Below are 57,671 nucleotides of genomic sequence, written 5' to 3' on the forward strand. Positions count from 1 at the left end.
AAGCCAATACGGGTAAAGCCCGTATTGGCTACTTCAAACTATTCTTTTATTTCGTATAATCAAGAAGCTCGATAATCAGCGTCACGGCTTCTGCCCGAGTCGCGACTTGCTGTGGAGCGAAACGGTTATTGCCCACACCGCCCACAAGTCCTGCATCGACTGCCGCCGCTATATATGGGAGTGCCCAAGCCGGGATATCCTTCGTATCCGTAAAGTTCAGCTTCGCTGCAGAATCGGTGCTGATTCCGCTGGCGCGAACAATCATAGCAACGAGCTCTGCCCGGGATAACGGTTTATGCGGACCGAAGGATCCATCCTTGTAGCCGCTAATAATGCCGGTCAGGGCCGCCTGTGCTGCAGCATCCTTAGCCCAGGAAGGGATCTTCATCGCATCTGTGAATGTAAGCTCAGCACCGCTCGCGTTCAGTCCTAATGCACGGCCCAACATGGTGATGAATTCTGCACGCGTCACATGTTGATTCGGCCGGAAGGTTCCATCGCCATAGCCGTTCACGAAGCCCGCTGCAACAGCTTTGTCGATCGCTGATTTGGCCCAGTGCCCTGCAATATCTTTCAACGCTGGCGGATTCCCGTTACCTGAACCGTTACCTGAACCGTTGCCTGGGTTGCCGCCAGGCTGTGAGCCTGTGCCCGATCCGCTTCCCGGATCGGTTTCATTCTCGGAACCGGATCCGCTTCCCGTCCCTGAACCGGAACCTGGATTGATGCCTGAACCGGGGCTGCTCCCCGATCCCGGGTTGGATGTCCCAGGACCCGGATCCGGCGCCCCTGTACCCGGTCCTGGAGTTCCCGGATCAGGATTCGGCGTTTGCGCATCCTTCTTCACGATCCCGAATTGATCAATAATAAATGGCCGCGCTCCATTCAGGTTTTGATCGATTTCATACGTAACAGCTGTCAGCTTGCCGCCATCTATCGTAATGCCGACGAAATTTTGCACCTGGCTGCGTTTCGGACGCCGGCTATCGCTCGGATCCGGGCCGTATTTGGCCGCATGATTTTCTTCTGCAAGTTCGAACAGATTGTAGTAAGCTTCTCCGAGACTTGGGCTAGGGTTCTTATAATAAACCTTCGGACCTGCGGTTGCCGGAATCAAATAGATCGTACCGTCCGGATTTACGGAGTATTCCAGCTTCTGGCCGTTTAACATCTCCGTAATTTTCGCGGGCTCCGACGCGCTGCCATCCGACTTGATCGGTTTGGTACGGGCATAGATGTGATCATGACCCTGCAATACAAAATCAATGCCGAGCTCCGCCATTAACGGAGCAATTTTGGTACGGACGCCGTTAGCTCCCATAATATCGAAGTCCGTTGCATGGTTCGAAGTGGTGTAAGGACCTTTATGAATGTTGACGATCACCCACTCCGCCCCGGCTTTTTTCGCCTTCTGAACGTCCTTTTTAAGCCACTCTACTTGCTCGGGCGAGAAATTATCAAACTCAGCCGAATCCTCATTGGAATTCAGGACAACAAAATGCGCGTTGCTGTAATCGTAAGAATAATAAGCTCCGGTCTCGGTTGCTGAATGCTCCGGCTGCTGTACGTTGAAATGCTCTATGAAAGCATAGTTCTCGTCCTCATGATTTCCCGCGGAAGGCGCCAGCGTCGTATGGAGCAAGCTTTCCTGCGAGTGTCCTAACAGCCAATCCCATTGCTCTTCCTTGACGCCCTTGTCCACGAGATCTCCATTGTGGACGACAAATTGCGCTTCCGGAACGGTAGCGAGCGCCTTGGCAAGCGTTTCGGAGGAAAGCACGGCCTCATCCTCTTCCTTCGCCTGCGTATCGGCTAGATCAATAAACGTGAACGCTCCGCTCTCAGGCGCCGTCTGGAACGATCCGATGTCGCTCCATACGTTAAGAGACGCATCCCCTACCCGGAAATAGTAGGACGTATTGGACTTCAGCTTTGTCGCTTCTGCTTTATGCACAAGCTCCGCCGCCGAATTGGTAGAAGGAGCCGAACGCCCTTGGAACGATAACCCATTCGTAAAGTCAGGCGCGTCCGCAGACTTCTCCACCACCTGTAGGTCGCTGCCTGTCACCTGCTGGGACGTATACCAGGTAAAACCCTTGGAAGATGTAGCATCGCCGTGGAACGTAACCGTCACTTTGCTCACTTTTTCCTGAACTGGATCCGGTTTCGTCTCCTTCATAATTCCGAATTGATCCACAATGAACGGCTGCGCGTTGTATTGATTTTGGTCGATCTCGTACGTGACAGCCGTCAGCTTGCCGCCGTCGATTGTAATGCCCACAAAATTTTGTACATGTCCTCTGGCTAAACTGGTTGTGTCCCCATACTTACGGGCGTGGTTCTCTTCCGCAAGCTCGAACAAATTGAAATACGCGTCACCCAGCTCCGGCTTCTGGTTCTTGAAATAAACCTTGGCGCCTGCGGTGGCAGGAATCATGTAGATCGTTCCATCCGGCTTGACCGCATATTCGATGCTCTGACCATTCAGCGTCTCGGTGATTTTGGCGACATCTTCCGCGGTTCCGTCACGCTTGATCGGCTTTGTGCGCGCATAGATGTGGTCATGTCCCTGAAGCACCATATCGATTCCAAGCTCATTCATCAGGGGCGCGATTTGTTTACGCACGCCATTGGCGCCAATGATATCGCTGTCGGTAGCATGATTCGAAGTGGTGTAAGGGCCTTTGTGGATATTAACGATAATCCATTCTGCCCCTGCAGCTTTCGCTTGCTCCACATCCTGCTTCATCCAAGCTACCTGCTCCGTGGAGAAGTTCGCATATTCGGTCGAATTCTCGTTGGAGTTGAGCACGATGAAGTGAGCATTGCTATAGTCGTAAGAGTAATATGCGCCTGTCACCGTTGCAGCGTTATCCGGCTGCTTCACATTAAAGTGCTCATAAAAAGCATTATTCTTATTCTCGTGATTGCCCGCGGAAGGAGCGATCGTGGTATGTAAAAGACTGGACTGTGAATGGCCCAGCAGCCAGTTCCATTCCTGCTCCGATGTACCGTTCTCCACGACATCTCCGTTATGGACAACGAATTTGGCATCGGGGATGGTGGCCAGCGCCTTCGACAAGGTGGCCGCGGACAGTATCGCCTCGTCTTCTTCCTTTGCTTGCGTATCCGTCAGGTCGATGAATGAGAAGGCGCCACTGACAGGTGCCGTTTCGAAGGTGCCTATCTCGCTCCACAGATTCAGACTCTCGTCCCCAACTCTGAAATAGTAGGAGGTATCTGCTGCCAAGCCTGTCGCTTCCGCTTTATGAACATGTTCACCTGGAGAGTTCGAAGAGACGGAAGTCCGTCCGCTATACACCTGCGCTTGACTGAAATCAGGCGCACTGCCGCGATTCTCTACTACTTGTACATCGCTGCGGGAGGAACCCAGCGGCGTATACCATGTAAAGCCCTTCGCGCTTGTTGCATCTCCATGGAAGGTTACCGTAATTTTAGAGATGTCCAGCACCGGAGCCTGTGCTAACGCGGTAAGCTCCATATCAAAGTACAGATCCGAACTGCTGTCGCTCTGCTGGTGAACCTCGACCGCAATTTCGTTGTTGCCGTCCTGCAAGTACGTTTTGAGCGGCGCCGTCAGATCCATATCCCCATACACAACCGGAAGGTCCTTGCTGGAAGTGGCTTTCGCGGGGTACGTGATCTCCCCCTCAGGCATGCCCATACGTCTGATTTCATGACCATTGACGTAGAGCACGGCACCGTCATCAATGCCAAACGTTCCGAGAATCTGTCCATAAGCGTCGATTTGATCCTTGTTGACCTGAAGATTCGTGCGGAAGTAAGTCGTGCGGTGTTTGAGCTTTTTATCCGCACCGTAATCGACTACTGTGTTGAGCGGACCAAACTCCGCGGTTGCAATGCCGCTTCCGTTATCTTTATATCCGAATGGAGCTAATCCCGAAGCCCATGATGAATCATCGTAGGTGGCACGCCAAACGGTTGTTAAATCTTGTCCCTGATCAAAATACTTCCACTCGGCGTTACGCTGCAGAAGGATATCGGGTTGATCCTGCGCTGCGGCATCCGCCGTCGTCTGGAAACCGGTGCCTGCAAAGAATCCAAACACCAGTGCCGTCGATAACAGAATGGATAATAGCTTTTTGTACATGTGATTAATCATTTACTCTCTCCTTTTGTTATGTAAAAATGGGTCTGTGTCACCGCTACAAACAGCTCCAGCATAACAAAGGGGGATTAATGGCTTGTCATCTCTGCGTAAAACTTATGTAAATATTGACACTTACTCTTATTGCGCTGCCTGAATAACAAAAAAAAGCAGCGCGAGAAGTTCCTCTCACACTGCTTCATTGAACACGAAATCACTTAACCTTCCGATGGATACCTCAATCCCCACTGTGCCCGGATCTGATCCAGCAGCCTCATAATCGCAAGCGACTCGTCCAGCGGCATCACATCGCTCTCCAGCCGCCCTTCCAGCAGGCATCGTCCCACTTCGTAAGCCTCAAAGCTATAGCCCTTCTCTTGACGCTCATCCGTCACAACCACCGGCTCCTCGCCGTCAACATGCAGCGAAGCGGTTGTTGCATTTAAAAAGGATGGAATGTGAATATGCCCGTCGGTGCCATAAATATAAGCTTCATTCGTCAATCCCAGCCGGATCGCCCCGTTTAACGATGCCGTCTTGCCTGATTCATAGGATAGAATAACGGAGAACTGCTCATCTACGCCCGTCTCGCCGATATGCGCCGTACTCCAAATCTTCTCGGGCTCGGCTCCAAAGATCATGGCCGCAAACGACACCGGATAAATGCCCGCATCCAGCAGCGCGCCCCCGCCGAGCTCCAAATTCAGCAAACGGCCCTGCGGATTCCAGCCGCTCCGGAAACCGAAATCGGCCTTCACCAGCCGGACGTCGCCGATAAGACCGTCCTTCAGCCATTCGCGCACCTGCCGGATCGGCGGAAGGAAACGCGTCCACATGGCCTCCATCAGGAACAGCTTATGCTCGCGTGCTGCTGCGACTAACTCCTCCAGCTCATCCCCGTTGATCGTAAAGGGCTTTTCGCACAGAACGGATTTGCCTGCTTGGAGACACATCAGCGCATGGTCCCTGTGCATCGGATGCGGAGTCGCTATGTACACAACGTCGACATCAGGATCCGATACGAGCTCCTCGTAACTGCCATACGCCCGCGGTATATCGTATTTCGACGCAAACTCGCCTGCACTGCTGGCCGTACGGGAACCGACCGCCAGAAACTGAGCGTTGTCCACATATGCCAAATCGGCTGCAAACTGCTCCGCAATCCATCCCGTCCCCATAATTCCCCATTTGACCTTGCCCGGATTCTGCACCATAAAACTCCTCCTCTTCCTCTCCATGATCTGGCCTTGCCTAAAGCTTATAGAAGCTGTCCCGCTCCACCTTGCAAATTCGCAAGCCAAAGCTTTCATACCACTCGTTCTTGCCCCGTTCCTGGGCTACCTGATGAGCCGCGTTCTCCTTCCATAAACGTATGGACTCCAGGGAGTCCCAATACGAAACCGTGATCCCGAGACCCTCGTCCCGAGCGGATTCCACCCCCAGATAGCCGGGCTGCTGCGCAGCGAGCTCCGCCATTTTAGCGGACATCGCTCCGTAACCCCGGTCGCCCTCCGTTCGTTTGGACACAAAAATGCAGGCATAATAAGGCGGCTTCGGCGTATTCGCGTATTCCGTCATCCCCTTCCCCCTTTCCGGTTACTCAATAGGTGTAACTTCGGCTTACGTTCGTTCATTGATCCTGTATATCATTATATCGGAACTTCCGCCATACTTTAAACCTAAAAAAAAAGCCTCTCTCCTCTGCGAAGTTCTACAGTGGAGAGAGGCGGTATTCGCCTAAGCTTTACTTCAGCTTATTCAACAGATTATGGATGACCTGCGCGCTTTCCGCACGCGTGGTCAAACCTTCCGGTGCAAAACGGCTAGGCGTATGGCCCTGAACAAATCCGAGGGCATGCGCGGTTTCTACCGCTTCCCGAACCCAGTCCGGGGACTCGGCGAGATCGGCAAAACCGCTTCCCGCGCTGATGTTCTCCTGCTGCTGTTTCATCGCGTGGGCATAAGCGCGCACCAGCATCGCCGCCATTTCCTGGCGTTTGATCGGGGCGTCCGGTGCAAAACGGTCTTTGGCAGTTCCGTTCACGATGCCGAACTGGGCGGCTGCCGACACGGAATCGGCGTACCATTTGCCTGAAGCTACATCGGCGAACGGCGCAGGTTCTTCTGCCTTAAGATCCAGCAGACGAACCAGCATCGCGGCAAACTCTGCCCGGGTCACTTGCTGCGCCGGTGCGAAGCGGTCCGCGCTGACGCCTTCGATGAGCTGCTTCGCGGCCAAATCGCCGATGACCTCCGCAGCCCAGAACGAGGATTGAACATCTGCAAAGGTTTTCTCGTAATCCAGCAAACCGTAAGCACTGAAATGGCGGATTCCTGCGGCCATGCGGCCGTCTTTGTTTACACCGCCGATATACTCCAGCTCTCCGCTGTCGGATACATAGTACATGGAAATTCTTTTGCCATTAGCATCTGAAGATAACGGCAGTTCTAGCATGATCGGATGATCGAATTCGGTTAAGCGGTGGACTTTGCCATCCGCAGTCGTCAGTTTAAGCTCGAACTCCAGCATGGCTCCGGCTGCTGTCAGCTTAGCGCCGGAGACGCGGGAAGCTTGCGCGATCCGCTGCGTCATCTCGGCCTCCGTTAATGTGGCGGCACTCAGTTTTATCGTGCCCTTCTCAAGCTGGCCGGCATCTGCAAGGCCGCCCAGCTGGCGAAGCACTTCGGCCGGGATCGTTAGGGACAAATTCTTCGCTTCAAGATGGATTGAACCATCCATGAGTATGTCTGCTGCATTCCCTGGCAGCGTGATATCCGTAAAGTTTCCGTCCACCGACAAGCTCACTTGCCCGTTCGACAGTTTAGCTGCAAGCTCGTTGGCGGATAAGGTGATGCTGCCTGATGACGGCGGTGTCACGGGCGGCGTTACCGGAGGCGTTACCGGTGGTGTTACCGGCGACTCCGGTCCCGGATCGGGATTACCCCCACCCCGGGTAATTACCTTCAAATCATATTCCGACTTGAACCCTTCGTAGGTTGCCGAAATGACGGTCGCCCCTTCTACCAAAGCCCGTACCGAGCCCCGTTCATCAATGGAAGCTACGTCCGGCTTACTGCTCGCATAGGTGATGCCTTCGATTATACGCATACGGCTGCCGTCGGTATATACCGCCTCCGTTACCGTCTGGTCGGCGTCCCCGACCTTCAGCTCGGATTTGCCGCTTAGGCGTATCGATTCGATGCTGCCGTTTGGAATTCGGTCTACCGTAATACTCACATCTGTATAGACATCCGGTGCCGCCGTGCTGGTCGCTCTTACCACCGCGCTCCCCAGACCTTGAGCCGTCACGATGCCGTCTGCGGATACGCTGACGACGTCATTCGACGGTTCGGAATGGTAGACGGACCACACAACGGTTCGTTCCGCACCGCTCGGCTTCACATCAGCCAGTAACTTTTGGCTCTCGCCTACAGCTAGCGTCAGCTGGTTTGGAGTTACTTCAATCCGCTGCGGCTCCGGCTTCGTATCCGATTTCGTCAGTGTAAACTCGTCCACGACGCGTCCGCCAACCGTTTGGGTTACAAAATGAAGCTCGTCTCCCTTCACTTCCACGGAGGCATACATTTGAGTCTTCTCTTCGTCGACCACCTCATGCCAGCCCCGCTCCGTGTGGGAGTAGAATTTAGGACCTGACGATCCCGCCACGACGTAGGTCGTGCCCTTCCCGTCCGCGGCAATCTGGTTGTTCATCATCGGGTAGGAACGAATATAAATATGATCATGTCCGTTTAACACGAGATCAACGCCGGATTCCTCCAGCACCGGCGCCCATAGGCTCCGTACCTCGGCGGAATCGTAGATGCTGCCGTATGGACCGCGATGGAACATCGCGACGGTCCATTTCTTATCATTATTAGCCAGATCCTGCTGAAGCCACTTCTTCTGATCCTCCAGCTGATACTCGCTGTTCAGCATAATGAAATGAACGTCCTTGTAATCAAAAGAGAAGTTGGTTCCTTTCAGGCTGTCCAAGCCATTGCCCGGCTGGTTAAAGTGAGCCAGGAAGTCTCCGTTTTCCTTGGTCCCCATCACTTCATGGTTGCCGATGGCCGACACTAACGTCGTATTCAGGAAATGCTTCTGGGCTTCATCGAACCAATAGTTCCACTGCTCCTCCAGGAAGCCCTTGTCCACCATATCCCCGGCATGGACCATGAATTCGGCGTCCGGATGCTCGGCTGCCGCCTTGTCGATCGTATTCCCCCACAGCTCGAACTCCTTCGCAGTGGAGGCCTGGGAATCCGCAAAGTACAAGAATTTCGTTGTATCTCCCGCGAGCTCCGTAGTTTTAAACGAGCCCTCGGCACTATACTGGCCTTGTCCGTCACCCACACGGTACACATATTCTGTACCCGGCTCAAGTCCGGACGCCGTCGCTTTATGGACGCGGACCGTGCCGAGGTCCAAGGTATGGTACAGCTCGCTGTCACCATTGAACTTCTGGACGTTCGGCGCATCGAAATCCGTAAATTCGGACCGCTTGGCCAATTCCACGACAGTCCCTTCCGTCGCCGGGTCCGTGTGCCAGTTCAGCATCCGCGACGTGGTTGGATCTTCGCCCATGCCCACGCTGATGTTGAACGGAGTAGGACTTCCAGCCAGCGGCGATACCTTAAACTCCAAGGCCGGACTGTATTGATTTCCTTTCACTGCCTGCACGGTATACGTCTTGACCTGGGACGTCAGCGCCCCGGTCTTCAGGATTCCCGCCGCATCCGTTATTCCCACCGCTGCCGAGTCTGCCAAGATCTGTACGCCTTCAACAGGCTGCCCTTGGGCATCGGCAACTTCGAACACCGTTTCGTATCCCTCTACAATTCCTTCCTCATTCCAGCTCAGCGCATAATGCGTTGCGATCTGCGATTCGATCGGAAGACCGTAGAACGAGAATTCGGTATTGCCCGTATCGGTGAAGGATACCGCCCCGGACGTGAGCGCTATGATGCTGCTGCCGGCTGCGTTCTTTTTCACGTCGTACCGGATTTGGCCGATCCAATCCGTATCCTGCAGGGATGCGGTATGGATGTCCTTCCAGGTGACCCTCACCTTTCCTGTCGTAGCGTCAATGCTCGCGCTAACCTGGGATAGGCTCAGCTTGCCCCCCGGTATGAGCTCCAGATTCTCCACTTTGGTGGGATCGAATTGGAAATCGACATGACCGCTGCGAATTTGGGATGTCTTCACACCGCCGATATCCAGCGTGTAACTGCCGCCAACATAGATCGTTCCCGGCGTATCGTACACCACCTTGGCTGAGCCGGTATTTACGGTGAAGTTCCATTCCTTGGTCGTTTGGTTGCCCGACAGATCACGGACGGTGACTTTTGCTTGATGAACGCCATCGGCGAGCGGAACGCTCGGCGTGTAATGGATTCTTCCTTCCGGCGGATACAGGGTATGCTGCACCGGACTTCCATCCAGATAGAATCGGATTTTGTCCGGATCGATCATCGTCGTTCCCGGGTGTGCGACAGGATCATAGCCTGCATCCTCGGCATACACGGTAATGGTCGGCGTGTTCTCTGTAATCTCCGCACCGTCGGCCGGCGAGAATTTCTTCAGTACCGGCGGATCGATATCGTCGTTGGCCGGACCGTACAATGCGCGAATTTCGTCCACGTAGATGGCTCCGGCGTCTTTTTTCTCGTTATTTGTTTCCATATATCGTACAGGTGCGTCCATCACCAGCGGTAGGGTTCTTCCTTTGGGCACGGTCGCTTCGAGATACTTCCATCCCTTGAAATCGACGCCGACCGTCTGATCGGTAAAATCGAGCCCGATTGCACCTTTACTGTCACGAATTTGGGCACGAAGCCAGTGCGTGTTGCCATCCCCGTACACCCACATGCTGATCTTCTCGGGATAGCCAGGGATTTCGATATAGTCCGCGGTGCCTGTCGTCTCCAGATAAGCGCCGGAGGTGCCTGTCGTTCCGGTAAAATCATACTCCAGTTTCAAGGCACCATTCCCGGAACGAATATAGGTCTCATCGGTTTCAATGGATACCTTGGTCGACTTGAACCGCGCACCTGCGCTTGGTTTATAGCGGCTGAGGCCATTCTCGAAATCCTCGAGCATCACCGGTGGAAGCCCGACGTTCACTTCGATTGAGGTCTCGATTTGACCGTACTTCACGAAGATTTTGCCGCTGACGTCCTGCTTATCCGTAGCGGCAAACGTTCCATTGCCGTCAATCGTCCCGATATCGCCTTCGGTACGCCACTCCAAACGGCTATTGTCGGCCTGTACCACTTGACCATTGCGAAGCGCCGTGACCTTGAGCATCTCGGTCGAGCCGGAGGAGAAGGTCTTCACGGCGTCGGAGAACTTGAGCTCAGTCAGCTCATCAACGACTTCCAATGCGGCTTTACCCGTCAGATTACCGGATTGTACGGATACCTCGGTCAATCCAGGTTGGTTGCCTGCCGTAAACGTACCGCTGGCGTCGATCGTCCCATAGGCTGGGTCAACGCCCCAAACCGCGGCCTCCGTCATTTTCGCCGGATGCAGATTCTGATCCACGGCCGCCGTTTTGAAGGTAGCGGATGAACCGGTCAGCACTCTTTCCAGCGTGGGCGCCACAACAAGTTTATTCGCTGCTCCTTCAGGCGCCTTGTTCACCAGCAAAATGCCGTTGGCCGTTTTGCGTTCCCCGCCGTCCGACGGCGAGTTGAGCACCTTGCGCTCCGTTTCTCCCGACAGGCGGGCAACGAAGGTGGCCGAACCGCCTCCGTCCAGATTTAGTGCGTTCACTACACCAAGCTCCTGCAGCATTTCGCCAAGCTCGATGTAGTTAAGCCCTTCACTGAACCCCGGCTGGCGGCCATCAACCTCGAACAGCACAACGGAGCCGTCCGCTTTGGTGCCCACCACCGTTCTCGGGTGTACAGCCGGATCGGTATGCTGCTGTACGACGCCATCCTTGACCAGCATTACGGTACCGCCAATAGCCATCTTGACGTCCTGCCACTCGTTATCCAGCTGAAAACCCGCCGTCACTTCATCCCCTGCCTTCAGCCCGGCAAGCTTGCTCCGCTGCGAGCCCGAAGCGGACAATACCACTTGACCTTGGGCGATCGGCGAATTCCCCTGATCCTTAACAACAGAGACCACCTTCATCGTCAAGGTCTCCCCGCTGGCGACCCTGCCGCTCACGATATCCAGAATCACTTCGTCTCCCAGATTATTGGTCATCGTGGTGGCATTGAATTTTTCGGTATAAAGAACAAGTGCGTCCGTCCCTCTTAGACGGTTGATGGAGGACAGGCTGCTGGTGTTTCCGCCTATCGTCACGTTTTTCGTTAATTTCGGACTGCCGTACAGGCTCGTTCCGTCCTGTTTAATGCCAAAGGCGTTCCTGCCGCTGGGCGGATCCGTCAACAGCTCTCCGTCCCCCATGAACAATCCGAGCGGAATGCCGGTGGACATATCGTAGAAATCTCCGTTCACCGCCGCGATGACGCGATTGCCTGTCTTGTCGGCATCCGACGCCATTTTGCTGACTCCCTGCATGCCGTATACCTTGCCATCGGTGAGACCCGGCTGAAGCTCCAGATTTCCTTGCGATGGATCAAATTCCACCATATGGACCTTCTGCTCGCCGCTGCCTTTTTGCATATTCGCCCACGTGTATGTAGCCCCCGGCCCGATCTCCATCTGCCGCATATCAATGACCGATGCAGCGGCAGCCGCTGGGTCGGCAGCAGCAGCTTGTCCTGCGGGAAACAGCAGCGATAGAAACATCACACCGCTGAGCAGCGATGATATTCTCTTTTTGCTCCTTAACATGTACATGAATTCCTCCTTCTCTATGCTTGGACTCTGGTTCCTCTCGGTTGTAAGTCCGCTCATGAACGTAAGACCTACTCGGGAGTATAGCGCTCGCTTGTTAACTCCACCTCCAATCTGTGTTAAGACCGAGTTAACTCTGCCGGTATCGGCTTTACATTCAGTCATTAGCTGGAAGGGCTGCAAAAAAGTATGCTGCCAATTCGTATTTACCGCTTCCGACGAACGAAATTAACCCGTCTTCTTCCCTTCATCATATTGAAATTTTATTTTAAATTACAATACATTTTGTAAAATTTTATTTTATTTTTTCGGCAGGAATTTCCGGATGGGCGGCGTAAGCGCAGCTTTTGTCGAATGCGGGGAATGAAAACAAACGCCTCGCCGCCAGTTTCCGACTTATTTTTACGGCGAGCTTCCAAAAAGCGCAAAAAAAACAACCGCAGCTTATAGCCGCAGTTGTTTTCAAGATTCCCTATTATTTTTTGCTGACGTTGCCGTTGGCATCAATTTTTGCATTGAAGGAGAGTTTGTTCAGTTTCGCGATGATCTCTTTATTATACTTCTTGTCCATCAGATTCGGCTGACCTTGAAGAATCTTCACAGGCGTAATTCGGCTCGTGATCTTGGAGCCCTGAATCTCGACATGCACCATCATCGACAGCAAGGTTTTGTCTCCGCCCCGGGTGGAGCGGTTGAACACAAAGTTGCCAAGCGAATAATAAATCGGCTTGTTCTTGTAATATTCGATGCCCATCAACGTATGGCTGTGCGATCCGATAATGATGTCGGCCCCGGCGTCAATCATCTTCTTGGCCATCGTGCGCGCATATTCTTCCGGATAGTCGGCGAATTCCTGGTTCCAATGGATGTATACGATCGTATAATCGTTGGTTTTGGCCGACTTCTTAATATGGGTCAGCATAGGCTCCATCGTGTAGGCGGAGGCAGCACCCGGGTGGTTCTTGCCCGCAATCCAGGAATTGCCCGACAGCACCCGGCTGACGCCCAGCACCGCGACTTTCTTCCCGTTAATGTTCTGCACGTAAGGCTCGAAGGCCTCGTCTATATTTCGCCCGGCACCCGTATACCCGATCTTCTGGCGTTTCAGATGCGTGATCGTGTCCAGCATGGCCTGCTGGCCATAGTCCAGGATGTGGTTGTTCGCCAGCGTGACGCCGTCGATTCCCGCGTATACCAGGCCCTTGAGCGTGTCCGGCTTCGAACGAAAAGCAAAGGTTTTATCCGCAGCCTTGCCACGAATGGAGACCGGCGTCTCCAGATTGGCAAACGCCATATCCGCCTTTTTCAAGATGGGGGCTACCTTCTTAAAAGGATATAGGTTACCGAATCTATCGATCTGGCTTCCCACATATCCGTCTAACAAAATGTCACCTGCAAACACGAGATTTATCGGTTTATCCTTCGACTTGTTGGCTTGAGCGGTTGTCCCTGCTGCCGAAACGATGCTGGCCGGGATCAGCATAACGATAACCAGAATGAGGCAAAATAATCTTTTCATATCCATGCCGCCTTTCCAAATAAAAATCCTGAGAAGCTAGTTATTCACCTCGTTTATCCTATCATAAATTGATATAAAAGGGTAATTATATAAAAGGAACCATTTAATAGAATTATGTAATGGTTTCTAACCAGTAGCCCTTTCAGCACTACGCATGCGGATTATTCTTCCGATCTCTGTTGCAACAAGATTATTTTCAAACGGATTACAAGTGGTGAAAATCCAGGGTCAAAGGGGACCGCTTCGCTTCTCCAGAATCATTCCGCCTTCTCCATTGAGGCATGTCAACATTCAAATCATTCAAATCTATCTTTTTCTATCCATAGTCTTAGACTTAAAATGCGGAGAAAAAGTTTCAAATTTTGCAAATCATATTGAAAACAATGTAAAGAACTTATATATTTAAACGTATCGTAAGTGTATCTTTAATTTTAATTACGTTTTGTAATATTCACACGAGGTTAGTCTTACATATAAGTAAAACTAAAGGAGCTGCAATCCATGAATATTCACGCTGCGGGCGAGAACTCAACCCCCATGATTGATGATACGGACCGCAAAATCATTGCAATTCTCGGAAAAAACGGGCGAATCTCGTACACGGATTTGGCCAAGGAGATCGGTTTGTCCCGCGTGGCCGCGCAGGCCAGGGTCAATGCCCTGATTGATGACGGCGTCATTGAGCGCTTCGCGGCCGTCATTAATCCGGAGAAAGTGGGGATTTCGGTGTCCGCTTTTTTCAATGTGGAGGTTGAGCCCAAATATTTGCAGCAGGTGGCGGACACACTGGAGAACGAGCCATATGTCACCAGCCTGTATCATATGACCGGTCCCAGCAAACTGCATATGCACGGCTTGTTTGCCGATCATAAGGAAATGGAAATGTTTTTAAACGAGAAGCTTTACCCGCTTCCGGGCATAACCAGCGTGGACACACAGATTCTAATCAAGCGCTATAAAAGCCGAATGGGCATCAGACTCTGATTTTTGACAGAAAGGACTCCTACCCTTGGATGATAAAAATAGCAATCCATACATGGAATTAACGTTCGGCATGTTCCGAACCGGCATACTTGGTTATGGCGGCGGTCCCTCCGTCATTCCGCTGCTCCGGCATGAGGCCGTCGTTCGTTACGGCTGGCTCAGCGACGATGAATTCGGAGAGGTGCTGGCTCTGGCCAATGCGCTCCCGGGTCCGATCGCCACGAAGATGGCCGCCTATCTCGGTTACCGGGAAAAAGGGGTGCTAGGCGCGGTGGTCTCGGTTCTTGCGCATATCCTCCCGACCTGCATCGCGATGATCGCGCTGCTGTCGGCGGTGACGTTCCTCAGCAGCTCCAAAATCGTGGCGGGCATGATTGCCGGCGTTACGCCGGTCATTGCGGTCATGCTGGGCACGATGGCTTACGAATTCGGCGAGAAGGCCGTGAAGGGACTTGGCATTTACGCCGGGATCGGATTTTTTGTAGTGTCGTTTCTCCTGCTGGAAAGCATCCAGATCCATCCGGCCCTCGTCATTATGCTGTTCCTTGCCTATGGCACCGTGCATTTTAGAACCGTAGCCAAACTCAAAAAACAAAGACGGGATAAGGAGGGGTCCGCCTAATGGAAGAATGGCTTCAGCTGCTGATCAGCTTTTTTGTCTCCAACGTGCTCGGCTATGGCGGCGGCCCTGCTTCGATCCCGCTCATGTATAAGGAAATCGTCACGAATCACGGCTGGCTGACCGACCCGGAATTCTCCAACATGCTTGCACTTGGCAACGCGCTTCCCGGGCCGATTGCCACCAAAATCGCCGCTTTTGTCGGGTACGGCGTATCCGGCTGGATGGGCATGACCCTCGCCCTCGCGGCGACGGTCATCCCTTCCGCGGTAGCGCTCATCTGGCTGCTGAATCTGCTGCAAAAATACCGCACGTCGCCCGTGGTCAAAGGCATGACCCTGCTGGTTCAGCCGGTCATCGCGATCATGATGCTGACCCTGACCTGGCAGATCGGCAAAAGCTCCGTCATCTCCATCGGCCTCCTGCAATCCCTCGGCATTGCCGCCGTCGCCTTCTGGGCGATGAATATCCGCAAAATCCACCCGGCGTTGGTGATCCTGGCCGCGTTCGCTTACGGGGGCTTGGTGCTGTCGCAGGTGGTATGAGGTGTTATAGTAGAAAACACTATCCCTGCCGAGAAATATCGGCATGACTAAAAGAGCGAGTTTGAGGGGCGTGCCCCCCAATCCTCGCTCTTTTTCATTTCCCCACGAGCAGAGAACTGGGGAATGAGCAGAAATTCACCTGTGAACCGGACGTCTGTCAATGGATCGCAATATCATTCCATATGTCCAAACTCCACTTGCTCCTTGGTCGTGAGGGCCTTGGCTCCCTAACGGACTCAGAATACCTTATTTCTCGAAAAACAGCACTTTTGTCGGGGGGAGCGGACTCAGAGGACCTTATTTGCCGTCTTACTCGGTTTTTGTACCCTTAATCCACACAATAGCGGATCTGGAGTCCGGAAGATGGTAAATAATCGCGTTATTACCTCTAATAACGGATCTACGGTCCGTTAAAAGCTGACATTAGTCTCTTGAGCGCTACTGATCTGCGATGAAACCTGCGTTTTCCCGTTAAGTAACCCCCAATCATGGCGACAGGGCACGACTTAGCCAAGGAGTAGACGACGAAATGGTGGGATCCGGTTATAGCCCGGCGTCCATCAGTGAACGGGGATGTCCCATTATATCTCCGTGTTCACCAGTGAAATGCCATGCCAAACATCCGATTATATCCCTGTGCTTATCCATGAAATGACGCCATTCCGCGTTATAGCCCAGCGTCCATCAATGAACTGGCGATGACTCGTTACATCCCTGCGTCCCTTCAACGAAATGGCGACACCCCGTTATATCCCCGTGCCCCACCAGCGAAATTAGCGACTCCCGTTATATCCCTGCACCCCATTAGCGAAATGCAAAACATCCGGTTATGTCCGACGGCACAAAAAGTGCCTGGAGTTCCCCCAGCTTCCCAACGAGCTGCCCGCAGCCTCCCATCACATCTGATATCCGATGCCGTCGTGATCATTTGCTTTAGGTGAATCTCGCTGCTCCATATGGCATTCTTTCAACCACCCGCCTATTTCCTCCCCATTACCACACCGATCTTGCCCTCATGAATCTCCACCTTGTATTTCTTCACCCGGATCCGGTCGCTGAACAGCGACTTGCCGGTCTGCAGGTCGAATTCCCAGCCGTGCCAGGGACATCGGACGATCTCGCCTGCCCGGCCGTATTCGTAATCGTATACCTCCGAGGGCAGCGTCGTACCGGAGACCAGTCCTGCGCAGATCGGCGCTCCTTGATGCGGGCAGTAGTTGAGTATCGCATGGTACTCTCCGTTGACCCGATAGATGCCGATTTCGCGTCCCTCGATGTTGACGACTTTGTGCTCACCCTCTGGAACGTCCTCCTCCGCCAGCACGTAATGTACCGCCATGCATGCACCTCCTTGACTTCAACCCCTGTTCATTGGATCTAATGGTTTTTCCCCCGTGCCCAGTTTATTGAATGAGTTTGCATTCACCTGTGGAGATTCATCCAGAGTAACCTAGTTACCTAGTCAAATCCCCATAACTTCCCGTAAATCGAGTTACGACACTTACCAGTCCACATCGTTATATTTATTAGTCCAAATAATCACTTCAACTTTGCTTTGTTCCATTCAAATAGTAGCCAAATCGTTGAGCTATGGAAGTTACTCATACACAGAGCTAATCCATTTTGTTGTACATTCATCGTTGACCAGCTTCAGTTATGCAAGCCTGATTCGATTATGCAAGCCCCCCTCGAACATGCATGCCTGCTTCGTCCATCCAATGCACCCTCGACCATGCAAACCTGATTCGTTCATGAGTATGCTTTCCATTAATCCAAACCCGCTTCCATCCACAACTCCCAGACATCATCCATTCCCTCAATCCAGCCGATACAGCTGCTTCGCATTCTCATAAAAGATCTTCCGCCGCGCTTCCGGTTTCAGGCCCCGCAGGACATGGCCCGGCGAGTCGAAGTCCCAATGCGGGTAATCGCTGGAATAGAGCAGCATGTTCTCGGCATCGATCATATTGAAGAGATCGATGAGATGCTGCGGATTATCCGGCTCCTCGATCGGCTGCGTCGATAAGTAGCAGTGATCCCGGATGTACTCGCTCGGCATTCTCGTCAGCCAGGGCACGGTTGCGCGCAGTGCCTTGTAATTTTTGTCCAGCCTCCACATCAGGCCCGGCAGCCAGGCTACTCCGCCTTCAACCAGAACGACCTTGAGGTTCGGATACTTCACGAACACGCCCTCGCACACCATGCTCACCAGATGCGCCATGAACATCTGGGAGAGGCAGGTGTGCCATTCGATGTAGCGTGACGGGTAGCCGGCCGCGGTGGGAGCCGTCGAGCTCCCGCCGCCTTCCGCTCCCGGATGGATCCCGACCGGTAGGCCGTTACGCGCCGCCGCTTCGTAGATCGGGTGATAGTGGCGCTGTCCCAGCGGCGACCTTGCCGCACTGGAGATCATCACCTCTACGATATCCGGATGGCCGCCGATCCTATCGATCTCGCGTGCCGCCAGCAGCGGGTCCTGGGTAGCTACCGCCATGGCTCCCTTAAAAGCTTTATGCTTGCCAAGCCACTCGGCGATCAGATAATCGTTATAAGCCGAGCATATCGCCGCTGCATAATCCGGATCATGCGTGGAGGAGATATTATAGACGACTCCCGTCAATACGGCATAGTCCAGATTGTAGCCTTCGATCAGCTGCTTGATCATATAATCGGGATCGGAGCCGGCCTTGCCTCCACCCGGAGGGATCGAGTCTTTTTTCATCACGCCGATCGGCGAGTAATACCCTGAGCCTGCATATCCGATGCCGGATGCCGCTACACGGGAGCGCCAGGGCTCCTGCAGATATGGCAGCAGCGCCCTGTCGTCCTGCTCGTTATGAACGTCGACATCGATGATTTTGGTATCGTCCATTGCTTAATTCCTCCCATCTCCATAAGGAATTACTTGCCGCCGTATGTGCGCGTATACGCGGTGTTATACATGGCAAGGAGTTCGTCGGAGCCGAGTTTCTTCGCTTGATCGATAAATTGCTGATAAGTGGAATCGTTGATCGGCGTTTTGCCGGTTACGAACTCCGTTACCTTCTGTTCGAGGAATTTGTTCAGATTGTTCAGCTTCGATTTCTCAAGCTCCAGCTCCTCTTCCGTCTTGACGATCTGCTTCGGTGCAGGGACGATATACTGCTCATACCTTGCATTGATATCCTTGCTCTTCTCGCTTAACCCGCGCTCCCACACTTCACGGGATTTGGCGTTGTTCAGCGTGATCAGGTCATACCATACGCCCCAGTCCTTGCGCAGCGCATTAAACGGAGACTCGCCGAACTCCTTGTTATATACCGCTTTGCCGTCCTCCATCGTATACGTTTTGCCTTCGATTCCTAAGGACAGATAATTCGTTCCCTCTTCGCTGACCAAATAATCGAGGAATTGGACGGCACGCTCCTTATCCTTCACTTTGGCCGATATCGCTCGGCCGACGGTGCCCACGACCGGACGGGAGAACTGATAGTTTTTGATGCCTTCGGCAGCAAAAGAAGGAATCGCGTCCAGCTCATACTCCGCCGTCCCGGCCCCCCTCGCCTTGGCGACCAGGGATTCCAGATCCGCCTTCCAGAAAAACGTCACCAAGGATTTGCCCGTCAGGATGCGCTCCTCCCACTGCGCTTGCGTCAGCAGCGAGAATTCCGGATCCAGCAATTTTTCCGCATACAGCTTATTCAGGTACACCAGCATATCCTGATAATTCTCATGATACGGCGCGAATGCGTATTGATCCGTGGTTGGATCCAGGTTGTAGAAACCGCTGATGCCGGTAAAGATACGCCCGAAGGTCGTATACAGCCCCGTGTCGCCTACGATCGCGTTCGATATGAGCGGATAGGAGCCCGGCACCTTTTCTTTCAACGTTTTCAGATATTGATAAAATTCATCCACGGTGGTTGGCGCCTGTATCCCGTGCTGATCCATGATGTCCTTGCGGGCATACCAGATAAAGTTGAAGCCCTTGCCTTCCGCATCCCCTTCCAGGACAGGTACGGTATACAAGCCTCCGTCCGTGCCCGTTGCCAGCGCCTTGGCTTCCGGATATTTCTCGTAAAAGGCCTTCAGATTCGGTGCCCGATCCAAATAATCATTGAGATTCAGGAACACCTTCTCCGGCCCATGCTCCCTGCCGTCCTGCGTCGGCACCTGGATAAAATCCGTGGCGGTATTCGTGGCAATCATGATCTGCCTCTTCTCCTCAAGCCCTTCCTGGCTTACGATCTGGAACTTCACTTTGACGCCCGTCTTGGCCTCGATCTCTTTGAAAATCTCCCAGTCATCCCGAACCTTGCCCTCCACCCGGTCGTATACGAGCCATGAAAAAGTAACCGGTTTGTCAGGGCTTAACGTCCCCGAGTCGTCCTTGCCTCCGCCGGTGCAGCCCGTAACCAGCATCGCGCAGAGCAGGATCATGGCAAGCGCAGTTCTGAACCCCTTTTGCCGCATTCCATAACCTCCTTTTTTATCGTCACATCGTATAGAGATGGATTCCCGTGAAATCCATGACTACCCCTTAATGCCGCCAATCATCGTGCCCTGTACAAAATATTTTTGGATAAACGGATAAACGCACAGGATCGGCAGCGTCCCGATCATGATCATGGCGTATTTCAGCGTTTCCAGATGCGTCAAGTCCCCTTCGCCCTGCACGTTCGTACCGGCGATCAGGATGTTGCGCATCATGATTTGCAGCGGATACATCTCCCGGTCATTCAAATAGATCAAAGCGCTGAAGAAGGAATTCCATTGATTCACCGCCGTGAACAGGCCGATCGTGACCATCACCGGCACGGATAGCGGCAGCACGATCCGTACCAGAATCTGCATGGACCCGCACCCGTCGATGGCAGCCGCGTCCTCAAGCTCCTCCGGCAGCGCCTCGAAGAATGTCCGCATAATGAACAGGTACCACGTGCTGATCAGCGACGGAAGGACGATCGCCCAGATCGTGTCCAGCATCCCCAGCTTCTGAACGATCAGGAAGGTCGGAATCATGCCCCCGCTGAAGAGAAGCGTGAACGCTGCCATGAGCAGAATCACTCTTCGGCCGGGCAGCCACCGCTTCGCCAGCGGATACGCCATCGCCGAGGTCGCAATCAGCGTCAGCAACGTATGCAGGAACGTGTACCGGATCGTATTCCAGTAACTCACCCAGAGATCGGGGTTATAGATGAGCTGTTCGTAAGCGATCAGCGTAATCTTCTTCGGCCATAGCAGCACCGCGCCGCTCGCGACCATGGCATTGTTGCTGATGGAAGCCGAGAATACGTACACCATCGGATAGGCCATTACCATGATCAGCACAATCATGAACAATACATTGCATACGTCAAACAGCTTCGAAGCGAAGCTTTCCTGCTTTTTCATCGCGCACCTCCCTTACCACAGGCTGGTCTCCGAATATTTGCGTACGACCCGATTGGCCGCAACGACCAGAATGAAGCCAATCGCCGACTGGAACAGGCCTACCGCGGTCGCGAAGCTGAAATCGGCGTCCAGGATGCCCCGCCGGTACACAAAGGTATTAATGACATCCGCGGTTTCGTAATTCATCGTGTTGTAAATCAAGAGGATTTTCTCGAAGCTGGCCTCCATGAAATTACCGAGCGACAGCACGAACAGAATAATCATGACAGGCACCATGCCGATGAACGTAATATGCCGGACCTGCTGCCACCGATTGGCCCCGTCCATTTTGGCCGCCTCGTACAGCGTCGGATCGATGCCGGCAATCGCAGCCAGGTAGAGAATGGTCCCCCACCCGACCTTCTGCCATATTTCGGAGCCCACGTACACCGTCCGGAACCACTCGGGCATGCCGAGAAACATGATCGGCTCGAGCCCGAACAGCTTGACGAGCAGATGGTTCACCACGCCCGTTGTCGGAGACAGGAAGGTGACGAGAATGCCAGCGATCACGACGGTCGACAGGAAATGCGGCATGTAGCTGATGTTTTGCACGAAACGTTTGAACCATTTGCTCTTCAGCTCATGGAACAGGATCGCCAGAATGACCGGCGCCGGAAAATGAAACAGAAGATCGTACACATTCAGCATGATCGTGTTGCGGATCAGCTTCCATGCATCGGGGGTGACATAGAAAAATTCAATGAAATGCTTCAGTCCCACAAATTTGCTTCCCAAAATGCCCCGGCCGATCGAATAGTCCTGGAAGGCGATGATGATGCCGTACATCGGCGCGTACTTGAATATCAAGTAGTATAAGATGCCGGGCAGCATCAGCAAGTACAACGCTTTATGCTTTTTCAGAACGTAGCCGATCCGTGATAGCTGCGCCAATAATCCCCACCTCCGATTGAAAGCATTTACATTCGTTTGTTGTTGTCCCCACTATACGAGCCGTGCCTCCTTCGCGTAAAGCAAACATCTTTTCCGTAAGACGCATGTTTTGCAATGCCTGTGGGGCAAGGCTTTCGGCCTGTTCCATGCAAAAAAAGAGACTTCAGAAAATAATGCAGTCTCTTCTTTCCTACTGATGGGAACTCCGGTATTTGGCAGGCGTTATGCCTTCATATCGGCGGAAAGCCCGAATCAAGGAATTCCTCCCCCAATACCCCACCTTTTCGGCGATTTCGTCTATTTTCAAATCCGTTTCAAGCAAAAATTGCTTTGCCTTCATCAGCCGGTACTTCGCAATATATTCCACGTACTTCTCGCCGACCTCTTCCTTGAAGGTTCGACTGAAATGCCCGATGGACATATTCATCATGCCGGCAAAATGCTCGATCGACAGCTCTTGATCGTAGTGCTCGTGAATGTACTCCAATATCTCCATAAATTGTTGGCTGCGGCTGCTGGAGGCCGGCTTCCGGAACAGAAAGCCATGAATGTCCTGGAAGCATTGGGTCAGCTCGTCCCAAGTCATGCAGCGATTCATTCGCTCGAACAGACCGGAATAATAGGGAACGTTCAATTCATTGCGCTCCGACTCCACCGCCCGAATCCAGGTGTTGAGCACATCGGCGAGCAGATATTTCATCTGCACGGCTGCCGCATCCTTGCGCTTCCCTTCCTCCAGCAGATCCAGCACGGAATGGAGCAGCTTGTCATACTCCCGGGTTTTGCATTGGTTGTGGATCCGCTGGACCTCCTGTACGGACAGGAAAGAGTCCCATTGCTGCAGCTCCCTTGAAGGAAGACTGCCGCAAATCTCCACCGTGGAATGCAGCCCCCGGTAATTCAGCATGGCAAGCGCATGCTCATAGGACTGATGCAGCTCTTCGATGGCATGAACGGTTCTGCCGATCCCGATCGTCGCTTTATAATAGACGCCGTATTCCAGAAAAACATGCCTGATCTGCTCCGCTATTCGTTCCGGATAACCCTCCATGACGTGATCATGCTGGATGACGCAAGCCATCAAATCCGGCCTCGTCTGGCAGATCCAGACCATGCCGGGCGCCAGCCGGTGAATCTTGTCCTTCAGCTCCGTCAGCAGAAAGATCTTGGCGGATTCCGAAGTCGAATCATAAAACGACCGCTCATAGTGGAAAGAGATGCATAGGACGGTTCTCACCGCCTTATGGCTGTAAGCAAACTCAATCTCCTTGGCGTAGTACTCAATCGATAAGGCATCCCGGTATTGCCCCAGCAGGATTTTCGTGAAAAACTGCTCCTGCACGATCGGCAGCATCCCGTTAACCATCTGGTACAGCTCTTTATTCTCGGTCATGATGAACTGGGAGTAGCGTTTGATGACGTCAAACTCGTTGCCTTCGTAACGGCCCTCTTCATTCGGAGCATGGTGCATCCTCAAGCCATCCTTGATCTCCCGAATCGGCCGGTACAAGCGACGGCTTAAATAATACGAGGCGAACGCGCCGACAACGAGGAAGAACAGGAGGAACAACCAGCAGATTAAACGGGTAATATGGACCGGCTTCATCAATGTGCCTAGATCAACCATGCTGATATAATGCCAGGACTCGTTGAAGCCGGAGGCCATGAAGGAGAGCCCCATCTTGTCCGATATCGTAAACTGCGAAGTGAAACCATCCGTGCGTATTCGCTGCTGCAGGGCGTACTGGTCCTGCTCGGTCAGACCGGTCCGTGCGATCACTTGGGCAGTTTCATCCACAATGGCCGTGCCCGTGACCCAGCTCTCCGGAATATGAATCCGCTCCTCAAGCTTGTCTCGCTTCACTTCGACCAGGAGATAAACTTCAGGGGCGGCGGTATTGAACGGGTAACTTATGGAAGCCGTCACGGAAGCGGGGGTATCCATGAAATCCATCATTTTCTTGCCGGATAATTCGGCTTCCAGCTGGTGGCGGCGGTTCAGATCCAAGGGATAGCGGGAACGGAAATAATACGCTTTATTCGTATAGGTTTCGGCATCGATCATTAAATCCTGATGGACAAAATAATAATAAGCCTTCTCGACCAATTCATCCGATTCCAGCTGCTGCAGCTGCTCCCGCAGGGAATGAAGCAGCTCCGGAAGGTGCTGGCTTTCCGGCGACGAAGACATGGGAGCGAGCAGCACGCTCCGTAACCTGGATGTGCTCAGGATATTAATCATGCTTGTCTTTAGCGATTGAAGCTCGGCATCCGTCTGCTCGGAGAACCGGTTCATCACCACTTGGTTAAAACGCTCGGCATCCTTTTCGATGATGCGAACGACAAGCACCTGAGCAAGAACCGAAGCGACAATGACGGGGATGAGAATAAGGAGAAAATAGTTCGCGAACATTCTCCAAAACAGGGTGTGCCTTCTGGGAGGCGGAGTATCGGCGGCCCCCGGCTCAGCCAAGCGGTCAGGCGGTGTCCTTCGCTTCATGAATGTCCCCCCTTTGTATTTAAAATTGCAAGTAACAGGGCTTGCATTTACGTTTACTATATTTTGATGTAAGTTATAATATTCGCCGCATAAGGGAGATGGATCGAGCTTGCAGTGGAATAGTATTCGTCCACGAGAAAGGGTCGCTTCCATAGCAAAAAGGGCCAGGAATCTCCTGGCCCTTACCAACTCGCATTCGCTTACTCGTATTCAAATACCGCATCCGGCGTAAGGGTTACATTGGGTGCATAACTCGGCATCTGACCGGTCTCTTGCAAATACTGCTCAACAATCCGAGCGGCATCTACCAAAGAGCTAAGCAGCCAGTCCTCATAAAGCCTTCCGAACTTTTTGTGAAGCCATTCTGAGGTGTATTCATTCGAAAGGGTGAACAGGGAGTAGATCTCACGGACGGTATTGGTATGCTTGCGGCCGTAATCATCCGTCCAAGTCACTTTTTTATTCAAATCCACTTTGCGGATATCTTCCGTTTTGGTCGACAGGATGCCATTCTTGTATTGGTAATAAATGCGCAAGGATTTTTCATATTCATGGCCTTTAAGCAGCCTCCAACCTGCCATGCTTCCGGTCGCAGGGACCGATGACATTTTGCTTTTCCCGGCGTTTCCGGCGTTGCCGCTGCTCGTTGCTTTCTTCGGCTCGCCCTTTACGACGAATTGTGCAGCGCCCAGCGTCACGGTCATTTGCTGTTTGGATGCGTCCCATTTCAGTTTCGCACCCAGTGCTGCGGTCAACAGATCCGCGGATACGAGCGTCTCCCCTTTGTTCTGGATCGGGGCGCCTTTCATGTTCACGGTTTTGCCGTTGATCTTCGCCTGCTTGCTTCCTGCCTTAACGGAAAGCTTGGTTTCTCCTACGGTAATGTCGAAGGTCTTGGAAGCAGCCTGATATTGGACCGAGCCTCCCACGGCTTGGAATACCGGCTTCAACGGCAGGTAAGTAATCCCCTTCTCCTGCTTGGCGTTCTCCAACGGCTTGCCAAGTCCTGAAACGATTTTCACGGACTGCTTCTTGCCCGCGGCCTCCACCGTCAGCGTGGCTTCGCCTACGCCCATGATTTTGTATGTGCCTTTATCCGCTGCTTTGACCAAATGGGGCTTGTCTACGGATAACGTGATCATATTCGCCGGAATCTTGTGCTTCTCTCCGCTGCTGTACTGAAATTCGACCGTTGGCGTAATGGAGCTCCCCACCTTCGGCTTGCTGTTTGCTACCTTCAGCGTAACGCCCGTAATGCTCGGAACCATCACATCATATAATTGTCCATTATCATACTCGGTCCAAGTCCCATCCGATAACCGGGCGAAAAAGCTCTTGGAGCCTTCAATTCCCACAATCTCTTGTACTCCGCTGATTCCCTTAAGCGGGCTCATTTCAAATGTTTGCGAGAATACATCCAATCTGGCATTCCATACCGTTCCGTCCTTTTTGACGAAAATCAGTTTCTGTTCTTTGCCGAAAGAAATATCAGCCCCGTCGCTAATCAAGTTTTGGGACAGGTAAGTCGTGCTGCCGTTGATACGAAGCGTACTGAACAATACGAGTCTTCCGTCATTGTATAATATAGCGGCATAATCTCCGGCAACCTTGATTTTGCGGATCGCGCCCACGTCCGCTGCTTGACCCAGAACCACAGGTTCCGGCGTATAAGCACGATTATGGTATAAGACCGTCCCCGACTGGGTAACACCACCGATGATCCCGTTGTTCTCGTCAAAAACGGAAATTCCCTCAAACCCCTTTACAGTCTGCGGCTTGGAATCAACCATGCGATGGACGAAACCGTCAGAGGTCAACCAGTAACCTTGTCCAACCTGTTTCACATGATTCGCACCCGCTACAGCCTGATATCCCGATTCCCCCCACATGACCAGTCCGCCCGCGTTATTGACGCCGAATCCGTATCCGCTGGAGCCCGCGATGAACTTCAGGTCTCCACCCATCGGAATCGGGATTCGGTTGATGGGAAGACGGCTGTACGTTATCCAGACCGTGCCGTCCTCCATCAAGGGCGTGCCATCGGGCAGCAGCATTGCAATCTTGGCGCTTGCCTTGCCCGACTCGCCATATGCTGCTCCGGCCACGCTGGGAACCATCACGCAAACCGCCAACAGCAGAACCAACATTTTCTTGAACATGAATGAACCTCATCTCTTATCAGAATGTAAGTCTTACAAATCTAGTTAATTTGAACCAGGAATATTATACCACTCGATAGAAACGAAGCCTAGATAAAAAAGACAACCGGACATACATCCCATTCGAGAAGATGCATTATACGGCTGTCTTATAAATTTAGTTCCAATAAAGTTAGTTCTATTAAATAGACAGATCATGCTGAACCGTTAGAATCTTATCTAGCTCGCTTGATTTGCGCTGGCTGATACGACAGTCCTTCTCAGCGACAGTGACAGCCAGACACAGTGAACGGCCAGCACCAGTAAAAGGAACAGATCGTATCCGATAAATGCGTCACTATTGTCATTACCTACAAACTGGATAAAGTTGTGAAGGAAGTGGAATAGAATCAGAGGGAGAATATTTCTGTTCTTCACCATCAGCAAGGCGAGTACAGCGCCTATTAGCAGAGCATATACGATCTGTAAAATCGTTTGGAATGCATCCTGCCCTGATAAGACGTTCAGTACATGCGTGACAGCGAACAGGATGCTGGAGGTGATCACGGCCGTTTTCATGCCTTTTGGCAGCAGCGTCTTCAGAATCAATCCCCGATAGATGCTCTCCTCCACAAAACCAACGAGCAGGGTAAAGAAGAGAAAGAACAGGACTTCCGAAGCGCTGATATCGCGCATTCCTTTGAGCGAGATGACAATCAGAATAAGGAGCAAGGGAGAATAGTAGACCCAACCGTTGGCTGGAATACTGCTGAGTTTACGGAAACCGAGCGCATTCCACTTTTTCTTCCATGTAAAATATGCAATCATCACCAGAGCGATGGGGATAAACGAGATCAGAACGGGCGAAGTATAACTTAATTCCTTGATGGTCGCATAGGCTCCGGCTGCAAATACGGCTAACAACAGCAGAGCCTCGATAATGACTACAGTTAAAATCGGTCTTTTTTGTGAAAAAGAAGCCTTAGTTCTCGGGTTTGACATGGTTCAAATCCTTCCCCTCCATAATATCCCTCAACCATTGCCGTTCCATTTGAAAATGATTCAGCCCATAAGCCAGAACCGATACCCGATAATAGTAATTTTCCGGGTTTTCAATATCAGCCAATTCTCCCGCCACGACGCTCTGTACTGCTTCCAGCATGTGAATTTCCTGATCCAGCTTAAATAGATATTCAGCCAAACGTTTTTGGCGAAGGTCTTCATCCAAATAATCAAAAAAGAAAATGCGGATCAGTTGCTCATTGCGTCCTGACTGCATCGGTCCCGACAACCACTCGAGGAACGCGATTCGACCGCTTGGCAGCAGTGTATACAGCTTCTTATTCTTACTGTTATCGGTTTCAGTCAACGTAACCATGCCTTTGTCCGCAAGTCTCTTGAGCGCAGGATAAAGGCTGCCGTAACTCGCCTTATAGAATGTGCCTACAGTGCTGTCGATTGTTTTCTTAAGATCATAGCCGCTCATCGTTCCTTCCATCAGCATGCCAAGGAGAATGTACTCCAACAAATTCATCACCACATTTCAACAATGTATCTATTCGATATATCCGTTAGATATATTTATAATACATTTATTTTAAATTGGAGTCAAGGGAATTTTTAACATTTATAGTTTTTAGTTTCATCATAAGCAACCAAAAAAAAATGTCCCCAGCATCTGTTTCCAGACACCAGGGACGCTCATCGTTCATCTGCATTTATTCCATGCGCTCAAACACCTTGAATCTTCGGCCTTCCTGCAAAGCCACCAACGTATGTTCATCGACGACATAGATTTCCGTGCCTTCGGGCAGCTCGTTCGACGATAAATGCGTATCCGGATATTGATCAGGCTCGAGCCGCTTCTGGATCGTGCCCGCCAAGGTCAAATCCGCCTCCGCAAAAGCCTCGGCACCCTCAATGCCTTTTCCGATATACTCTTGGTCATCGTATTTTACCAGAGACGCATAACTGGCCGACTGCTTGCTGCCGCAGCCCAAACATAGGATCAACAATACGCTGATGACCGGAAGCCCTGCTAACTTAAGCCTCTTGCCCATAAGTCTTCCTCCTTTGCGGACGCCTCCCTGCCCTACGGTCTTTGTCATCTATCGATACAAGCTATAACAGCTCATCCAAGCGTTCCTTTAACGCTCGGGCATCATAACGAACAAAAGCTCCGTTGACCGTGCCGACGAGCACTTCCTGATCCGTTACGTTCAGCGCACCGTTTTTGGCATATGCCTCTCGCAAATCGACGTTGCCGGTGATCACGTTATGCAATCTGCCCAAGCTTCTGCCGTCTTCCTTGTTCAACACCACAAGATCGCTTCCCAAACTTATCAGCAGGTACGAATCCAGGATTCCGTAGCTGCTGCCAACCAGATGGGACAGATCGTCACCCGCTTTGGAAGTGGTCTCCATCTTCCATAGGATGCTGCCGCTCTCTATATCAACGGAAGCCGGAATGCCGTTCAAAGCAAGATAGACTCGCGCTCCCTCGATGACGCCACGGGTGGCCTTCCCTTTAATTGTCCACCGTTCCTTATCTTCAAGGCGGTCATACAATACGCTTTCGTAAGCGGCGGCCCCGCTGAAATACTCCCCGCCAAGCGCACGCTGCACCAGCAGATACCGCTCATTCAGCACCTCGAACCTTTCCATCTCAAGTGCCGGATACGTGTCTTCGCGCTCGCCGGTTTCCGTATTGAACAGAACCCATTCCTTGCCGAGCAGCATCCATCGTGTTGTCATATCCGCTGGCGCAGTCGGATCGTAACGATAACCTCCGGTAAAATACGGATCTCGGGACGGATCGTCCATCACCCTCTTGCCGACCTTCACATTCCATGCCGCTTTGCCGGTGACCGGATCATAAGCGGTAAGCTGTCCGTTCTGCTCGATGAGCACGTAAGGATCGCCCGTTCCTGCATTCAGCAAGCGGTGTTCGCCGGACAAGGTCTTTTTCCAACGCAGCTTACCGGTATCCTGATCCAGGACGCGCAGCACGCTTTTGGTTTCGTTCATGTTCAAAGCTTCATCCAGTATGATCGCATCGGCCGCAGCCGTCATCGTCAAGCCGAATTCGTTCTTGGGCTTAACCTCCCATAACACGTTGCCATCCGACAACCGGATATGCCGCACGCGAGCCACGTAATCCTTAACCTCCGGGTTATATGCCGAGTACATCGTGACATGCTTCCGCTCCCGATCGGTAATGGCCGTATACCAGCCGAATCCCGCATCTTCCTGCCACAGCTTCTTGCCGGTGCCCCGGTCAATCGCATACAGGGAAGAGTTATCATGCATCCCGCTGAAGCCGCCGTCATCTCCCTTGACGAGCAGGACATCCTCATTGGCCTCAAGCAGGAAGGTGAAGTTCAGATTGCCCTGATTTCGCCAATCGGGCTCGGCTGTTATGGTCTTCCGCAGCGGCAGGACGTCCAGACGATAGGTAAACTCGTAATCATCGCCAGGATTGTAACTCCGCTCGAAGGATCCCGCCGAAGGGATTATCCATTCGCTGGAACTCAGCTTTCCGGATGGGGAGAACGTCACCGTATAATGGGCATCCCGCTGCTCATATCTCCAGGTCTCGCCGAGAATCATCGGTTTATTGGAGCTCGATTCCTGATTCCGCGATGTCTCCCTCGCCTGCGGTTCGCCGAGCAGCTTTTTCACGTACGAAGAAGGGGTCCCTTTCTTAAAAAGAAACTCCGTCAAGTTGCGCACCACATCCGTCGCTACTTCCGAATTGCCACCAAGAAGCGCTCCAGGCATCGCCTTCTTGGCTGTCGTGTCCTTTCCTTGTACCCACATCATCGCCGGGCGGTAGATCCGGTAATCTTCCTTCCACTTGGAGGGAGCGACCATAACGCCGTACCAGTCCTTCCACTGGGCTACGGCGATGAGGGACGTTCCCGTCTGGGATACCGGCCATTTCACCGCGCTTCCGGGAGCCAGGTATATGCTGCCGCTGCTGCGCAGTTGAAGCGAGAGCGGGGAAATATCGTTCACTTTGGCAGCTTCCTTGGAAACATACCATGTCGGGAGCCACAGGTCCCCACGGGAATCGGACTTGATGAATGCCATTTCCCCCTTCACGGAGTGAAGCCGGAGCGATTCTCCCTTGGCCCCGTAATAGCTGGCCTTGAGATTCCTCAGATGGCTGTTCTTGCCAAGCGCATTAGGGAAAAAAGCAGCCCTCTGCTGAAGCGTGACGCGTTGACCGGATATAAAGCTCCCGGCTCCGGCAGCATCGGCGAATACGGAACGAGCGCCCTCCTGCGTCTGCTGAGCCGGAAGTCCGATGAGTGAAATGCAGGCGGCTGCCGTTATTCCGATGAATAGTCGCTTACGGATCGAAACGCGTGTACTCACAAGAAACCATCCTCTCCCATACAAGCATATATATTGTAAACGCTATTATAAGACAATAGGTTCCAAAATCAAAACAAAAAAAGCTCCCTTTCAGAAGAGGAGCTCTTTCTAACGCGTGTATGAACGGGCTATTCCCGTTATGATAGTTCCGCGGCTGATCCGAAGCAGGCTCGCTCTCTTCAGCATCAGCGGATATTCATTCGCCAGGCTGAATCAGGTACGCTGCGGCTCTGCGTTTGAACCCCTGTCATGATTCTGGCGCGATTGGACACGCCGTCCGATAGCTCCTCCCATACTTGCCCGATAAAGGATGCAGGGGCAATGGACGAGTCTCGATCGCTTCCTGATGCCGCCCCGCTGATGGATCGCTCCTCAATCTGCATATTAGCACGGGATGCCCTGAATTCTGCGCAGCCCGATAATAAAATGACACCAACCATCACAATCATAATCTGCCATGCCACCACGAGCCTGGCGCTCCGTTTCGAGTAATCCAAGGATTCCATCCGACTTCCTCCTTATGTACGTTCTGAAGGAAAGTATAAGGAACAGATCTTATCAATCAGCGGGGCAAGTTCTTAACGAATGCTTAAATAAAACTGAATAATTCCATATGGACCTTGCAGCAGCGAGCGGGGAACCCTTCTTATGATCATATAAAAAACGCTCCCTTGAAGGGAGCGTTCGCTTGGGCTGCCTCTATTGCTTCGCAATGCAGAACGACCACCGTGCGGCAAGCTATACGACTTTGGGAAATCGGGTTTCAAAGGTCGTCCGCTGCCGGTCGCTCCGAACCCGGATTTCGCCGCCCTGGACCTCCACGATGCTCTTCGTGATCGCCAGTCCCAGACCGGTACCCCCGGTCTGCTTCGAACGGGAAGCCTCCACGCGGTAAAAGCGATCGAAGATGAAAGGCAAATCCCGCTCCGGAATCGGATCGCCGTAGTTGGTGAAGCTGATGCTCACCTGACCGCCAACGCTGCGGACGGCGATGTCGATTCTGTGCCCCGACTCTCCGTACCGGATCGCATTGGATATCAGATTCTCGTAAGCCCGGACAAGCTGGGCGCCGTCTGCCCGAATAACGAGGCCTTCCTCCGCCGCAAGCTTGCATTCCATCCCGGCTTTCTCCAAGGACGGAACGAATTCCTCGATCAGCTGTCTCATGAACTGAGCCATATCGATCTCCCGGATATCCAGCGGAAGCCCGTTATTGATCCTCGTGTATTCGAACAGGTCATCGATCAGCTTCTTCAGATTTTGCGCTTTCTCATAAGCGATATTCACGTAATACCGCAGCTCTACTTCATCCTGGTACCGGTCTTCCTCGATAACCTCCAGAAACCCCAGTATCGATGTCAGCGGCGTCCGCAGATCATGGGATACCCCCGTGATCAGATCATTCTTGGTTTTCTCCGCATGGCGCTCTTCCAGAATGGATTGGTGAAGCTGCCTGCTCATCTGGTTGATGCTCTCGGCGACCTCGCCCAGCTGGCTGCCTGAGCGAACAGGAATCTCGGTATCGAAATTCCCCTTGGCAATCTCGCGGAGGCCATGCGTAATCTCCTCCAGGTAAACGTTCAGCTGCTCGGTCATGCGGTTAATGCCGGCAGCGACGGCGCCTACTTCGTCCCGGGTGTCGAGCTCGATTCTGGAATCGAATCGTCCGGCCGTGATGTCCTGAAGACCGGTCTCTACCTTCCGCAGATCCAGGGCAAACCATCTCGTGCTCATATAATAGCTTGCCAAAAAAAGAATGATACCCGTGACCAACATAACCGGCTTCGAACCGAGGTTATTGACGATCCAGGCAAGCGGCGGGTTGATGGCCGGAATGGAGAGGACCAGCGTGCTTAACGCATAGAGTATGATAAGCAGGGCGGCCGCGATGCCGATGCTGGCCAGCAGCATAAGCAGCATCTTCAGGCGGATGCTATGAAGCTTCATTCCTTTCAAGTCCGTCACCTCTGGTTAAGTTTACTCTATTTTGTAACCGATCCCCCATACCGTCTTAATGTATTCCGGCTGCTGCGGATCCTTCTCGATCTTCTCGCGCAGCTTGCGAATATGGACCATGACCGTATTCTTCGATTCCATGAACGGCTCGTTCCATACCTCGGTATAAATCTTGTCCATGCTCAGCACGAGTCCGCGGTTGATGGCCAGCGTATGCAGCAGGGAGAATTCGCGCGGCGTCAGCTTAATCTCCCTGCCGGCCACCGTTACCCGGTGGGACGCGACATTGAGGATCAGCTCATCGATCTGGATTTCGTTCTCGTCCCGTACCGATTGATTGTTCAGCTGTTTGTACCGGCGGAGCTGCGACTTGATCCTTGCGACCAGCTCCAGCGGACTGAACGGTTTGGTCACGTAATCATCCGCGCCGATGCTGAGCCCGGCGATCTTGTCAATCTCCTGGCTCTTGGCGGACAGCATGATAATGGGCGTGTTGTTCTCCTCCCGGATCTTCATGCATGCCTGGATGCCATCCATCTGCGGCATCATGACATCGAGAATGATCAAATCCACTTTATGCGTTTTTAGAATCTCCAGCGCTTCCAGGCCATGAGATGCGGTGAGCAGCGTATAGCCCTCATTCCTGACGTAAATCTCCATCAATTTCAAAATTTCGGTTTCATCGTCAACCATCAATATCGTAACTCCAGACATGGCTCCTCCTTGATCATAAAGCGGCAGTCAGCATAACGCCTTTTACGTTCTCTTGCTCCATGGATGTTGTCAGGCCGGGCAATGCTGCTGTTTTGGTTTCCTCTCGCCATGGCCATGCCCTCGTCGGGTATACGTCCTATTCTTGCTGCGAAACAGGCTAGGTACCGGAAAGCGGCACAGCCGGCGTATCGGTTGGTTTACCCGATCTCTTCGCCTTCGGAATATTACCGAAAATCACCCATGAGCCCGGTATATATCGAACCGTCAATTCCACGACGATCCATGAACAGCCTAAGGCTGCCGCAAAACCGCCTGCATACCACAGATGGGTCAGGATCGAGTTCCCCGTGGTTAGCGGGAATTGACGGTAGACGAGGAGAAAGAACGGATGAATGAGATAAATCCCGAAGGATACGGCCCCCAGTCTCTCCAGCGCGGGCGTCCATCCGCGTACCCCGGCCCGGTAGAACAGAATGGCGAACTGGAGCAGGACAAGCGCCCCAAAGTAAGTATGCATATTCCACAGCAGCTCATACAGCGTTGAGTTATATCCGGTTCCGTGAAGACGGTTGTTGTAATAAATGTACACATGGCCGAGACCGGCAGTTGCCCATGCGATCCAGAGCATCGTCCAAGCCGCGATGCGGTAGGGCTGTGCGTTGGCACGGCTGATCACAAGCCAGGCCTTCAGTTTCGGATAATAGATGCCGATAAAAGCGCCCAGCATGAAGTAAGCGATATAGGACAAGGCCCAGCTTCCCTTATTCGGCACCTGCCAATAATACTTATTCATCAGTATAAACGTCCACTGGATCACCAGTCCAATCGGTATCGCCCATTTTGCAAGCTGCGGCATCTTCTTGAACAACCACAGCACCAGCGGAAACAGCACATAAAACTGAATGCTGATAAACACGAAGTACAGATGCGTATACGCTTTGCCGGTCAACAGCTTTTGAATAAAACTCTCCATCGTCTCGCCAAACGGCCTGCCTTGATAATGCAGATAGTGCAGCAGCCCGAAGTAAAACACGGAGAAGAGTGTATACGGGATGATGATGTACAGCAATCTTTTCTTGTAGAATCCGCCGATCAGCTTCTTGGTCGTAGGGCGGTCATAATAATTGTAGAAGAGTACCAGGCTGCTTAGGAATATAAACGTCGGCGTTCCGTATTTCATGAAGATGTTCATAAAATTGTAGATGAAAAAGTATTTGGAGTCCGTCATGGCCGATACGGCATACGAGGTCGAGTGAACGGACAGCACGCCGATAATGGCGAATGCGCGGACCAATTGCAGCTCGGGAAGACGCTCCCTTGGCAGAGAATTCATTTTGTTCATGGCAGTTCCCTCTCATTTCAAAGTCCGAATTTTTCTCTCGTTCCTAACCGAAACGAATTCAATCAGTATAGTAGACATTTCTTAACGCCTTACTTCCAAATTCTTAATAATTGCTTAAGATTCTGGTGCATGCTCCTAATAAAATTCTCCTTGATCCCGAAGAATCCTTGGTCTTACAATAAGAAAATCATCTATCGACGTACTTTCTCAGAAGACAGACCGCGTATAGCGGAAGTTTTTCTTGCGAGATAAGGATGGTAAGCCTCTGAAGCTTATACTTCCTTATCTCTTAAAAATAATCTTTCAGAGTTGGGGTGAGTGGGATGCTGATTAGGATCCTTGCCGTTCGAAGTAGCTAGGCCCGGTCTATCATACTGGACCGGGCCTAGCCGGAATCACAGCAACTGAGTGAACGAATAAGAGACGATCTGTTTTCAGCATCCCATTTTATCTCAATTGAAAAGGTGAACAATATATATGAAATCACAGGAATACAAGTCATTTTATGATATCGTAGGAGCCTTAAACGGCTGGGATTTCGGCAAGGTCCGATGTATCTCGGAAGGCGTGGAGTGGAATTTTTACGATGAGGTTAGCAAGCGGTGCACATCATCGGGCGTTCTGCTGGATATCGGCACGGGAGGCGGAGAGAACTTGTTGTCCATCGCCTCGAAGGCGGCATTGCTGGTTGGAATCGATCTTTCCCATGCGATGATAGAGACTGCCCGGAATAACAAACGGAAAGCTGCGGCTTCCAACGTACGCTTTGTCCAGATGGATGCAGGGATGCTTCAATTCCCGGAGGCGTTTTTCGATTTGATTTCATGCCGGCACTCCCCTTTCCGTGCTTCGGAGGTTGCCAGGGTATTAACCGATGATGGCGTGTTTCTAACGCAGCAGGTTCGCGAATGCGATAAAGCTAATCTTGCCCAAGCCTTCGGCAGAGGACAATCCTCCCGGGAAGACGGCGCTTTAATGGAGGAATACAAGAGGGAACTTCAGCTAGCAGGGTTTCGCGATATCCAATGCGCCGAATACGATGCCGTCGAGTACTATGAGCGTGAAGAGGATCTTATCTTCCTGCTCAAGCACACGCCCATCATTCCCGGATTCGGACAGGAGGAATCGGATTTCCGCATCCTGCAGCAATTCATCGAAGAGCATCGCACAGATCTCGGAATCCGGACGAATTCCGCACGGTTTATGATCGTGGCACGGAAATAGCCGGTCGTCCATGGTTATCCATAACCCGTAGCTTACGGGCTCTTAAACAGAAAAAGCGCACAAGGGGCACAGCCCTTGGCGCTTTTTTTAGAAATCGGCGTCGTATATTATCTCAGCATGATGGAACCGCCGTCCACCATCAGCGTTTGGCCGGTCATGTAATCGGAATCGGAGCTGGCCAAGAACACGGCCACGCGACCGATATCCTGCTCGGGATCGCCCATTTTTTTGAGCGGAATCTTATCGACCATTTCTTGATACGCTTCCGGAAAGGCCTGCTTCCACTGCTCTACGCCAGGCGTCAGCGCGATCGGACTGATCAGATTGACATTGATGCCGTCCGCTCCCCACTCGTTGGCAGCCACGCGTGACAGTCCCCGGATCGCTTCTTTCGCTGCGGCATAGGAGGCCTGGTTCACCATGCCGGACAGTCCCGCACCGGATGCAAAGTTGATCACCTTGCCCTTGGCTGCTTTCAGATGAGGATAACATTCCTGCATGAAAAAAAACGTCGGATAGAATCCGGTATTGAACGACAATGCCATCACTTCATCGGTTGTTTCCACAATGGGTACCTGCTTGGACACATGCGCGTTGTTGACGAGAATATCCAGTCTTCCATAGGTGCTCACAACGTCATCCACGATACCTTTAATCGAGGCTTTATTCGTAATATCGCCGTTAATAAACATCGATTCGCTATATGCCCTCAGCGCTTTCTCCGTTTCGCGACCCTTATCCTCATTCACGTCCACGATGACGACCTTGGCGCCTTCCTTGGCCATGGCCAGAGCCATGCCGCTGCCGATTCCGCCGGCACCCTATAGCTACTTTGTCTTTCAATTTCATGCTGTATACGCCTTCCTTCTCGAAAATGATAGCCTCACTATCAAAGATAGATCATTTCGCGGAAAATTTCAAATTTAAAGGATCCATGCAAAAAAAGCAAGCCCCTCAACCATGGAGGAGCTTGCCGCTTACGTGTTCGACAGGGTCAACTAAAGACCCGTGAAGCTATTCGTCATTAGCCGTTAACCAGCAGTTCTTTCAGCTGCTTGATCTGCTTGCGTTCGCCCGCAAGCACCAGCGTCGATCCCGCTGTCAGGATGTCGTCCGGACCGGGATTGATTTTCTGCTCTTTCTTGTTCACAATCGCTAATACATTAGCGCCAGTACGTTGACGAACCTGAAGCCCTGCAATGGATTGTCCCACGCATTTGTAATGCGGCTCGATTCGCGCCCATTCGATAATCAAATCTTCGAGCGTCACTTCGATGGTCTCCAGCGCTTTCGGTTTATACGTCATGCCGCCGATAATGCCTGCGATTTGTCTTGCCTCGTCATCCTCTAAGGTAATCTGGGAGATGGTCTCCTCAGGATCGTCATCTTCAAAGTGGTACAGTTCTCTGCGGCCATCGTCATGAATAACAACAACCAGCTTATCCCCTGATCTCGCCTGAATAAGGAACTTCTTCCCGATACCCGGCAGATCAGATTCGCGAATAATACTCATGTGTAAATCCTCCGTTCTGGGGTTAATTCAATCTCTAGATTATATAGATTAGTTGGAAGAAAGTAAATCATCCCGGGCTTCCCTATGCATTCCTTTTTTTCACTTTCTCCACTGGATCGCTCCATTTGAATATTTTATTCATTCCACGGTACACGCGCTTCGACTCTTTCGCCAGGAGTGGCCCAAGAATCGCGAGAATCAGAACATAGAGGGCCGAGAATGGTTTCAGCATAGCGGACAGTCCGCCGGCGAGTCCCAGATTCGCAACGATAATCGTAAACTCCCCGCGCGCCATAATAGTCAATCCGATGTTAAGCGACGATTTATGCGATAGTCCGGCCTTGCGTCCCGCTATCATGCCTGCGACTAGGTTGCCGATTATGGTCAGTACCACAGCGCCAAGAGCCAGCCATAACGCATTCCCCAGCGTGGTCGGATCGATGCCGAGACCGAAGCTGAAGAAGAAGATCGCTCCAAAGAAATCACGGAAAGGTATGACCAGCTGCTCGATCCGTTCGCTATGATCCGTCTCCGATAAAGCCAGTCCGAACAGCAGCGCGCCGATCGCTTCAGCTACGTGCAGCGTCTCCGAAAACCCGGCAATAAAGAACATGGACGAGAACACTACGATAATGAAAATCTCGCTGGACGTAATATTCAGCAATTTGTTAAGTATGGGCGGACCTTTTCTCGCAATAACAAAGAACAGCAGCATGTAACCTATGGAAATGCAAACCGAGAGGATCGTTGCTCCTATCGATGTAGCCCCGCCTAACAGCAGTCCCGACATAATCGATAAGAACACGGCAAGGAAAATATCATCGAACAAAATCATGCCGAGTATGAGTTCCGTCTCCGCATTCCCCGTGCGCCGCAGATCCACAAGCACCTTAGCGACGATGGCGCTGGAGGAAACCGACAGCATCCCTGCAATGATCAGCGTCTCGTACAGAGGCATGTTGATCACGAAACCGTAAGCCACACCCAGCACGAAGTTTAATACTACATATACGGTTCCGCCTACCACAATGTTTCGTCCGGACTTGATCAATTTTTGAACCGAAAATTCAAGACCAAGGTAAAAGAGCAGGAATAGAATACCGATCTGTCCCAGAAAATCGATGATCCCCTGGCTCTCGATGAACTTAAAGTCAAGAATCCCTATCGTTGGTGCATGCGGACCGACAAGCATCCCAAGCACAATCAAGAACGGTATGATCGAGAACTTGAGCTTTCCAGCAATTACGGAGGCTATAGCAACCAGAATCAGAGCAGTTCCAACCTCAAACATCATATGGTCCATAGAAGACCTCCTCCTCCTCAAATTTGACTTCTGGCAATCATTACTATTATACATAAAAATGCATACATTTACAAAGGAACTGCAATATATTTGCTTGATTGCCTTTTATGCAGGAAATGGCGTCATTTAAAAACAGGCTTATTTTTATTAGCGATTTCATTGTTTCCAAAAAATATAAAATCTATCCACAATCGCATTCAAGCTTCATTTAATGAATGAATATACATATTACTGCATACAATACCAGGTAAAAAAATCCATTATTTTAAGCAGCTTATTCAATCTCTCCCTGGTTTTCGTTTTTCTTATGCGCACGAAAAAAAGCCCCGCGGCTGCAACTGCGGGGTTTTGCTTCTTCTTTGCACTATTATTTAAACCAGCCTTTTTCCTTAAAACGCGTGATCGCTTCGATCCGGTTGCTGACGCCAAGCTTATCGAGAATAACGGAAATGTAATTACGCACGGTTCCCGTGGTTATAAACAGCTGATTGGCAATTTCCTTCGTATTCTTGCCGTCCGCGATGAGGCCCAGCACTTCCTTTTCCCGCTCCGTCAGCGGATTCTCTTCACCGGAATACGCTTCATCCACCAGCTCGGAGGCGTATATGCGCCTGCCTGCCATAATGCTGCGAATGGACGCGGCCAGCTCCTCGCTTGGGCTGTCCTTCAGCAGGTAAGCGTTGGCCCCCGCTTTCACGGCACGCTCGAAATACCCGGGCCGGGCAAAGGTCGTCAAGATCATCACCTTGCAGCCATAACCCTTGATCTCCTCGGCGGCTTCAAGACCGTTCATGATCGGCATCTCAATATCCATGATGCAGATATCCGGCTTATGAAGTTTGACAAGCTGTACGGCATCCTTGCCGTTGCCCGCCGTCCCGACCACCTGCATATCCTCTTCCAGATCCAGCAGTGAGGCCAGGGCTCCAAGCAGCAGCCGCTGATCTTCGGCAATGACGATTCGGATCATATTCCCGCCTCCTTATCCGGCATTCTGAGCACATTAGGGACTCGAAGGACAAGCGTAGTCCCCTCGCCTGAAGTAAACTCCATGCTTCCGTTCACGAATTCTAGCCGTTCTCTCATTCCCCGCAGCCCGTTGCCACGGTTTTTCGCGTCCGTGACGAACCCGGTTCCATTGTCCTTCACCCTGGCAATCAGATCCGTTTCCGTGGATTCGATCACAATGGAGCAGGTCGTGGCATTGCTATGCTTCACGATGTTATTCACTGCCTCTTTCAGGCACATGCTGATCACGTTTTCGTTCATTAACGACAGATTCTCCGGCTCCACCGTCCCCTCAAAGGTCAACTCAATCTGCGCCGCCTTCAGGATTTGCCGAATACGGAAGATTTCATCCGCAAGCCGGGTCCCCCGCATCCGCGTCACCATCTCCCGCACTTCCTTCAGTGCGGTTCGGGCTGTCTGACGGACATCGTTGATCTCGGCTTGGGCCCTTTCCATATCCTGCTTCATCAGTTTGCCGGCCAAATCGCTTTTGAGGCCAATAAGAGACAGCTTTTGCCCCAGCGTATCATGCAAATCCCTCGCAATGCGCTGACGTTCCTCCAGCTTCACCAATTCCGATATCCGTTTGTTGGCATCCTCCAGCTGGCCCTGCAGCTGATCGTTCTTATTTCGGTTATAGTTTGTCACAGGGAGCAGAATAACGCCTACCACGCTCACAAGCACGAACGGCAGCTGCGTGATAAAGAACGGATTCCGCGTTAACAATCCATAATTGACCGTAATGATGGTCGTAACCAAGTGGATGGAGTACAGCGTGATAAACCCGGCCTTATTCTTGATGTTCCCGATGAAGAAGGCGAGGAACAGCGAGAAATAGATATATCCGAATACCACGGACATCGTAACCGATATTAAAATTTGCAGACTCGTCCAGAAATAGACGAGCCAGCCTTTGGACAGAAATGACAGCACATAGAAAGCGAAGAACATGACGATCATCAGAACGCCGATCACGATCTGATAGGTCGAGGTCGAGCGAAAGATGAAATAGAACGGAAGGATGTAGAAGACAACCCATACGTAAGGGCTCAGTCCCGTGCTTTTATGAAAGATCTGATACCATTTCTGCATGGAGTCCCACCTTCTGTCGATTCAAGCTTCATTCATTTACTAGCCTTAGCGAATCCGTGATCCATTATTGCAGCATGACTCAGCGGCCTATTCGCCCTGCACTCTGGGTCTTGGGCTAGACAGGTTCTTCTCCGCCTTCGTCAATGCGGATTCCTGCGGCTTGCGAAGCGACTGACGCGCTTCCTTAAACGTGATAAACACCTTTTTATCTTCATCCCACAGACGGAAACGAATGGATTTCAAACTGGTCTTCAGCGTAATCGTGGTTGCCTTCTGCAGCGGGGGAGCGGCTTCATGCGCCTTCTCCAAGTTATAGTTAGGCACCTTCGGGCTCAAATGGTGGACATGATGGAAGCCAATGTTGCCCGTGATCCATTGCAGAACCTTCGGAAGTTTGTAATAAGAGCTGCCTTCTACGGCTGCATTGATATAACTCCACTCTTCATCATGCTCATAATACGTTTCCTCGAATTGATGCTGCACGTAGAACAACCAAATGCCAAGCATCCCGGAAACCATGAAGATCGGAGCTTGAACGAGCAGAAATGCCTGCCATCCGATCGCCCAGCACAGCAATGCATACAAAGCGACAATCAAAATATTCGTTGTATAGTTACTGATCTTCTCCTTGCGTCTCGCGCCTTTGCGGTTGAAACGATAGGAGATCAGAAATATGGCGATGGGACCCAAACCGAACATCACGATCGGGTTGCGGTAGACGCGGTAGTACAGACGCTGCCAAAAGGAAGCTGCCCCATATTCTTCAACGGTTAATACCCACATATCGCCGATTCCCCGCTTATCGAGATTGCTGCTCGTCGCGTGATGAATCGCGTGAGTGTTCTTCCATTGCTCGTAAGGGCACAGCGTAAGCACGCCCGTAATCGTGCCGAGAATTTTGTTAGCCTTGCGGCTCTTGAAGAAAGATCCGTGACAGCAGTCATGGAATATGATAAACGTCCGGACAACAAACCCCGAAGCAATCACGGCTATGGGAATGGTTAGCCAGTACGATACGGATAAGCTTAAATAGGCTGCATACCATAGCAGTATCAAGGGAACCAGTGTATTGAAAAGCTGACCTATACTCGCCTTCGTGTCAATTTCTTCATAAGGGGCAACGTTCTTTTTCAAGCTGGACAATTTGTTATCGGGCTTAGCCATAGTTGTCTTCCTCCTCGAAATGAAGCGCAAGGACGTTATCAAGTTATCACGCACTTGTCTAAATTAAGTATATATAGAATGTCATGCGCGTCGTAGTCATAAACGTCATTTCGGGAGTATGACAAATATCATATATCGGTGCGGGAATCCGCCGGGAACCGCAGTCCGATCTGGCTTCTGGCTTCCTGCATAATTTCGGCCGTGATGAGCGAGTTGGCATGGGTGTTGATTGAACTTTCCCGTTCGCCGCACCGGATCAAATCGATAAATTCCCGGGCCTCGTAATACATCGATTCATGCGTTTGCAGCTGGGTCACGTTCTCGACGGTGCCGTCTCTGTAGCGGATCTTCACATCGTACGGCTGATTGATTTTGTCGATGATCATCGTGCCGTTCTCGCCCTGAATTTCGGTTGGGGCGGAGGAATCGCTGATTTTGGAATGCATGATGACGGCATCCATCTCGGGATAGGACAACAGAAGACTGCCTTCGCCGTCAACCCCGGAAGACAGCATGTAGCCGGAAGCCTTCACCGTGTCCGGTTTTCCGAACAGGGTCACCATCGGGTACAGGCAATAGATCCCCAAATCCATCAAAGAACCGTTGGAATATTCAGGGTTGAACGCATTCAGCACCGTCCCCTGCTTGAACGCGTCATAACGGGAGGAATATTGGCAATAGCTTGCAAAATAACGCCGAATCGGACCCAGCTTGTACAGGTTGTCCCGGACGGTCTTGAAGTTCGGCATCAGCGTCGACTTCAATGCCTCCATCAACAGAACGCCATTGTTCTTCGCGGCTTCGATCATGGCGGCCACTTCGACCGCGTTGGAAGCCATCGGCTTCTCGCAGAGGACGTGCTTCCCGTGGTTCATGCATAATATCGCCTGGTCCACGTGATAGGAGTTCGGACTCGCAATGTATACCGCATCAATTTCGTCATCCTGCACCATCGCCTCAAGATCCGTGTAGACCTTGGGATCCGCGTACTTGGCCGCAAAAGCCCTGCCCTTCTCTTCCGTACGGGAGTATACGGCAGCCAGAATAAATTCTTCCGTCTCCAGTGCCGACTGGAGAAACCTCTCGGTGATCCAGTTTGTGCCGATAATGGCAAAACGGATGTTCATCCCTTATCCCTTCCCTTCTTCTTTTTATTCCTGTTTGATCTTTGTCGTTGGCTTACATCCATCCTTCAAAAGCCGAAATTCGTTCGCGTGCCGAATCCGGAATCGGCGTACTCTTGCCTGAAGCGGTCTCGATGAGCACGATGGTTCCGCGACCGGCTGCCTTCAAGGCGCCGTCCACTACGATCGCATATTGAATGTCCATGGAAGATCGTCCGATCTCAGCCACCCGCACATGAAGCCTAAGCGGGTCCTTCAGGTACATTTGCGCCAAATACTGGCATTCGAGATCCGCAACAACCGACACCTTTTGATCGCCGAACAGCTCGTCGGTCAATCCCAGATTCTCGAAATATTCAATGCGTCCCTGCTCAAAATACATGAAATAACTGACGTTATTGACATGACCCAGCATATCCGTTTCGCAGTACCTAATCTTTATCGGAATGTCAAAGTGAAACGTGTCCAGCCAGGACTTGGGATCCGGTTGTATGAAGGTTGTTTTTTTCATGATGAGTCCCCTTTCTCTTTATAAGAGGGAAATGTATGTACAATGCTAAACCAGTCTTCTACAGGATAATGAATACCCGCTGCGTCCGTCAACTAAATAACCAAATGATGGATATTCTCCTGGATTGGCTTAGAATATGGCTCTGAATTCAATTCCCTCCCATAGGTTGCCACCCTTAGAAGCGATCCATGAAAAAAACCATCCGCCCCCTGATTTAGAATCACGGGTGGGATGGTCTCGATAGCATGAATGGAACTAGCTGGGTCAAATCATGTCCCGATTCGTCATCAATGTCTCTTCTTATAGTAGGTTAAGGCCAGCGCCAACGCCAGCACCGAGCCCTTGACGATATCCATCGCATAATACGGCACGGACAGCATGATCAGACCGTTTTGCAATATACCGATCAACACAGCGCCGACAAAGGTCCCGAGCGCGTTCGGCTTGCCGGCTCCGAAGACGGAATATCCGATGAAGGTCGCGGCAACGGCATCCATGAGATAAGGTCCGCCGGAGTTGACCTCGGCCGTCATGACGCGAGCCCCGAGGATGATGCCGCCGACGGCGGCAAACAATGCGGAGACCAGATAAGCGATCAGACGGTATTTACTCACCGGGATCCCGGATAGAGCCGCCGCTTCGCGGTTGCCCCCGATCATGTACATGTACCGTCCGTGTTTCGTATAGGTCAGGAACAGATGGACCACGAGGACCACGAGAACCATAATGATAATGATCCATGGCACCTGCCCGATCTTCTCGAACAGCGCCGGGATTTTACCGGTGGCAAAGTCCCCGCTCGGCATGATCATATTCTGGGAGATGGTAGCGCCCCGGGTATACGTCAGGGCAACGCCCTGGAAGATAAACATCGTCGCCAGGGTCATCAGCATGTCGTCGATCTTGAAATTGATGACCAGAAACGCGTTGATCAGCCCGACGGCCAGGCAGAACAGCAGCGTGAGGCCGATGCCGATGCCGATGTTTTGCCCGTGCCAAACGAACAGGGATATGACCAGCGCGTTTGCCAGGGAGGCCGTCGAGCCGACGGATAGGTCAAAGCCGCCAACGGCGAGCGATACGGTCAAACCTACGGCAATGATCGTCACGATCGAGATCGAACGGAGAATGTTAATAATGTTGCTTGTATTCAAAAAGTTGTCGGCAACGGTCCCGAAGACGAGAATAAGTACGAATACCGTAATCAACGTGCCGTATTTATATAGAAAATCGAATGCGAAGCTAGCCGCCGGCTTCTCCTTAACAGGTCTTGCTGTATTCATGTCAACCCGCCTCCTGTGCAGTAAAGCAATAATTCCTCTTCATTCGTTGACCGCGTTGTCAGCTCCTTCGTGATGCGGCCGTCATACATCACATACACCCGGTCGGTGATGCCCACGATCTCGGGCAGCTCGCTCGTAGCGTACAGCACGCATTTCCCCCGCTTGGCCAGCTCGGCCACCAGCTTAAAAATATCCCGCTTCGCGCCAACGTCAACGCCCTTGGTCGGTTCATCGAAAATATACACGTCCGCGTCGGCCAGCAGCCATTTGCCGATCGCCACCTTCTGCTGGTTGCCCCCGGACAGGTTTCTCACCCGCGCTCTCTCGCTCGGAGTTTTGATCCCGAGCGATTCGATCATCTCTCTCGCCGCCTGTTTCTCCCTGCCAAAGCTTAGCCAGGAGCCCCATTTGGAAAATTGGGACAGCACCGCGGCCGTTAAATTGACGGACACCGGCTCTTCCACGAACACGCCTTCCCGGCGGCGCTCCTCGGGTACGAGCGCAATGCCGTTCCGCACGGCATCATGCGGCGAGCGGATGCGCAGCTTTTTTCCATCCAGTATCATCTCGCCGGTTGACGTGCCGGAAGCCCCGAATATCGCCCGGCACAGCTCGGTTTTCCCGGCCCCGACAAGGCCTGCCAAACCGACGATCTCCCCTTGGCGGAGGCACAGATCAACGCCGTTGATTTTGCCCGGGTCGTACATGCCCTTTACCTCTAACCGCGCAGGACCGATGTCTCGCTCGATATGGGGAAACTGCTGATCCATCTTGGAGCCCAGCATGTATTCCACCACTTTTGGCTGATCGATATTCGCGATGCGGTCGCTCTTCACCAGCAGACCATCCCGCATGATCGTGATGTCGTCGCAGATTTCGTACAGCTCCGGCAGCCGGTGCGATATGAAAATAATGCCGACTCCGTCCTGCTTCAGCTTGCGCACCAGCTTGAACAGCTGCTCCGTCTCGCTATGGCTGAGCGGCGCGGTCGGTTCGTCCAGCACCAGAATGCGGCACTGTTTGGAGACGGCTCTGGCGATCAGCACCATCTGTTTCTCCGCCAGCGTCAGCTCCGAAATCAGCTTTTTGACCGGGACCCGGATATTCATCCGCGCAAGAATCGATTCGGCTTCCCGATGGAGCTCCTTCCAGCGGATCAAGTGCCGTTTGCCCATATCGTGAACGGTCCGGTCGAGCATGATGTTCTCGCCGACCGTCAGGTTCGGAATGAGCGCCGTATCCACCTCTTGGTAGACGATCTGAATGCCCAGGTCCTTTGCTTCCTTCGGTGAACGGATGTCTGCCTTGCTCCCATTGATCCAGATTTCGCCCTCGTAATGGGTATACGCTCCCGATAGGATCTTCATTAAGGTAGACTTTCCCGCGCCATTCGCTCCGATCAACGCATGAGCCGTCCCCGCGGTCGTCTGAAAATCAACATCGGTCAACGCCTTAACGCCTGGAAAAGAGATCGATATGTGCTTCATTTGAAGTAAGGGTGCCGCTCCCGAATTGTCGGTCGAGCTGGCAGTTGTTGGCTCCATCACGCTTCGCAAGTGTATTCTTCCCTTCAAATAGGATAGGGCGCCCCTATCGATGACCGACAAGAGCGCCTGTATGAATATTGCTGTTTATTTGCCGCCTGCTTCTTTCAATGCCTTCATCCAGTCCTCTTCGAATTCCGTGCTTGTTCCCCAGCTCGGGATAATATCCGCCAGGTTCACCATGTTGACCGCTTCGGTAGCACCCTCAAGGCCGGAGCGCTCGATCAATACAGGCTCCAGATTATACGTAGCAGGTGTTTCCTCGCCTGCAATCTTCTTCGCCAGCAAACGAACGTTGATGGCGCCGATCATCTTCGGATCGACGGCTGCGGTAGCCACCCAAGGGCTGTCCGGTTTCTGGATCAGCTCCAGGTCCGCGTTGGATACGTCGATGCCGTAAATCTTAACCTCGCTGCGTCCCGCTTCCTCCAGCGCTCTGGCCGCGCCGATGGCGAATGCATCCCAGGTTGCGAAGATTGCATCGATTTCGCCCTTCGGATATTTCGTCAGGATAGCGGATACCGCGTTTTGCGTTTCCAAGGAAGTCTGGTCACTCGCTACGCCGAAACGCTCCACTTCCTTAATGCCCGGGTTGTTCTTCAGCGTTTCCTGGTATACGGCATTACGACGCACCATCGGCGGGAAGCCGTCTACCCAGAGGTAAACGATGTTGGCCTCCGGCCCTTGCTCTTCAATCAGCTTGTCCAACGCCAGCTTCGCGAGCTGCTCGTCATCCTGCGATGTCTGGGTCACCCCTGCAATGTCACCGATCTCCGGCAAGGAGTCGAAGGTGACGACCGGAATTCCCTTTTCGGTAATCTTCTTCACGTCCTGAACCGATGCAGGATCGTCGCCATGCGATATGATAAATCCATCGTAGTCGCTGTCAATGGCTTGGGCGATCGCATCATGGAATTTGGCGGAGTCTCCGTTCGCCGAGAAGGTATCCACCTTAAACCCGAGTGCCTCGCCTTCCTGCTTCGCCCCAGCCAAAAATTGAGCCGTATGGTCATCGCCCCCGATTTTCCGAACGACCATCAGTTTCACCGGAGCCTTCTCGGCAATGCCTGCCGGCAGGTTCTCGACCTTGTCCGCCAGATTGCCCGACCCGCTGCCGCCGCCGCTGCCCGATTCGGCGCATCCGGTCAATACGATCACAAACGCCAGCGCCAGCGCCGATAATTTCCTTACATGTTTCATGGCTTTCATGTTCTCTCTCCCCCTGTTTTCCGTAAAAAAGACGAATATTAATTAATACAAGTAATCCTATAGGATTTAAAAGGAGGCGTCAACCATTATTTTTTCGCTTTAATGCATTACACCACATACGCAAAAAAAATGAAAGTGATTTCTAACATTTCTAATTGTATCGGCAGCCACGAACCCATATTTCATACCTATTGCCATTCTCATATAAAAAAAGAGCTCCGGGCACGACATTCGCGCCCAAGCTCTTTCCATTAGGAGCACGGATTCCGTGCATCCAGCGTTTGTTACATTCAGCTTCATTTCTAAACCAACCGTTAGCCCAAAGAAACGCCCATCGTTTCGAGCCAGGCCTTCGCGATCAAGCCGTGTCCGGCCGGTGACGGATGCACGCCGTCCGGCGCCCAGAAGGCAGCTTCGCGCCGGACCGACGCCGCAGCGAACAATCCGTCCAGCGGCACCAGCAGGGCTCCGTATTCCACCGCCAATTCGCGGACCGCCGTGATTTTCGGATCCAGATCCTCACGCCAAGCTCTCCGATCCTCCGGATGAGGCAGCACGAACGGTTCAACCAGAATCAGCTTGGCGTCCAGCGCTTCTTTCGTCCGTTCGATCAATTTGCGGTACCCGGCTTTATAATCCTCGGTGCTTGTCGGGTCCCCGCTATCATATCGGCGCCAAGTGTCGTTGATTCCGATATAGATGGATACCCAGTCCGGCTTCAGGTCCAGGCAATCCTCCTGCCATCTGTTATTCAAGTCGACGACCCGGTTTCCGCTGATCCCTCGATTCAAAAAGGTAACGTTCAACTCAGGAAATTTCATGCCGAACAACGAGTCGATCAATAGCGGGTAGCCGTTCCCCAAGCTGCCGGAAAAGTTGCGGTCGCGACCGCAATCCGTAATGCTGTCCCCTTGAAATAATACGACATCCCCTTGCTGCAAACGATTCATTCCACTTCCTCCTCATCGGTATGTTGCTATTGTGCGTACACTTGGAAATTCGTAGGCTCATGTATCGTGAGAACGCTTCCTAACATTTAAATATTTGCCGTGCAGGGCCTCAATTCCTTTTTATGAGCACTGCAAATCGCCGATTCGGATCTTTTTTGGATAAAAAAATCTGCCCCGACTCCGGTCGGGACAGGTTCTATTCGATTAGGCTCCGGTCGGCATGGCCACCCAGTGGCCCTCCGATACTTCCACAAGCTCGGAATGCTCCAGATTATATTTATCCTCTCCGGTGCGTTCTTCCAGCAGGACCCGTTTCTTCTTGGATTCGATCTTCGGATCGGGCACCGGAATCGCCGCGAGCAAGGACTTCGTATAATCATGCTGCGGATTGGAGTAGAGCTCCTCGCTTTCCGCGAGCTCGACGATCTTGCCCATATACATAACGGCAACGCGGTCGCTGATATGCTTCACCATCGACAGGTCGTGCGCAATGAACAGATAGGTCAAGCCCAGACGGTGCTGCAGCTCCTCCAGCAGCTTCACGATCTGCGATTGGATCGACACGTCGAGCGCGGAGAGCGGCTCATCGCACACGATGAATTTCGGTTCTACCGCCAGCGCCCGCGCAATCCCGATCCGCTGTCGCTGGCCGCCGGAGAACTCGTGCGGGTAACGCGTCGCATAAGCCGGATCCAGTCCGACCATATCCAGCAGCTCCTCGACCCGCTTCTTCCGCTCCTGCTTGCTGCCGGTTAACTTATGGACATCCAGCGCTTCGCCGATAATGTCCACGACCTTCAATCTGGGATTCAGCGAAGCATACGGATCCTGGAAGATCATCTGCATGTGGCGCCGCATGGCCTTCATTTCCGAAGGGGAGAGGCGATTCACGGACATCCCCTGATACAGCACTTCTCCGCCCGTCGGCTGATGAAGTCGAAGGATGGCTCGTCCCGTCGTTGATTTTCCGCTGCCGGATTCGCCGACGACCCCGAGGGTCTCCCCCGCCTGAATATGAAAGCTGATATCATTCACCGCTTTAAGCACGTTCCCTTTGCCCATATCAAAATACTGCTTCAAGGATTTCACCTCTAACAGCGGTCCTTTGTAATCCGTGCTCGGCACGATTATCGGCGCCGGCTTCGCTTTCTTCTTCTCGTCGAGGCGCGGAAGCGCGTTTAACAGCTTCAGGGTATAGGGATGCTGAGGATTCTCGAAGATCTCCTCCGTCGTTCCCGTCTCCACGATCACGCCGTCCTTCATCACCGCCACGCGGTCGCACATACCGGCCACGACGCCGAGATCGTGCGTGATCAATATAATGGAGGAACCGAAGCGCTCCTGCATATTTTTCATCAGATTGAGGATTTGGGCCTGAATCGTTACGTCAAGCGCCGTCGTCGGCTCGTCCGCGATCAGCAGCGCAGGTCGGCATGCCAGGGCGATGGCGATCATCACCCGCTGCCGCATGCCGCCCGAGAACTCGTGCGGGTATTGATTATACCGCGCTTCGCTGTTCGGGATGCCGACCAGCTTGAGCATTTCAAGCGCCTGCTGCTTCGCTTCCTGCTTGGACAGCTTCTGGTGTTTGACCAGACTTTCCGATATTTGTTCCCCGATGCGGATGGTCGGATTCAGCGAGGTCATCGGATCCTGGAAAATCATCCCGATATCGCGTCCCCGGATGCTTTCCATCTCCTTCTCGGTTTTCTCGGCCAGGTTCTGGCCAAGGAACAGGATCTCTCCATCCTTCATATAAGAAGGCGGGGAAGGCAGCAGCCGCATGATCGAGCGTGCCGTGACGCTTTTGCCGCTCCCGGATTCTCCGACGATTCCGAGAGTCTCCCCTTTCTTCACTTCAAAGCTGACCCCACGCACCGCGTGAAATTCTGAATCACGGGATTGAAAGGCCACGCTCAAATTTTTAACCTGCAATATCGGTTCCAACTCTGCTCACCTGCCATTATGCTTATGTCATTAAAGTAATATACTCTACAACTCTTATAATCTATTGACTTTTAAAATAGGCTAAAATAAAATATACTATATCACTCGGAATAATGCAATTTGAAACAAGGAGGAAAGGCACCTTATGGGGGGGACAGAAGCAGCAAGACCAAACAGACTCATAAGTTCGATAAGCAGCACATACAGTAAGATCCTTCTGAATCCTTCTTATAGATACTTACTATTATTACTGGGAGCGCCCGTGAATCTCGTGGTCTTCCTATTTTATTTGGTTCAGCGGAAGAAGGATGACTACGCGGCCGCTGAGAGCCGCATACGCAGCGAGATGCTGGCCGCCGGATATCTGGAGGCCCTTCGCTCCGAGATGATGGAGCAGCAGAAACGCAAGCATGAGTTTTTCAAGCAAAAAATCAGCGAGGCTCAGCTCCGGCAGGAAGTCGACAAGATCGCAGAGGCAAGGTTCCGTGAAGTCCTCAAGGATCGGACCGCCAAGGACCTGAAGCTGAACAATCGCAAACGGCTGACTCTGGCCGATACGTTCGGTTCTCTCATCGAGAACCCGTTGTTCTTCATTATATCACTTATTCCGGGCTTGCTGATGTACATCCTTATTTTTTTGTACAGCAATCCCTATCTGAAATATATTTTGGAGAGACTCGTGATGACGGTATTCGTTATCTTTGGCGTAGCGGTCCTCGTCTTTACGATTCTTCACTTGTCGCCGTTTAACCCCGCGGCCAACATATTGGGCGAGACGGCAACGCCGGAACAGATCGCGGCTTTCAACAAAATGCACGGACTCGATCAGGGCTATCTGACGCAGCTGTGGAACAACATTAAAGGCATCGCATATTTCGATCTCGGCAAATCCTTCTCGGGCAACGAAGAGATTACCTCCAGCATCGCCAGAAAGTTTCCGATCACGCTGACCCTTACGGTCATTTCGTTGATCCTCGCGATTGCGATCGCATTGCCGATCGGGATTATCTCGGCCACGAGACCGAATTCGTTCTTTGACTATACGTTTATGTTCATCGCGCTGATCGGGCTGTCCATTCCGAACTTCTGGCAGGGACTGATCTTCATTCTGAATTTCTCGATCAAGCTGCAGTGGCTGCCCGCCACCTTCAATCCGGAGAACTGGCTGTCCATGATCATGCCGGTGATCGTGCTCGGGACGGGACTTACCGCTTCGGTGGCCCGAATGACGCGCTCCTCCACGCTGGAGGTCATTAATGAAGATTATATGATCACAGCCAGAGCGAAGGGGCTCGGCAAGCGCACCATTCTGATGAAGCATGCTGTCCGCAATGCCATCATTCCGATCATTACCGTCATCGGACTTCAGTTCGGCGGGATGCTCGGCGGTTCCGCCGTTACGGAGAAGGTGTTCAACATCAGCGGTATCGGCAGCTACATCGTGGATAAACAATTTATCCCTGACATCCCGGCCATCATGGGCGGCGTGGTTTACACCGCCATCACCATATCGCTGGTGAACGTCATCATCGATATCTTGTACGCATTCTTCGATCCACGGATCAGATCCAAGATGAAACAATACTAAAGCAGGTGTACTCATGATTAAGAAGCTTCTTTCCAAACAAGAAACCAAACACCAGCTGAAATCCTCACACGAGTACAGTCAAGCCAGCTTCACATGGGTTATCTCTCTGACCTTAACGGTGATCCTGCTTCTGAACAGCTTTGATTTCACTGGGGGAACCATTAAACCGTGGGTGTTCACCGCCTTTGCGGCATATGCACTGTTTACGATCATACAGATCATCATTACGCTGCTGATCCGAAGGGATCTTCAAAGGGACGGAGAAATCCGGCGCTCGACCAGGATCCTGGGTTACGTTCAGCTGCTGAGCATCGTTACGGGGAATCTGTTTACCGTCACGTTCGGTTTCAATCTGATCAAAAAACAGAAGCCTCCCGAATATACGATCGCCGTTTACATGCTGTTAACCCAGCTGTTTGCCATCGCGATATCGGCGCTGAATCTGTTCAAGCCTTACGTCTCGAATACGTTCCTGCCGGCCATGGCCGTGCTTTTGGTTATAGCCGTCATTCAGCTGATTGCGCTTATCCTCGTTGCCAGGTACGTAAAATCGAATTATGCGCATCCAGCATTGACCTGGCTTGCTTTTCCGATCATTCTGACTGCGGCAACGGGCAATATTTTTGCTCTGGTGCTCGGCATCAACCTTCTTGCGAAGATCCGCAAGAACGGCAATCCCGCGATGACCCGCTGGGGCGACGTATGGGTAAAGCTTACTGCCAATTCGACGGCCATGTCCGGACTGTTCTTCGTGATCTTCCTGTTCTGCCTGTCGGTGACCAGTCTGTTTACCTTCGATTACAGCATTGCGATCGATAACAACTACAGCGCCATCCTGCAGCCGCCAAGCCTGGCGTACCCCTTCGGTACGGACAACTTCGGCCGGGATTTGTTCTCCCGGATCGTATTCGGGGCCCGCATCTCGCTGATCGTCGGATTCGCTTCTACGGCGATTCCGGTTGTCATCGGCGGCATTCTCGGTGCCGTCTCCGGCTACTATGGCCGCCATACCGACAACGTCATCATGCGATTGCTGGACGTGCTGTACGCCATTCCGGGCATCCTGCTCGCCATTGCGATCATTGCCGCATTCGGAGCCAATACCGTCAACCTCATTCTGGCGCTCAGCGTAGGGGCTATACCGACTTATGCAAGAACCATGAGGGCGAATGTGCTCCTGGTCTCCACCTTTGAGTACGTCGATGCGGCCAGAGCTTTCGGCTCGAGCAATTTTTCGATTATTTTCAAGCATATCGTTCCCAACTCACTCGCGCCCATGATCGTCAAATCGACGTTAACCATTGGTGCAGCCGTCATCTCGACGAGCAGCTTGAGTTATCTGGGTCTCGGCGTCGAGCCGCATATCCCGGAATGGGGGAATATCCTGAAGATCGGAAGCACGTACCTTGAGACGCATTCGTACCTGGCGATTTATCCGGGTCTGGCCATCATCGCGCTTGTCCTGTCCTTCAACTTTCTGGGCGACGGACTGCGGGATGCGCTCGATCCGAAGCTGGATTAAAGCTTTTCGTGCCATTGGCACACTAACATTGGTTTCAAAAAATATTCTATATATATACAACTCAGGAGGGTATCACCAATGAAAAAGAGTTCCTTGCTGTTATTGTTCCTCTCGCTGGTCATCGTACTGGCCGGATGCAACGTAACAACCAAAGATGATGCACAGCAAAATCAGCAAGAACCAGCGGATACAGCTACAGACACATCCGCTGTTAATATCGAACTGCTTGGCATGAGCTCTAACGAATCCGATGTCAACATCATTCGCGACCAGCTCACCAAGAACGGCTTCAACGTGAAGCTGAATCTGCAGCCGGACTACGGCAGCTTCAAGGCACAGCAGGATGCCGGCAATTACGACATCGCGCTGTCCAGCTGGACAACCGTAACGGGTAACCCTGACTATGCCGTTCGTTCCCTGTTCAAAACCGGCGGCGACTACAGCATTATGTCTGACGAGGAAGTGGACAAGCTGATCGACCAAGCGGCCACGCAAACGCCGGAAGACGCCGCTCAGACTTACAAGCAGCTCGAACAACGTCTGGTAACGGACAAAGCCTACATCGCTCCATTGTACATCTCCCTGAAGAGCCAAGCATTCAACAAGGATGTGCTGGACGAGAATTCCGTTCGTCTTTCGAAATCCCGTTCCCTGCCTTGGGAAGCCGTTGATTTCAAAGACCAATCCAAGCGTGCGACGCAGCCGCTGATTCTGTCCCAATCGATCTCTGAACTGACTTCGCTTGACCCGATCAAGGGCAACGACGGTTCCATTAACATCATCAACACCAACATGAACGTACGTCTGATCAACCTGACCGATGATGACAAGATCACGTCCGAAGGCTCGCTGTCTTATAACCATGCCATCGGCGAAGGCAACTCGGAGTACTACTTCATTCTTAGAGACGACATTAACTTTGCAAAAATCACGAACAAAAAAGCGGAAGATTCCGGCGAGCGCGTAGGCGCGGACGATGTCATCTTCTCCATGAACAGAGCGAAAGACAAAAATTCGGTGCCTGATCATCGTACCTACACGCTTCACGAGCACATCAATACCGTTGAAGCCGTAACCGACCTGAGCGTGCTGGAAAACACCAAGGTTTCCGGCGGCAGCGAAAGCGTCAAGGAAGCGCTGGAAGCCGACTTGGATACCAAGATCGCTTCCCTTGTCGACGACAAGAATCAAGCAAGCACGAAAGACGGCAAATACCAAGTCATCAAATTGACGACAACCGAGCCGTTCCCGCAAGTATTGAACTACCTGGCTCACCAATCGGCCGGTATCGTATCGAAGAAGCAAGTTGAATCCATCAATACGTATGACGTTGAGAAATTCGACGTGAACAAAGACATCCCTTACGGCGATCAGAACACGGTAACCGAAGGCGATAAATACAACAACACGCTGTATGCAAGCGGTCCGTATATCCTGTCTTCCAAAAATGACTATGAAGCCACCTTCTTCAAAAACCCTGGCTACATGAAGGGCACGGAGCACGAACCGAAAATCGAGCAAGTGAAAGTACGCTTTATCAAAGATGCGGACAGCACGCTTTCCGCACTGCGCAGCGGCGAAATCCACCTGTACTACGGCGTGCCTGAAACGAAATACGACGTAGTGAAAGGCGACAGCAAGCTGAAGCTGCAAACGATCGAAAGCAACGCCGTATCCTACCTGCTGTTCAATACGAAGAACCGTGATGTGGCGACAAGCGACGATCTGAGAAGAGCGGTGCTCTACTCGATCAACCAGGATGAGATCCTGGCCTACTACAACAACAACAAAATCAAAGCCTACTCCACCGTCAGCCCAATCGTCAAAACCGGCAACGAGCTGGTAGCCGATCCGGCGAAGGTGAAGGAATTCTTGAGCGCATATAAAGCGAGCAAGTAAAAAAGAGGACGACATTAGCGAAAAGCTGATGTCGTCTTTTTTTGATGCGAGGTTCTGCCGCTTAACTTCTGGGTGGCTCCCATAGCATCGCAATGGGGGTAGTTCTTTGCATCGCTCCGCATGCGGATGATTCTTCCGATCTCTGTTGCCCCCAGATTTCTATGAATGAATGGGCCAAAGTAGAAATCCGGGGGCAAAGGAGACCGCTTCGCTTCTCCAGAATCATTCCGCCTTCTCCGCTGGAGCACTACCTTAAGTAGTCCGTTGTTAGCTCATGTTTCGATACATCTCACATTAGCCATAAAAAGGGACGAATGATAGCCGCGGCGCAGCTACTCTCGCCTTTTTTTGGGGAGGGGGGAGTGAGAGGAAGCCCCCCTGTAATTAACATATACAGGGGGGGCTTACCAAGATTGATGCCTTGGATTACAGGCGCTTGATATCATCTACAAGCTCGGGCAAGCCCTCGCAGAAATAGTGATCGTCGCCCTCGTATTCTCGGGTGACAGCTTGGGGGAGTTGCTTCGCGTAGTGCTGAGCGTGCGCGAAAGGCACCACGGGATCGTGGCGGCTGTGGTACAGGTACAGACTGGATATGCGAGGCAGCATGGTGGCGAAAGAATCAGGCAATCTAAAATCTTCACTCCGCCAATCATCTTCTTTGCCCCAATAGGGGGCGGCGATCAAAAACAGTCCAGAGACGGTTAGCTGGCAGTCTTCTTCCGAAAGATATTTCAGTAGCACGGAGCCGCCGAGGGAATGACCTACCAGCAGCACCTCTCCATTCAATGCCTTGATTTCATTGGCAATCCGCGCTTTCCATAGAGCGTAATCCGGATCCGGCATGCCGGGAGATAAGACATGATAAGCTTCACCGAGCCGTTCTTGTAAATGGGCGATCAAGCCGCTGCTTCCTTGGCCGTTGCCTTGCGGGCCGGCACTATGAATGAACAAAACTTGTTTTTTCATGATCCGTCTCCTTCCTGATCTTTGCTTATGGGTATGAGCATGTCCAACAGGATGTGTACCAACCTAGAATAACTGATAGCAGCATGCCGGACTTCTTTTCGTTTGCTGACATCTGACCCCATCCGACCCGTATCAGAAACTCTCGGCATACTCTTTATCACAGAATAAAGGTATGTCGATATCAAGGTGTCGCCCCCCGGGATCCCCGGCTTATGATGAAGCCGACAAAGAAATGGTTTGCCGTTTCAGTATCAAATTCTTGGCTCCATTAAAGACTAACAAAGCCGCCCCACACCAGAATCGGTTGTAGGGGCGGCTCTTTTTAGCGGATCGATTATAGGATGAATTAAACCGTCAGCACCATTGACGGATCGATGCAATCGGCCATGGACCGAACCTCGGCCCGGCCCGGCTTGCCTGGTACAAATGCCTGCTCCCCGTTATCTCGGCGGCTGAAGGATACGGTCACCGGGATGCCCGGAATCAGGTCAAAGAAGTTATCGCTGTAGAAGCCTTCCGCTTCGGCGGACAGCCAAACGTGGCGTGCAAGCACGTTGCTCTCCAGCACAAACGCCGTACCATCGCTTCCTTCGACTTCTTTTACGCTGATGGCCGGACTGTGCAGACGAAGATGCTTGTCATTCACGAAATAGAATGTTTTGCTGTCAACCACGACTCCATCCTGAAGCCATTGCGCCAGCAGCACGACCTCGGATGGATCATGTCCGTGGAGCAGCTCATCGGCCGCAGCCCGGAATACAACGAGCGACGCTTGCTCTTCCGCACGGATCGGCTGCTCGGATCCGTAGAGCTCTTTTCCGTTAAAATCGAATAACTGAACCTTCAGCGTGCCCTGAACCGCTTCTGAAATATCGG

At 52.1% G+C, this 57,671-nt stretch carries 42 protein-coding genes (1 of these 42 running past the window's edge); 7 read left to right on the plus strand and 35 right to left on the minus strand.

Annotated elements, in window-relative coordinates; genetic code table 11:
• Positions 1-46 precede the first annotated feature (46 nt).
• The 5 genes from HMPREF9412_RS02465 to HMPREF9412_RS02485 all read right to left on the minus strand — a co-directional run bounded on the left by HMPREF9412_RS02465 (position 47) and on the right by HMPREF9412_RS02485 (position 13,461).
• Complete coding sequence (locus HMPREF9412_RS02465; protein WP_009589725.1) at positions 47-4,144, minus strand: S-layer homology domain-containing protein; 4,098 nt, start codon at positions 4,142-4,144, stop codon at positions 47-49.
• A gap of 203 nt (positions 4,145-4,347) precedes the next feature.
• Positions 4,348-5,343: a Gfo/Idh/MocA family protein gene (locus tag HMPREF9412_RS02470; protein WP_009589758.1), complete on the minus strand. Its 996-nt coding sequence runs from the start codon at positions 5,341-5,343 to the stop codon at positions 4,348-4,350.
• A gap of 37 nt (positions 5,344-5,380) precedes the next feature.
• Complete coding sequence (locus tag HMPREF9412_RS02475) at positions 5,381-5,707, minus strand: antibiotic biosynthesis monooxygenase family protein (protein ID WP_009589747.1); 327 nt, start codon at positions 5,705-5,707, stop codon at positions 5,381-5,383.
• A gap of 166 nt (positions 5,708-5,873) precedes the next feature.
• Positions 5,874-11,939 (minus strand): phosphodiester glycosidase family protein, encoded by a 6,066-nt coding sequence (locus tag HMPREF9412_RS02480; protein WP_036671083.1) that lies wholly within the window; start codon positions 11,937-11,939, stop codon positions 5,874-5,876.
• 478 nt (positions 11,940-12,417) lie between these two features.
• A complete protein-coding gene (locus tag HMPREF9412_RS02485) occupies positions 12,418-13,461 on the minus strand; it encodes a CapA family protein (RefSeq protein ID WP_009589743.1) in 1,044 nt (347 codons plus the stop codon).
• A gap of 501 nt (positions 13,462-13,962) precedes the next feature.
• Between HMPREF9412_RS02485 and HMPREF9412_RS02490 the strand changes: the two genes are divergently transcribed.
• Genes HMPREF9412_RS02490 through HMPREF9412_RS02500 form a run of 3 tightly spaced genes read left to right on the plus strand, consistent with a single transcriptional unit; the run spans position 13,963 to position 15,609 of the window.
• Positions 13,963-14,445 carry an Lrp/AsnC family transcriptional regulator gene (locus tag HMPREF9412_RS02490; RefSeq protein WP_009589721.1) on the plus strand — a complete coding sequence of 161 codons (483 nt, stop codon included), beginning with the start codon at positions 13,963-13,965 and terminating at the stop codon, positions 14,443-14,445.
• 52 nt (positions 14,446-14,497) lie between these two features.
• Positions 14,498-15,067, plus strand: coding sequence for a chromate transporter (locus HMPREF9412_RS02495; protein WP_009589734.1), 570 nt, complete (start codon positions 14,498-14,500; stop codon positions 15,065-15,067).
• The gene (locus HMPREF9412_RS02500) at positions 15,067-15,609 is read left to right on the plus strand and encodes a chromate transporter (protein WP_009589696.1); all 543 of its coding nucleotides are present in this window, start codon (positions 15,067-15,069) and stop codon (positions 15,607-15,609) included. Before HMPREF9412_RS02495 ends, HMPREF9412_RS02500 begins: the two co-directional genes overlap by 1 nt.
• A 979-nt stretch (positions 15,610-16,588) precedes the next feature.
• Here the strand turns inward: HMPREF9412_RS02500 and HMPREF9412_RS02505 are convergent.
• The 15 genes from HMPREF9412_RS02505 to HMPREF9412_RS02575 all read right to left on the minus strand — a co-directional run bounded on the left by HMPREF9412_RS02505 (position 16,589) and on the right by HMPREF9412_RS02575 (position 34,945).
• Positions 16,589-16,948, minus strand: coding sequence for a Rieske (2Fe-2S) protein (locus tag HMPREF9412_RS02505; protein WP_009589727.1), 360 nt, complete (start codon positions 16,946-16,948; stop codon positions 16,589-16,591).
• 477 nt (positions 16,949-17,425) lie between these two features.
• Positions 17,426-18,481 (minus strand): amidohydrolase family protein, encoded by a 1,056-nt coding sequence (locus tag HMPREF9412_RS02510; protein ID WP_009589714.1) that lies wholly within the window; start codon positions 18,479-18,481, stop codon positions 17,426-17,428.
• Positions 18,482-18,510: 29 nt separating this feature from the next.
• A complete protein-coding gene (locus HMPREF9412_RS02515) occupies positions 18,511-20,061 on the minus strand; it encodes an ABC transporter substrate-binding protein (protein ID WP_009589730.1) in 1,551 nt (516 codons plus the stop codon).
• A 60-nt stretch (positions 20,062-20,121) separates the two neighbouring features.
• Positions 20,122-20,982: a carbohydrate ABC transporter permease gene (locus HMPREF9412_RS02520; protein ID WP_009589738.1), complete on the minus strand. Its 861-nt coding sequence runs from the start codon at positions 20,980-20,982 to the stop codon at positions 20,122-20,124.
• 12 nt (positions 20,983-20,994) lie between these two features.
• A complete protein-coding gene (locus tag HMPREF9412_RS02525) occupies positions 20,995-21,915 on the minus strand; it encodes an ABC transporter permease (protein ID WP_009589751.1) in 921 nt (306 codons plus the stop codon).
• A 190-nt stretch (positions 21,916-22,105) separates the two neighbouring features.
• A complete protein-coding gene (locus HMPREF9412_RS02530; RefSeq protein ID WP_009589731.1) occupies positions 22,106-24,415 on the minus strand; it encodes a helix-turn-helix domain-containing protein in 2,310 nt (769 codons plus the stop codon).
• A gap of 200 nt (positions 24,416-24,615) precedes the next feature.
• Complete coding sequence (locus tag HMPREF9412_RS02535; protein ID WP_009589708.1) at positions 24,616-26,574, minus strand: copper amine oxidase N-terminal domain-containing protein; 1,959 nt, start codon at positions 26,572-26,574, stop codon at positions 24,616-24,618.
• A 219-nt stretch (positions 26,575-26,793) separates the two neighbouring features.
• Positions 26,794-27,555 (minus strand): CPBP family intramembrane glutamic endopeptidase, encoded by a 762-nt coding sequence (locus HMPREF9412_RS02540; protein ID WP_009589704.1) that lies wholly within the window; start codon positions 27,553-27,555, stop codon positions 26,794-26,796.
• Entirely contained in the window at positions 27,536-28,087 is a 552-nt protein-coding gene (locus tag HMPREF9412_RS02545; protein WP_009589713.1) for a helix-turn-helix transcriptional regulator, read from the minus strand. The genes HMPREF9412_RS02540 and HMPREF9412_RS02545 overlap by 20 nt, the downstream gene beginning before the upstream one ends.
• A 184-nt stretch (positions 28,088-28,271) precedes the next feature.
• Positions 28,272-28,613, minus strand: coding sequence for a hypothetical protein (locus tag HMPREF9412_RS02550; RefSeq protein WP_009589729.1), 342 nt, complete (start codon positions 28,611-28,613; stop codon positions 28,272-28,274).
• Between the two features lie 61 nt (positions 28,614-28,674).
• On the minus strand, positions 28,675-30,933 hold the full coding sequence (locus HMPREF9412_RS02555; RefSeq protein WP_009589722.1) for an outer membrane protein assembly factor BamB family protein: 2,259 nt from the start codon (positions 30,931-30,933) through the stop codon (positions 28,675-28,677).
• A 185-nt stretch (positions 30,934-31,118) separates the two neighbouring features.
• Positions 31,119-31,439 (minus strand): hypothetical protein, encoded by a 321-nt coding sequence (locus HMPREF9412_RS02560; protein ID WP_009589715.1) that lies wholly within the window; start codon positions 31,437-31,439, stop codon positions 31,119-31,121.
• Between the two features lie 232 nt (positions 31,440-31,671).
• Entirely contained in the window at positions 31,672-32,880 is a 1,209-nt protein-coding gene (locus HMPREF9412_RS02565) for a sensor histidine kinase (RefSeq protein WP_441295357.1), read from the minus strand.
• Between the two features lie 30 nt (positions 32,881-32,910).
• Positions 32,911-33,603, minus strand: coding sequence for a response regulator transcription factor (locus HMPREF9412_RS02570; RefSeq protein ID WP_009589728.1), 693 nt, complete (start codon positions 33,601-33,603; stop codon positions 32,911-32,913).
• A 157-nt stretch (positions 33,604-33,760) separates the two neighbouring features.
• Positions 33,761-34,945 carry an acyltransferase gene (locus HMPREF9412_RS02575; protein ID WP_009589695.1) on the minus strand — a complete coding sequence of 395 codons (1,185 nt, stop codon included), beginning with the start codon at positions 34,943-34,945 and terminating at the stop codon, positions 33,761-33,763.
• A 477-nt stretch (positions 34,946-35,422) separates the two neighbouring features.
• Here HMPREF9412_RS02575 and HMPREF9412_RS02580 point away from each other — a divergent pair, with 477 nt between their 5' ends.
• Entirely contained in the window at positions 35,423-36,169 is a 747-nt protein-coding gene (locus tag HMPREF9412_RS02580; protein ID WP_009589701.1) for a class I SAM-dependent methyltransferase, read from the plus strand.
• A 107-nt stretch (positions 36,170-36,276) separates the two neighbouring features.
• Here HMPREF9412_RS02580 and HMPREF9412_RS02585 read toward each other — a convergent pair whose 3' ends face one another.
• From HMPREF9412_RS02585 to HMPREF9412_RS33550, 13 genes are all read right to left on the minus strand, one after another.
• Positions 36,277-36,966 carry an SDR family NAD(P)-dependent oxidoreductase gene (locus HMPREF9412_RS02585; RefSeq protein WP_009589736.1) on the minus strand — a complete coding sequence of 230 codons (690 nt, stop codon included), beginning with the start codon at positions 36,964-36,966 and terminating at the stop codon, positions 36,277-36,279.
• Positions 36,967-37,193: 227 nt separating this feature from the next.
• Positions 37,194-37,682 (minus strand): cation:proton antiporter regulatory subunit, encoded by a 489-nt coding sequence (locus HMPREF9412_RS02590; RefSeq protein ID WP_009589718.1) that lies wholly within the window; start codon positions 37,680-37,682, stop codon positions 37,194-37,196.
• Positions 37,683-37,764: 82 nt separating this feature from the next.
• Positions 37,765-38,985 carry a cation:proton antiporter gene (locus HMPREF9412_RS02595; RefSeq protein ID WP_009589754.1) on the minus strand — a complete coding sequence of 407 codons (1,221 nt, stop codon included), beginning with the start codon at positions 38,983-38,985 and terminating at the stop codon, positions 37,765-37,767.
• 367 nt (positions 38,986-39,352) lie between these two features.
• Complete coding sequence (locus tag HMPREF9412_RS02600; RefSeq protein ID WP_009589720.1) at positions 39,353-39,955, minus strand: response regulator transcription factor; 603 nt, start codon at positions 39,953-39,955, stop codon at positions 39,353-39,355.
• Entirely contained in the window at positions 39,952-41,085 is a 1,134-nt protein-coding gene (locus tag HMPREF9412_RS02605; protein ID WP_009589723.1) for a sensor histidine kinase, read from the minus strand. The genes HMPREF9412_RS02600 and HMPREF9412_RS02605 overlap by 4 nt, the downstream gene beginning before the upstream one ends.
• Before the next feature lie 87 nt (positions 41,086-41,172).
• On the minus strand, positions 41,173-42,249 hold the full coding sequence (locus HMPREF9412_RS02610) for a fatty acid desaturase (protein ID WP_009589703.1): 1,077 nt from the start codon (positions 42,247-42,249) through the stop codon (positions 41,173-41,175).
• Positions 42,250-42,377: 128 nt separating this feature from the next.
• Positions 42,378-43,376, minus strand: coding sequence for a Gfo/Idh/MocA family protein (locus HMPREF9412_RS02615; RefSeq protein ID WP_009589709.1), 999 nt, complete (start codon positions 43,374-43,376; stop codon positions 42,378-42,380).
• Between the two features lie 52 nt (positions 43,377-43,428).
• Positions 43,429-43,884 (minus strand): acyl-CoA thioesterase, encoded by a 456-nt coding sequence (locus tag HMPREF9412_RS02620; RefSeq protein ID WP_009589756.1) that lies wholly within the window; start codon positions 43,882-43,884, stop codon positions 43,429-43,431.
• Positions 43,885-44,171: 287 nt separating this feature from the next.
• The gene (locus HMPREF9412_RS02625; RefSeq protein ID WP_009589717.1) at positions 44,172-45,167 is read right to left on the minus strand and encodes an ABC transporter permease; all 996 of its coding nucleotides are present in this window, start codon (positions 45,165-45,167) and stop codon (positions 44,172-44,174) included.
• Positions 45,164-46,654: a sugar ABC transporter ATP-binding protein gene (locus tag HMPREF9412_RS02630; protein WP_009589766.1), complete on the minus strand. Its 1,491-nt coding sequence runs from the start codon at positions 46,652-46,654 to the stop codon at positions 45,164-45,166. Before HMPREF9412_RS02630 ends, HMPREF9412_RS02625 begins: the two co-directional genes overlap by 4 nt.
• 144 nt (positions 46,655-46,798) lie before the next feature.
• A complete protein-coding gene (locus HMPREF9412_RS02635; protein WP_009589712.1) occupies positions 46,799-47,920 on the minus strand; it encodes a sugar ABC transporter substrate-binding protein in 1,122 nt (373 codons plus the stop codon).
• Positions 47,921-48,234: 314 nt separating this feature from the next.
• The gene (locus HMPREF9412_RS02640) at positions 48,235-48,870 is read right to left on the minus strand and encodes an SGNH/GDSL hydrolase family protein (protein ID WP_009589707.1); all 636 of its coding nucleotides are present in this window, start codon (positions 48,868-48,870) and stop codon (positions 48,235-48,237) included.
• A gap of 204 nt (positions 48,871-49,074) precedes the next feature.
• Entirely contained in the window at positions 49,075-50,817 is a 1,743-nt protein-coding gene (locus HMPREF9412_RS33550) for an ABC transporter ATP-binding protein (protein WP_009589764.1), read from the minus strand.
• 145 nt (positions 50,818-50,962) lie between these two features.
• Between HMPREF9412_RS33550 and HMPREF9412_RS02650 the strand changes: the two genes are divergently transcribed.
• From HMPREF9412_RS02650 to HMPREF9412_RS02660, 3 genes are all read left to right on the plus strand, one after another.
• Positions 50,963-52,405, plus strand: coding sequence for an ABC transporter permease (locus HMPREF9412_RS02650; protein WP_036671077.1), 1,443 nt, complete (start codon positions 50,963-50,965; stop codon positions 52,403-52,405).
• A gap of 13 nt (positions 52,406-52,418) precedes the next feature.
• Positions 52,419-53,927, plus strand: a complete 1,509-nt coding sequence (locus HMPREF9412_RS02655; RefSeq protein ID WP_009589698.1) for an ABC transporter permease — start codon at positions 52,419-52,421, stop codon at positions 53,925-53,927.
• A gap of 78 nt (positions 53,928-54,005) precedes the next feature.
• Positions 54,006-55,826 (plus strand): ABC transporter substrate-binding protein, encoded by a 1,821-nt coding sequence (locus HMPREF9412_RS02660; RefSeq protein WP_009589760.1) that lies wholly within the window; start codon positions 54,006-54,008, stop codon positions 55,824-55,826.
• Positions 55,827-56,252: 426 nt separating this feature from the next.
• On the opposite strand, the gene HMPREF9412_RS02665 is transcribed toward HMPREF9412_RS02660, so the two are convergent.
• Together HMPREF9412_RS02665 and HMPREF9412_RS02670 are read right to left on the minus strand one after the other, a co-directional pair.
• The gene (locus HMPREF9412_RS02665) at positions 56,253-56,795 is read right to left on the minus strand and encodes an alpha/beta fold hydrolase (protein WP_009589741.1); all 543 of its coding nucleotides are present in this window, start codon (positions 56,793-56,795) and stop codon (positions 56,253-56,255) included.
• A gap of 346 nt (positions 56,796-57,141) precedes the next feature.
• On the minus strand, positions 57,142-57,671 hold the 3' end of the coding sequence (locus HMPREF9412_RS02670) for a glycoside hydrolase family 2 protein (protein WP_009589724.1). The gene runs 2,029 nt beyond the window's last position; 530 of the gene's 2,559 nt are visible here — the last part of the coding sequence; the start codon falls outside the window, past its right edge — the gene reads right to left on this strand; the stop codon is at positions 57,142-57,144.

The organism is Paenibacillus sp. HGF5 (genome assembly GCF_000204455.1).
GTDB classification, from domain to species: domain Bacteria; phylum Bacillota; class Bacilli; order Paenibacillales; family Paenibacillaceae; genus Paenibacillus_AQ; species Paenibacillus_AQ lautus_A.

Excerpts from the sequence above, each read along its gene's own strand:
- HMPREF9412_RS02505 (WP_009589727.1), bottom strand. The coding sequence starts at position 16,948 with ATGGCGGTACATTACGTGCTGGCGGAGGAGGACGTTCCAGAGGGTGAG.
- HMPREF9412_RS02540 (WP_009589704.1), bottom strand. The coding sequence starts at position 27,555 with ATGTCAAACCCGAGAACTAAGGCTTCTTTTTCACAAAAAAGACCGATT.
- HMPREF9412_RS02630 (WP_009589766.1), bottom strand. The coding sequence starts at position 46,654 with ATGAAGCACATATCGATCTCTTTTCCAGGCGTTAAGGCGTTGACCGAT.
- HMPREF9412_RS02520 (WP_009589738.1), bottom strand. The coding sequence starts at position 20,982 with ATGAAAAAGCAGGAAAGCTTCGCTTCGAAGCTGTTTGACGTATGCAAT.
- HMPREF9412_RS02570 (WP_009589728.1), bottom strand. The coding sequence starts at position 33,603 with ATGTCTGGAGTTACGATATTGATGGTTGACGATGAAACCGAAATTTTG.
- HMPREF9412_RS02500 (WP_009589696.1), top strand. The coding sequence starts at position 15,067 with ATGGAAGAATGGCTTCAGCTGCTGATCAGCTTTTTTGTCTCCAACGTG.
- HMPREF9412_RS02530 (WP_009589731.1), bottom strand. The coding sequence starts at position 24,415 with ATGAAGCGAAGGACACCGCCTGACCGCTTGGCTGAGCCGGGGGCCGCC.
- HMPREF9412_RS02545 (WP_009589713.1), bottom strand. The coding sequence starts at position 28,087 with ATGAATTTGTTGGAGTACATTCTCCTTGGCATGCTGATGGAAGGAACG.
- HMPREF9412_RS02615 (WP_009589709.1), bottom strand. The coding sequence starts at position 43,376 with ATGAACATCCGTTTTGCCATTATCGGCACAAACTGGATCACCGAGAGG.
- HMPREF9412_RS02515 (WP_009589730.1), bottom strand. The coding sequence starts at position 20,061 with ATGCGGCAAAAGGGGTTCAGAACTGCGCTTGCCATGATCCTGCTCTGC.
- HMPREF9412_RS02635 (WP_009589712.1), bottom strand. The coding sequence starts at position 47,920 with ATGAAAGCCATGAAACATGTAAGGAAATTATCGGCGCTGGCGCTGGCG.
- HMPREF9412_RS02590 (WP_009589718.1), bottom strand. The coding sequence starts at position 37,682 with ATGAGTATTATTCGCGAATCTGATCTGCCGGGTATCGGGAAGAAGTTC.
- HMPREF9412_RS02480 (WP_036671083.1), bottom strand. The coding sequence starts at position 11,939 with ATGTTAAGGAGCAAAAAGAGAATATCATCGCTGCTCAGCGGTGTGATG.
- HMPREF9412_RS02625 (WP_009589717.1), bottom strand. The coding sequence starts at position 45,167 with ATGAATACAGCAAGACCTGTTAAGGAGAAGCCGGCGGCTAGCTTCGCA.
- HMPREF9412_RS02475 (WP_009589747.1), bottom strand. The coding sequence starts at position 5,707 with ATGACGGAATACGCGAATACGCCGAAGCCGCCTTATTATGCCTGCATT.
- HMPREF9412_RS02595 (WP_009589754.1), bottom strand. The coding sequence starts at position 38,985 with ATGGACCATATGATGTTTGAGGTTGGAACTGCTCTGATTCTGGTTGCT.
- HMPREF9412_RS02665 (WP_009589741.1), bottom strand. The coding sequence starts at position 56,795 with ATGAAAAAACAAGTTTTGTTCATTCATAGTGCCGGCCCGCAAGGCAAC.
- HMPREF9412_RS02580 (WP_009589701.1), top strand. The coding sequence starts at position 35,423 with ATGAAATCACAGGAATACAAGTCATTTTATGATATCGTAGGAGCCTTA.
- HMPREF9412_RS02605 (WP_009589723.1), bottom strand. The coding sequence starts at position 41,085 with ATGCAGAAATGGTATCAGATCTTTCATAAAAGCACGGGACTGAGCCCT.
- HMPREF9412_RS02610 (WP_009589703.1), bottom strand. The coding sequence starts at position 42,249 with ATGGCTAAGCCCGATAACAAATTGTCCAGCTTGAAAAAGAACGTTGCC.
- HMPREF9412_RS02640 (WP_009589707.1), bottom strand. The coding sequence starts at position 48,870 with ATGAATCGTTTGCAGCAAGGGGATGTCGTATTATTTCAAGGGGACAGC.
- HMPREF9412_RS02600 (WP_009589720.1), bottom strand. The coding sequence starts at position 39,955 with ATGATCCGAATCGTCATTGCCGAAGATCAGCGGCTGCTGCTTGGAGCC.
- HMPREF9412_RS02660 (WP_009589760.1), top strand. The coding sequence starts at position 54,006 with ATGAAAAAGAGTTCCTTGCTGTTATTGTTCCTCTCGCTGGTCATCGTA.
- HMPREF9412_RS02560 (WP_009589715.1), bottom strand. The coding sequence starts at position 31,439 with ATGGAATCCTTGGATTACTCGAAACGGAGCGCCAGGCTCGTGGTGGCA.
- HMPREF9412_RS02510 (WP_009589714.1), bottom strand. The coding sequence starts at position 18,481 with ATGGACGATACCAAAATCATCGATGTCGACGTTCATAACGAGCAGGAC.
- HMPREF9412_RS02575 (WP_009589695.1), bottom strand. The coding sequence starts at position 34,945 with ATGAACAAAATGAATTCTCTGCCAAGGGAGCGTCTTCCCGAGCTGCAA.
- HMPREF9412_RS02585 (WP_009589736.1), bottom strand. The coding sequence starts at position 36,966 with ATGGCTCTGGCCATGGCCAAGGAAGGCGCCAAGGTCGTCATCGTGGAC.
- HMPREF9412_RS02470 (WP_009589758.1), bottom strand. The coding sequence starts at position 5,343 with ATGGTGCAGAATCCGGGCAAGGTCAAATGGGGAATTATGGGGACGGGA.
- HMPREF9412_RS02565 (WP_441295357.1), bottom strand. The coding sequence starts at position 32,880 with ATGAAGCTTCATAGCATCCGCCTGAAGATGCTGCTTATGCTGCTGGCC.
- HMPREF9412_RS02650 (WP_036671077.1), top strand. The coding sequence starts at position 50,963 with ATGGGGGGGACAGAAGCAGCAAGACCAAACAGACTCATAAGTTCGATA.
- HMPREF9412_RS02535 (WP_009589708.1), bottom strand. The coding sequence starts at position 26,574 with ATGTTCAAGAAAATGTTGGTTCTGCTGTTGGCGGTTTGCGTGATGGTT.
- HMPREF9412_RS02620 (WP_009589756.1), bottom strand. The coding sequence starts at position 43,884 with ATGAAAAAAACAACCTTCATACAACCGGATCCCAAGTCCTGGCTGGAC.
- HMPREF9412_RS02485 (WP_009589743.1), bottom strand. The coding sequence starts at position 13,461 with ATGAAAAGATTATTTTGCCTCATTCTGGTTATCGTTATGCTGATCCCG.
- HMPREF9412_RS02550 (WP_009589729.1), bottom strand. The coding sequence starts at position 28,613 with ATGGGCAAGAGGCTTAAGTTAGCAGGGCTTCCGGTCATCAGCGTATTG.
- HMPREF9412_RS02495 (WP_009589734.1), top strand. The coding sequence starts at position 14,498 with ATGGAATTAACGTTCGGCATGTTCCGAACCGGCATACTTGGTTATGGC.
- HMPREF9412_RS02655 (WP_009589698.1), top strand. The coding sequence starts at position 52,419 with ATGATTAAGAAGCTTCTTTCCAAACAAGAAACCAAACACCAGCTGAAA.
- HMPREF9412_RS02465 (WP_009589725.1), bottom strand. The coding sequence starts at position 4,144 with ATGATTAATCACATGTACAAAAAGCTATTATCCATTCTGTTATCGACG.
- HMPREF9412_RS02490 (WP_009589721.1), top strand. The coding sequence starts at position 13,963 with ATGAATATTCACGCTGCGGGCGAGAACTCAACCCCCATGATTGATGAT.